Source organism: Enterobacter sp. 168J2, from assembly GCF_034107265.1.
GTDB classification, from domain to species: Bacteria; Pseudomonadota; Gammaproteobacteria; order Enterobacterales; family Enterobacteriaceae; genus Enterobacter; species Enterobacter nematophilus.
Genome location: NZ_JAWNEB010000002.1, coordinates 396396 through 453710 on the forward strand (window position 1 = coordinate 396396; position 57315 = coordinate 453710).

Below are 57315 nucleotides of genomic sequence, written 5' to 3' on the forward strand. Positions count from 1 at the left end.
TGTGTCGTACCATTCGCGGGCGCGGTAAAGTTGACCCTATTCTGGTTTCAGACCCGGCACAGGTGGCGGAAATTCTGGCACCTGTCCTGACCGGTAACGATCTGATCCTGATTCAGGGTGCGGGAAATATCGGCAAAATCGCCCGTACCTTAGCTGAAATCAAACTGAAGCCGCAAACCCAGGAGGATGAGCATCATGGCTGATAAGATTGCAGTCCTCTCTGGCGGCACCTCCGCCGAGCGCGAGGTTTCTCTGAATTCCGGCGCTGCCGTGCTGGCGGGCCTGCGGGAAGGCGGCGTAAACGCGCATATTGTCGATCCAAAAGAGGTCGACGTGACGCAATTAAAAGCGATGAGCTTCGATAAGGTCTTTATCGCGTTACATGGTCGTGGCGGTGAAGACGGAACCCTGCAGGGGCTTCTGGAGCTGATCGGCCTGCCTTACACCGGCAGCGGCGTGATGGCATCCGCCATCTCTATGGATAAACTGCGCAGTAAGTTACTCTGGCAGGGAGCGGGTTTACCCGTTGCGCCGTGGGTGGCGCTGACGCGCGGCGAATTTGAATTGGGCCTGTCGGACAGCGTTAATACACGCATTGCGGCACTGGGCTTACCGGTTATTGTAAAGCCGAGCCGGGAAGGGTCGAGCGTCGGGATGTCAAAGGTCGATAAAGCTGAAGATTTAACATCTGCTTTAGCGCTGGCATTTCAACATGATGAAGAAGTTCTGATTGAAAAATGGCTCAGCGGGCCGGAATTTACCGTCGCGATGCTTGGCGAAGAAATTTTACCGTCAATTCGCATCCAACCCGCCGGAGTCTTCTATGATTATGAGGCGAAGTATCTCTCTGATGAGACGCAATATTTCTGCCCTTGTGGTCTTGAAGCAGAGCGTGAAGCCGAATTACAGTCCCTGGTGCTTAAAGCCTGGAATGTTTTGGGCTGCAGCGGCTGGGGACGCATTGATGTGATGCAGGACATTGACGGGCAGTTTTATCTGCTGGAAGCCAATACCTCACCGGGAATGACCAGCCACAGCCTTGTGCCGATGGCGGCGCGTCAGGCGGGAATGAGCTTCTCGCAGTTAGTCGTACGTATTCTGGACCAGGCGGGCTGATATGTCTCAGGCTGCATTGAACACGCGCAACCGCGATGACGAAGAAGAATACACTTCTTCACGCCGGAGTAATGGAACGCGTCTTGCAGGGATAATTTTCCTGCTCGGGGTGCTGTGCACCGTGTTTATCAGCGGCTGGATGGTGCTGGGCTGGATGGAAGATGCACAGCGGTTGCCGCTGTCAAAGCTGGTGGTGACCGGCGAGCGTCACTACACGCGTAACGATGATATTCGCCAGTCTATTCTGGCGCTGGGATCGCCCGGCACCTTTATGACGCAGGACGTCAATATTATCCAGAGCCAGATTGAACGTCTGCCATGGATAAAACAGGCGAGTGTCAGAAAACAATGGCCTGATGAATTGAAGATTCATCTGGTTGAATATGTGCCCATTGCGCGTTGGAATGATCAGCACATGGTTGACGTAGACGGAAATTCCTTCAGCGTCCCGAGCGATCGTGTCAACAAGCAAAATTTACCGATGTTGTATGGCCCTGAAGGCAGCGAAAACGAAGTATTGCAGGGTTTTCGTGAAATGGGGCAGGTGCTGGCGAAGGACAGGTTTACGTTAAAAGATGCTGCAATGACGGCGCGCCGCTCCTGGCAGCTGACGTTGACGAACGGCATTAAGCTCAACCTGGGACGCGGCGACACAATGAAACGTCTTGCGCGTTTTGTAGAACTTTACCCGGTTTTACAGCAGCAGGCGCAGGCGGACGGCAAACGGATAAGCTACGTTGATTTGCGCTATGACTCAGGCGCAGCAGTCGGTTGGGAGCCGGCTCCGGTCGAGGAACCTAATCAGCAACAGAATCAGGCACAGGTACAGGCAGAACAACAATGATCAAGGCGACGGACAGAAAACTGGTAGTTGGACTGGAGATTGGCACCGCGAAGGTTGCCGCTTTAGTAGGGGAAGTTCTGCCCGACGGTATGGTCAATATCATTGGCGTGGGCAGTTGCCCGTCCCGTGGTATGGATAAAGGTGGGGTAAACGACCTTGAGTCGGTGGTGAAATGCGTACAGCGCGCCATCGATCAGGCTGAATTAATGGCGGATTGCCAGATCTCTTCTGTCTATCTGGCCCTTTCTGGTAAGCACATCAGCTGCCAGAACGAAATCGGTATGGTGCCGATTTCTGAAGAAGAAGTGACGCAGGAAGACGTTGAAAACGTTGTGCATACGGCGAAGTCCGTGCGCGTTCGCGATGAGCATCGCGTGCTGCACGTGATCCCGCAGGAATATGCGATTGACTACCAGGAAGGGATCAAGAACCCGGTTGGTCTGTCTGGCGTGCGTATGCAGGCAAAAGTGCACCTGATCACATGTCACAACGATATGGCGAAGAACATTGTAAAAGCCGTTGAACGTTGTGGCCTGAAAGTTGACCAACTTATTTTCGCCGGTCTGGCGGCAAGTTATTCCGTGCTGACCGAAGACGAACGTGAACTGGGTGTCTGTGTGGTCGATATCGGTGGTGGTACAATGGACATGGCCGTGTATACCGGCGGTGCGCTGCGCCACACCAAAGTGATCCCTTACGCAGGGAACGTTGTGACCAGCGATATTGCTTACGCTTTTGGTACGCCACCGAGCGATGCAGAAGCGATTAAAGTACGCCACGGCTGTGCGCTGGGGTCTATCGTTGGTAAAGATGAGAGCGTTGAAGTGCCGAGCGTGGGCGGTCGTCCGCCGCGTAGCCTGCAGCGCCAGACGTTGGCAGAGGTAATTGAGCCGCGCTATACCGAGCTGCTCAACCTGGTCAACGAAGAGATTTTACAGCTTCAGGAACAGCTTCGTCAGCAGGGTGTTAAGCATCATCTTGCGGCGGGGATTGTATTAACCGGCGGTGCAGCGCAAATTGAAGGTCTTGCGGCCTGCGCTCAGCGCGTGTTCCATACGCAGGTGCGTATTGGTGCGCCGCTGAATATTACCGGTTTAACGGATTATGCTCAGGAGCCGTATTATTCAACGGCAGTGGGCCTGCTCCACTACGGGAAGGAATCTCATCTCAGTGGTGAAGCAGAAGTGGAAAAACGCGTTTCAGTGGGGTCGTGGGTCAAACGACTGAACAACTGGCTGCGAAAAGAGTTTTAATTTTTTAAAGAGACCGGAGAGAATTAGCGGTCTCGGGCGACAGGCACAACGGAGAGAGAAATTATGTTTGAACCTATGGAACTGACCAACGACGCGGTGATTAAAGTCATCGGCGTCGGTGGCGGCGGCGGTAACGCCGTAGAGCATATGGTGCGTGAACGCATTGAAGGTGTTGAGTTCTTTGCAGTTAACACCGATGCGCAGGCACTGCGTAAGACGGCAGTTGGCCAGACTATCCAGATCGGCGGTGGCATCACCAAAGGGCTGGGCGCTGGGGCTAACCCGGAAGTCGGTCGCAACGCGGCTGAAGAAGATCGTGAAGCCCTGCGTGCTGCACTGGAAGGTGCGGACATGGTCTTCATCGCAGCAGGCATGGGCGGCGGTACCGGTACCGGTGCAGCACCTGTCGTCGCTGAAGTGGCAAAAGATTTAGGTATCCTGACCGTTGCTGTCGTAACTAAGCCTTTCAACTTCGAAGGCAAAAAGCGTATGGCCTTCGCGGAGCAGGGTATCACCGAGCTGTCCAAGCATGTGGACTCGCTGATCACCATCCCGAACGACAAGCTGCTGAAAGTTCTGGGTCGCGGTATCTCCCTGCTGGACGCCTTCGGCGCAGCAAACGACGTGCTGAAAGGCGCGGTTCAGGGTATCGCAGAACTGATTACCCGTCCTGGCCTGATGAACGTTGACTTTGCAGACGTTCGCACCGTGATGTCCGAAATGGGCTACGCGATGATGGGCTCTGGCGTGGCGAGCGGTGAAGACCGTGCAGAAGAAGCGGCTGAAATGGCTATCTCTTCTCCGCTGCTGGAAGATATCGATCTGTCTGGTGCGCGCGGCGTGCTGGTCAACATTACCGCTGGCTTTGACCTGCGTCTGGATGAGTTCGAAACCGTGGGTAACACCATCCGTGCGTTCGCCTCTGACAACGCGACCGTGGTAATCGGTACTTCCCTTGACCCGGAAATGAACGACGAGCTGCGTGTTACCGTTGTTGCGACCGGTATCGGTATGGACAAGCGTCCTGAGATCACCCTCGTGACCAACAAGCAGACTCAGCAACCGGTAATGGATCGTTACCAGCAGCACGGTATGTCTCCTCTGACTCAGGAGCAAAAACCGGCCGCGAAAGTGGTGAACGACCCAACGCCGCAAACGGCAAAAGAGCCAGATTATCTGGACATCCCGGCGTTCCTGCGTAAGCAAGCTGACTAAGAATTGGCTGGAATTTGGGGATTTGCGCTCTTTGTGCTAAACTGGCCCACCGTTAGTGATATACACTCTCGGTTGGATAGTTAATTTGGCGAGATTATACGATGATCAAACAAAGGACACTCAAACGTATCGTTCAGGCGACGGGTGTCGGTTTACATACCGGCAAGAAAGTCACACTGACGTTACGCCCTGCGCCGGCCAATACCGGGGTCATCTATCGTCGCACCGACTTGAATCCACCGGTAGATTTTCCGGCCGATGCCAAATCTGTGCGTGATACAATGCTCTGTACTTGTCTGGTGAACGAGCATGACGTGCGGATTTCTACCGTAGAGCACCTGAACGCCGCCCTGGCGGGTCTGGGTATCGACAACATTATTGTTGAAGTCGATGCGCCAGAAATCCCGATTATGGATGGTAGTGCTGCGCCGTTCGTTTATCTGTTGCTGGATGCCGGCATCGAAGAACTGAACTGTGCGAAGAAATTTGTTCGCATCAAAGAGACCGTTCGCGTCGAAGATGGCGACAAGTGGGCTGAATTCAAACCGTACAATGGTTTCTCGTTGGACTTTACCATCGACTTTAACCATCCGGCGATTGATGCCAGCACCCAACGCTATGCGATGAACTTCTCTGCTGATGCGTTTATGCGCCAGATCAGCCGCGCACGTACGTTTGGCTTCATGCGTGATATCGAATATCTGCAGTCCCGCGGCCTGTGCCTGGGCGGCAGCTTCGATTGTGCCATCGTTGTTGACGATTATCGCGTACTGAACGAAGACGGCCTGCGTTTTGAAGATGAATTCGTTCGTCACAAAATGCTGGACGCGATCGGCGACCTCTTCATGTGTGGTCACAACATCATTGGTGCATTTACCGCGTTTAAATCCGGTCATGCACTGAACAACAAACTGTTGCAGGCCGTCCTGGCAAAACAGGAAGCCTGGGAATATGTGACCTTCGAAGACGAAGCTGAACTGCCGCTGGCGTTCAAAGCGCCGACTATGGTCCTGGCGTAACGGTTAACGCCGTTTCGTAAGAAAAGCGACTGGTTCACCTGGTACTCTCTCCGACCAGGGAAGCCAGTCGTTTTTATTTCTGCCTTTCTTTGATTTGTCCCTCTACTCCCTGATCTCTGTCGGGTGCCGAATAACGGTGTGTTCGCTGCATTATTGACCGTTTTTACCTGCTGCAAGGTGTCATTCCTGCTGCTGCGTATTGGCTTTAGTGGTAATATCTGGGCGCTAAAAAAGAATAATTGAACTCAGCCTGCACTGGCGGGCGAATGTGGTGGAGCAAGTGAGCGGAATACTGACGCGCTGGCGACAATTTGGCAGACGTTACTTCTGGCCGCATCTCTTATTAGGGATGGTCGCGGCGAGTCTCGGCTTGCCTGTGCTCAGCAACAGTGCGGAAGCGGCGACGCCGGCACGTTCCACGACAACTAAACACGATCTCTCGACGCGGGTTAACTTTACTAATCTCGCGTGGCTTGAAGCCAGCCGTCGTCCTAATTTCTCCGTTGATTACTGGCAGCAGCACGCCATTCGCACGGTTATCCGTCAACTGTCGTTCGCGATGGCGCCGCAGACGATGCCTGTTGCTGAAGAGACGCTGCCGGTTCAGGCTCAGCATCTTGCCCTGCTCGATACGCTTAACGCGCTTCTGACGCAGGACAACCAGCCGCCTGTGACCGTGAGTCAGACGGCGCAAACCTGGTTTGTTCCCCCTGTATCATTCTCCGTTTCGACTTGGATTAGCCAGGTTCACGGCATCCGTGCCGGGCCTCAACGCCTCAGCTAAATTAACTTTTTTCAATACCTTAATTTATCTGCCCGTCTGGGGCGTTTGAGAATTTATTATGCTAATCAAATTATTAACCAAAGTTTTTGGTAGTCGTAACGATCGTACCCTGCGCCGTATGCGCAAAGCTGTAAACGTCATCAACGGTATGGAACCGGCGATGGAGAAGCTCTCTGATGACGAGCTCAAAGCGAAAACCGCGGAATTCCGCGCGCGCCTGGAAAAAGGCGAAACCTTAGAGAGCCTGATCCCGGAAGCTTTCGCCGTTGTGCGTGAAGCGAGTAAACGTGTGTTCGGCATGCGTCACTTCGACGTTCAGCTGCTGGGTGGTATGGTGCTTAACGAGCGCTGCATCGCGGAAATGCGTACCGGTGAAGGTAAAACCCTGACCGCAACGCTGCCGGCTTATCTGAATGCACTGACCGGTAAGGGCGTTCACGTCGTTACCGTCAACGATTATCTAGCCCAGCGTGATGCCGAAAACAACCGTCCGCTGTTCGAGTTCCTCGGCATGACCGTCGGCATCAACATGTCCGGCCTGCCGGCACCCGCCAAGCGCGAAGCCTACAACGCGGACATCACCTACGGCACCAACAACGAATACGGCTTCGACTACCTGCGCGACAACATGGCGTTTAGCCCGGAAGAGCGCGTCCAGCGTAAGCTGCACTATGCGCTGGTGGATGAGGTTGACTCCATTCTGATCGATGAAGCGCGTACCCCGCTGATCATCTCCGGCCCGGCCGAAGACAGCTCTGACATGTACCGTAAAGTCGACAAAATCATTCCACACCTGCTGCGCCAGGAGAAAGAAGACTCCGATACCTTCCAGGGTGAAGGCCACTTCTCCGTTGACGAGAAGGCGCGCCAGGTGAACCTGACCGAACGCGGTCTGGTGAAAATCGAAGAGCTGCTGGTGGCTGAAGGCATTATGGAAGAGGGCGAGTCTCTGTACTCTCCGAGCAACATTATGCTGATGCACCACGTGACCGCCGCGCTGCGCGCCCACGCGCTGTTCACCCGCGACGTTGACTACATCGTGAAAGACGGTGAAGTCATCATCGTCGATGAACACACCGGTCGTACTATGCAGGGGCGTCGCTGGTCTGACGGTCTGCACCAGGCCGTTGAAGCGAAAGAAGGCGTGGATATCCAGAACGAAAACCAGACGCTGGCCTCTATCACCTTCCAGAACTACTTCCGTCTGTACGAGAAGCTGGCGGGGATGACCGGTACCGCAGATACCGAAGCGTTTGAATTCAGCTCCATCTACAAGCTGGATACCGTGGTTGTGCCAACCAACCGTCCGATGATCCGTAAGGATATGCCGGACCTGGTGTACATGACCGAAGCGGAAAAAATTCAGGCGATCATCGAAGATATTCGCGACCGTACTGCCAATGGCCAGCCGGTGCTGGTGGGGACCATCTCCATCGAGAAATCCGAAGTGGTTTCCAATGAGCTGACCAAAGCGGGCATCAAGCACAACGTTCTGAACGCCAAATTCCACGCCAAAGAAGCGGATATCGTTGCTCAGGCGGGCTATCCGGCTGCCGTGACCATCGCCACCAACATGGCGGGTCGTGGTACCGATATTATGCTCGGCGGTAGCTGGCAGGCTGAAGTCGCAGAGCTGGAAAACCCAACGCCAGAGCAGATCGCGCAGATCAAAGCCGACTGGCAGGTGCGTCACGACGCGGTGCTGGCATCCGGTGGTCTGCACATCATTGGTACCGAGCGTCACGAATCTCGTCGTATCGACAACCAGCTGCGCGGCCGTGCGGGCCGTCAGGGTGATGCCGGTTCTTCCCGCTTCTACCTGTCTATGGAAGATGCGCTGATGCGTATTTTCGCCTCCGACCGCGTGTCCGGCATGATGCGTAAGCTGGGCATGAAGCCAGGCGAAGCCATTGAGCACCCGTGGGTGACTAAAGCGATCGCTAACGCCCAACGTAAAGTGGAAAGCCGCAACTTCGATATTCGTAAGCAGCTGCTGGAATATGATGACGTTGCCAACGATCAGCGTCGTGCGATCTACACCCAGCGTAACGAACTGCTGGACGTGTCCGACGTGAGCGAAACCATCAACAGCATCCGCGAAGATGTGTTCAAAGCCACCATCGACGCGCATATTCCACCGCAGTCTCTGGAAGAGATGTGGGATGTTGAAGGCCTGCAGGAACGCCTGAAAAACGACTTCGATCTCGATCTGCCAATCAAAGAGTGGCTGGACAAAGAGCCTGAGCTGCATGAAGAGACCCTGCGCGAACGAATCTTTGAAACAGCGCTGGAAGTTTATAAGCGTAAGGAAGAAGTGGTTGGCGCTGAGATGATGCGTCACTTCGAAAAAGGCGTGATGCTGCAGACCCTGGACTCCCTGTGGAAAGAGCACCTGGCGGCGATGGACTACCTGCGTCAGGGGATCCACCTGCGCGGCTATGCGCAGAAAGATCCGAAGCAGGAGTACAAGCGTGAATCCTTCTCCATGTTTGCGTCTATGCTGGAGTCACTGAAGTACGAAGTGATCAGCACCCTGAGCAAGGTTCAGGTGCGCATGCCGGAAGAAGTGGAAGCGATGGAGCAGCAGCGTCGTGAAGAAGCTGAGCGTCTGGCGCAGATGCAGCAGCTGAGCCACCAGACTGACGAAAGCGAAGCCGCAGCGGCGATCGCCGCGCAGACCGGCGATCGTAAAGTGGGTCGTAACGATCCGTGCCCATGTGGTTCCGGTAAAAAATACAAGGCCTGCCACGGCCGTCTGAACTAAGTTCATAAAAAATGAAAAGGCGCAGACATCTGCGCCTTTTTTATGGAAGTGACACTATGAAAATACTGCAAATTGCCGTCGGGATTATTCGCAACCCGCAAAACCAAATCTTCATCACCCAGCGCGCTGCTGACGCCCATATGGCGAACAGGTGGGAGTTTCCTGGCGGGAAAATCGAGTCAGGAGAAACGCCGGAAGAGGCGCTGGTGCGTGAGCTGCAGGAAGAGGTGGGGATTACCCCGCTTGGCGCCACGCTGTTTGATAAGCTGGAGTACCAGTTTCCCGACAGGCACATCACGCTGTGGTTCTGGCTGGTGGAAAGCTGGGAAGGTGACCCCTGGGGAAAAGAGGGACAGCCGGGTAACTGGGTGGAACTTCAGGCCAGCGATGCCGACAAATTCCCGCCAGCCAATGAGCCTGTGATCCGCCGCTTAGCGGCACAATAGCAGGCCTGCCGGACGACGCGCCAGCAGGCTTTGAACGTTACTGCTGGCTTTCGCTCCAGTCATCGCTATCCGAGAGGTCGCCTTCGCTCGGAATACGTTTCTCTTCCGCCGCCCATTCGCCCAGGTCAATGAGCTGGCAGCGCTTGCAGCAGAATGGGCGAAATGGACTCACTTCGCCCCAGACAACGGTTTTGCCACAGGTGGGGCAGTTTACGGTGGTGACGTCAGACATTGGCACTCCTTAACAACAGGCCAGTTCAAAATCGAGGCGTTCCGGCACGGTGCCATTTTCACTGTCCAGCGGCATAAAGCGGATCGCGAAACGGCTTTTATGCCCGGAAATTTGCGGATAAAGCTGCTCGCCAAGAGACAGATTCAGGCGCAGAAGATCGGCGTCGTCGCCGTTGTCCTGATAAAAACCGTTGAGACTGGTTTGCTTGCGGAACGGGGCAGAGTTACGCACAAGATCGAGGATCAGCGATAGCGTCTGATTCATCGGCTCCAGGCTGCCCAGCCAGCTGTTTACCTGACGATCGCGCTGTTCCTGCGGCATATGCAGCCACATGTGCAGCGTTGGCAGGTCAAAGCTACAGCAGCCGCCCGGTATGCTCAGGCGCTGGCGCACCAGCGCAATCAAACGGTCTTCTCGTAAATATTGCCCAACGCGCGGCGCGGCCATCAGCGTCGTGCTGCTGTTTTTCAACTGCTGGCGTAAGGCGTCAATTCGGCTTTGATCCACGCCCGGCACTTCGGCCCAGGCCTGTAATTTACGCTGCTGGCGCTCCAGCTCTTTCAACAGCTCCGTGCGGACATCGCCGCGCTCAATCACATCCAGCAGATCGCCTACGTTGCGAAAGAAGTGCAACGCCGTGGCATGATCGTTAACGGGCAGATGTTGTGAAAGCTGTTGGATGAGAAATTCAATGCGCAGCCAAGTACGCATTTTTTCATTAAGCGGGTGCTCAAAAAGGATGTGAGTGGACATTATGGTTTTTCCTGTGCAACGGCCTGCGCGGCGAAGGTCAGATACTGCGCGTGCAGACGGGCAACATCCGATGCAATGGCATCTGGTGCGCCGTTATTATCAATAACATCATCCGCAACGGCAAGGCGCTGAGCGCGCGTGGCCTGAGCGGCAAGAATTTGTTCAGCATGTTCACGCGAGACGTGGTCGCGCGTCATGGTTCGCTGGATTTGCGTTTCGGGTGTGACATCAATCACCAGTACCCGATTGGCTTTCTTATGCAGCTGGTTTTCCACCAGGAGCGGAACCACCCACAGGACATAAGGAGAGCGGGCTGCGGCTATCTGACGCTGAGTTTCCTGTTGGATAATGGGGTGGAGCAGGGCATTAAGCCAGGCTTTTTCCGCAGAATCGGAAAAAATATATTCGCGAAGCTGACGGCGGTTCAGCGTGCCGTCGGCATTGATGATTGCCTTGCCGAAATGGTCTGCGATGGCCTTTAGCGCGGGTGTATTGGGCTCTACCACCTGACGGGCAATAATATCAGCATCAATAATCGCGATGCCGAGACGAGAAAATGCGTCCGCAACGGTACTTTTGCCACTACCGATGCCGCCGGTTACTGCGACGATATACCCCATTAAATCAAATCCTGGGAATTATTCATTATGAAAATCAGTTGCTTAAAAAACAAACGTGCGACAGTAAATGTTTGATTCTCTTTACTGGCTTTTTACCAGGTAAATTTATAGGATTGTAGCGTAAAAAAAGAGAATTTCGCAGTCTTGCGGAGCAGGTATTAGTGCGTATGATAACGTCACTGGAGTTGTGCTTTTAACATATTTGCCTCTAACCCCAGGAATCCGCACATGCGTATCGAAGAAGATCTGAAGTTAGGTTTCAAAGACGTTCTTATCCGCCCTAAACGCTCTACACTGAAAAGTCGCTCAGACGTTGAACTTGAACGTCAATTCACCTTTAAACACTCCGGTCAGACCTGGTCTGGCGTGCCAATCATTGCTGCCAACATGGATACAGTCGGTACCTTTGAGATGGCAACGGCGCTGGCTCAGTTCGATATTCTTACTGCAGTCCACAAGCACTACAGCCCTGAAGAGTGGAATGCGTTTGTTGCGTCCGCCTCTGCTGACGTGGTGAAGCACGTGATGGTCTCCACCGGTACTTCCGACGCCGATTTCGAGAAAACCAAACAGATCCTGAACGCCAACCCGGCGCTTAACTTCGTTTGTATTGACGTGGCGAACGGCTACTCCGAGCACTTCGTGCAGTTCGTCAGCAAGGCGCGCGAAGCCTGGCCGAACAAAACCATCATCGCGGGCAACGTGGTGACCGGTGAAATGTGTGAAGAGCTGATCCTTTCCGGTGCCGACATCGTGAAAGTGGGCATTGGCCCGGGCTCCGTATGCACCACGCGCGTTAAGACCGGCGTTGGTTATCCGCAGCTTTCCGCGGTCATTGAATGTGCCGACGCGGCGCACGGTCTGGGCGGCCAGATCATCAGCGATGGCGGTTGCACTATGCCGGGCGATGTCGCAAAGGCCTTTGGCGGCGGTGCGGACTTCGTGATGCTCGGCGGTATGCTGGCAGGCCACGAAGAGAGCGGCGGCACCGTGGTGGAAGAGAACGGCGAGAAATTCATGCTGTTCTACGGTATGAGCTCTGAATCCGCGATGACCCGACACGTTGGTGGCGTGGCAAAATACCGTGCGGCAGAAGGCAAAACCGTGAAGCTGCCTCTGCGCGGCCCGGTTGAAAACACCGCGCGCGACATCCTGGGCGGCCTGCGCTCAGCCTGTACCTACGTCGGTGCATCCCGCCTGAAAGAGCTGACGAAACGCACCACGTTTATTCGCGTTCAGGAGCAGGAAAACCGCGTTTTCAATAGCCTGTAATGGCTTTCGCTGGCGCATGCTCGTGCGCCAGCGCTACTGCACTATCCCGCGCTCATGGCATCTCCCAGATGGAAAATCGGCAGATACATTGCCACCACCAGCGTGCCGATGATGACCCCCGTAACAACCAGGAGCAGCGGCTCCAGAAGCGCCGCCAGGTTGTCTGCTCGTTGAAAGGTCTGTTCCGTGTGATGGCGGGCAAGGTTTGCCAGCATAACGTCCAGCGAACCAGACATCTCGCCGGTTCGTAAAAGCTGAATACAGAGCGGGGTAAACATTGCCGCCTTCTGAAAGGACGACCAGACGGGGAGACCTTTTTCAATGTCCTCGCGTATGCTGCGGAGTATTCCCTGCCAGTACCGGCTTTCAACAGTCTCTTCTGCACTCTCAAGACCCTGTAAGAAGGCAATGCCCGCCTGCTGCGTGAGCGACAGCACGGTGAAGATTTGCCCCAGCTTTTGCCCTTTCGCCAGCGCTCCCATTACGGGAATATTCAGCAGCATACGCTGCCAGCGAGGATGGTGTCGCAGAGCCCAGGCTGCGGTTACGGGAACAAGCAGCATCGCGAACAGCACCAGGGCATATGACTGCATAAACGCGGCTATCCCCATCACTATTCTCGTCAGCGCCGGAAGCGGGGTATTAAACGTTTTGTAGATCGCGGCAAACTCGGGCAAAACCAGGGTGACCATTGCCAGCACGACGAGTACGGCCAGCGCCAGGACGATCGCCGGGTAGCGCAGCGCTTTTTTCACTTTTGCGCTGAGCTGCTGCTGCGCTTTTTGCTGCTCAGCAAGCTCCCGGCAGCACGCTTCAAGCTTCCCCGTTAGCTCTCCGGTCTTCACCATTGAGATATGCAGTGGGCTAAAGACCGCAGGCCACCGTTTGAGCGCCTCAGAAAAAGGAGACCCTTCGCTGAGCTCATCGGCAACGCTTTGCAGTAGCCCCCGCCACGGCTCTATCGGATGCTGGTCTGCCAGCATTTGCAGACTATGCGCGAGCGTCAGCCCTGCCTGCAAAAGCGTTGCGAGCTGACGAAACATCTCATAGCAGTGATGTGAACGCCAGCGGTGCCTTTGAGCGCATCGGGTCAGGGCCAGAGGATGGAGGCCGTTACGTACCAGCCTGGTGAAGGCGGCGTTGCGGTCTGTGGCCCAGAGAACCCCGCTTCGGGGTTCTCCTTCAGCGGAGATTGCTCGCCAGCGCCAGAGTTGATTAGCAGCCATCGGGCATACCCAGAACGCGCACTAGCTCTTCAAGCGTGGTCATCCCTTGTTCAACGGCCATGCAGCCGTGTTCAAACAGCGAGATGAGTCCCGCCTGTCGGGCGCTGGCTTCAATCACCTCGGTGCCTGCTCCGCTGGCAATCGCCTGGCGCAGGGGATTATCGATCGCAAGCACTGCAAAAATGGCCACGCGGCCGTAAAAACCGTGATAACAACGATCGCAGCCTGCGGGCTGCCAGCGAGGAAGTTGCCGCGGCCAAACCGAGCGCGGCAGGTCCGTATGCTCTCCTGTTTTCTGTCGGCAGTGCGGACAAAGGCGCCGAACCAGCCGCTGGGCAATCACCATCGAGAGCGCGGAAGAGATCATCCAGCGCGCCACGCCCATCTGCTCCAGACGAATGAGGGTTTCGGTCGTCGAGTTGGTGTGCAGCGTCGACAATACCAGATGCCCGGTCTGCGCGGCTTTGATGGCAATTTCTGCCGTTTCACCATCGCGAATTTCCCCGACCATAATGATGTCCGGATCCTGACGGAGCAGCGCCCTCAGTACGCTCTGGAACGTTAAGCCCGCGCGGGGGTTAACCTGCGTCTGATTTAACCCCGCAAGCGGGATCTCGATGGGATCCTCCACGCTGCAGATGTTGACGTCAGGGGTGTTACGCGCCTGCAACGCGCTGTAGAGCGTTACGGTTTTTCCGCTGCCCGTCGGGCCGGTGACCAGAATTAGCCCCTGAGGCTGGTGGAGCACCTCATTAAAACAGGCCAGCTGTTTAGCGCTCATGCCAAGCGCGTTAGGTTCCAGCGCCTGCTGAACCTGATGCAGCAAACGCAGCACAATTTTCTCACCGCCGTTGCAGGGAAGCGTGGCGATACGAAACGAGACCGGCTCGTTTGTCAGCTCAATCGTAAACTGACCGTCCTGCGGCAAGCGGCGTTCCGCAATATCCAGATTACCCAGCACTTTTAACCGGGCGCTGAGCATCGTCGCCAGCGCGGCGGAAAGGGGAGGCTGCGGGTAAAGTACCCCGTCGATACGTAAGCGGATCTGGCACGCGTGCTCCATCGGTTCGATATGGATGTCAGACGCGCGCTGGTTTACTGCCTGCTGCAGCGTGTGGTTGAGGATATCCACCGCGGAGTGGGGTTGCGAAACGACGGGCAGATGCGATTGCGCGGTTAACTGCCGGTGCTTTTCCATGCGTTCAGCGCTCCAGCATTCGATATCAATCCGCTTCTGGGTGGCGAAGCGCAGGGCCTCCATCAGTTCAGGCGCGGGGGTTCCCACAACGGCGATGCTAATCATGTCGCTGTCGCTGTTGAGCAGTAGCGCATGGTGGCGAAGACAAAGCGCCACGAGTTGATCGGTGTTCATTATCCGCTCCTCAGTGAGTGTCGAAGCGGAAGACGTCTTCACAGGCCTGCTTAAGCGCGCTGTCAGCACTGATATTGCAGTCACGCGTCCAGCCCGTCATGCCGTTGCCGTTGCTCCACTGTGGCGTCATGGTTACCGTCAGCCCGTTCAGGCTCTCCTGGCCTGTTAAGGTCACGACCCCTTTCGCCACGCTCATCCCCGAGACGTAACGCGTCGTGGCAGGAGAGGGTATACCGTTACTGCCCGCATCGCAGCTTTCTACGCCACCATGATCCAGCGCGCAAAGCTCAATTGCAGTGCGATAGGGAACGAAAGTTTGCAGCATATCGGTGAGGGCTGCTTTACGCAGGTAGTTCTGATAGGCGGGAACGCCGATGGCGCTCAGAATCGCAATAATGCCAATGACCACCATCAGCTCAATGAGTGTGAATCCTTGTTGTCTGTCCATATCTGCTCCTTTTGCAAAGTGGCGCTACTTTGTCAGCGGGACAGGGCAGAAACGAGGGGCAAAAAAGAGAATGAGAAAGGAGCTTCAGAGAATTCATTCCGTGTTGCAGAGAAGAACAATGGATTTGCGAGCGAGGCTGAAATTCCCCTCTCCGGGCGGAGAGGGGAGCGGGCGTTATTTGAAGCGCATTGAGAGATCGAGGGCGCGAACGTGCTTGGTCAGCGCGCCGACGGAGATGTAATCTACGCCGGTTTCGGCGAACTCACGGATCGTGTCGAAAGTGACGTTTCCGGACACTTCAAGCTGGGCCCGGCCGTTGGTCAGTTTCACCGCCTCGCGCATCTGCTCCGTTTCGAAGTTATCGAGCATGATGATATCGGCCCCGGCCTTGATCGCCTGCTCCAGCTCTTCCAGGCTTTCGACCTCCACCTCAACAGGCACATCCGGATGCAGCCAGAAGGCTTTCTCCACCGCCTGACGCACGGAGCCAGAAGCAATAATGTGGTTCTCTTTAATCAGGAAGGCATCGGATAGACCCAGACGATGGTTTGCGCCGCCGCCGCAGAGCACCGCGTACTTCAGCGCAGTGCGCAGGCCCGGCAGCGTTTTGCGGGTATCCAGCAGCTGGGTTCGGGTGCCGGCCAGCAGGTCAACGTAGCGGCGCACTTCACTGGCGACGCCAGAGAGCGTCTGGACAAAATTGAGCGCGGTACGTTCGCCGGTCAGCAATACGCGGGAAGGACCGTCCAGTTCGAACAGCGGCTGATTGGCGGTCACCGCATCACCATCATCAACGTGCCATGTCACCTGTACATCGTCACCCGCCAGCTGAGTAAAGACCTCTTCAACCCAACGCTTGCCGCAAAAAACGCCCTCCTCACGGGTGATAATGACCGCGTGCGAGCGTGTCTCTTTTGGCAACAATTGTGCGGTAATATCCTTTTCAGCGTTAACGTCACCCCCCAGATCTTCTTTCAACGCATGGGCGACGCTTGCCGGAATATCCATATTAATACGTTCCAGAAGCGCTTCACGTCGGTGGTCGGGGTTGTAGCGGCGAGGCGGCATGATAAAACTCCAAATTGGTAACGAATCATAATATTGAAACATGCTACTCTGAACCGAGTCATTGCACCATACAGAAGGAGTTCCAGCATGTTGTTAGAAAACGGATGGCTGGTGGATGCGCGGCATGTGCCCTCGCCGCACCACGACTGCCGCCCGGAGGATGAAAAGCCCACACTGCTGGTGGTTCATAATATTAGCCTCCCGCCGGGTGAGTTTGGCGGCCCGTGGATCGATGCGTTATTCACGGGAACGATAGATCCCAATGCCCATCCTTTCTTCGCTGAGATTGCGCATTTGCGCGTGTCGGCACACTGCCTGATTCGCCGTGATGGTGAGGTGGTTCAGTATGTTCCTTTTGATAAGCGCGCCTGGCATGCCGGGGTATCGATGTATCACGGGCGCGAACGGTGCAACGATTTCTCGATTGGGATCGAGCTGGAAGGCACGGACACTACCCCCTACACCGATGCCCAGTATCAACAGCTGGTTGCTATTACCCACGCGCTTATCGGACTCTACCCGGCAATCGCCGACAATATTACCGGGCACAGCGATATCGCTCCGGCGAGAAAAACCGATCCCGGCCCGGCATTTGACTGGCCGCGGTTTCGCGCCATGCTTGCCGCGTCGTCAGAATAAGGAGATACCATGACGTTGTTTACCATGCTGCTGGTTATCATCGCTGAACGCCTGTTCAAGCTCGGCGAACACTGGCAACTGGATCACCGGCTGGAGGTGTTATTCCGCCGCATCAAGCACTTTTCCATGCTGCGCACGCTGCTGATGATGGCGGGCGTCATGCTTATTACCTTCCTGCTGCTGCGCTCGCTGTACGGACTCTTTTTCAACGTGCCGCTGCTGGTGGTGTGGATCCTGCTCGGCGTGCTGTGCATTGGTGCGGGCAAGGTGCGTTTGCACTATCACGCCTACCTGAAAGCCGCTTCCCGTGACGATGCCCACGCGCGCGGCGCGATGGCGAGCGAGCTGACGATGATCCACGGCGTGCCGCCGGACTGCGACGAGCGCGAGTTCCTGCGCGAGCTGCAAAACGCGCTGCTGTGGATTAACTTCCGCTACTACCTGGCACCGCTGTTCTGGTTTGTGGTGGGCGGCCCGTGGGGGCCGGTGCTGCTGATGGGCTATGCGTTCCTGCGCGCCTGGCAGACCTGGCTTGCCCGTTACCTGACGCCGCATGAGCGTTTGCTTTCGGGCATTGATGCCATCCTGCACGTGCTCGACTGGCTTCCGGTGCGTCTGGTGGGCGTGGTGTACGCCTTAATTGGGCACGGTGAAAAAGCGCTGCCCGCATGGTTCGCTTCTCTTGGGGACCGCCATACGTCCCAGTATCAGGTGTTGACGCGCCTGGCGCAGTTCTCGCTGGCGCGAGAGCCGCATTCCGACAGGATCGAAACGCCAAAAGCTGCCGTTTCAATGGCGAAGAAAACCTCGTTTGTGGTGGTAGTGATTGTGGCGCTGCTGACCATTTACGGCACGCTGGTGTAACCCAGCGCGCCGTAAACGCTATAACGTATCCGCAGGCGGGATGCCGAAATCAGGCATCCCGTTTTCGTCCCAGCGGACAAGCTTCAGGCGGGTATGACGGTTTGGATCGTAGAGCGGATCGCCTTCAATTTCGGTGTAATTTCTTGCGTGGTACACCAGCACATCTTCCCCTTCCGGCGTTTGCGTGAAGCTGTTGTGGCCTGGCCCGTACTGGCGGTTCTCGTAGCTGGTGACGAAAACCGGGCGAGGGGATTTGTGCCAGTTTGCCGGGTTTTGCGGATCGGCGTTCAGGTCTATCCACAGTAACCCCATACAGTAGTTCTCGTCGGTCGCGCTTGCGGAGTAGCTGATAAACAGCTTATCGCCGTGAACCAACACCGCCGGACCTTCGTTGACCCAGAAGCCGCGGCATTCCCAGTCGTATTCTGGCTTGCTGAGCATCACCGGCTCGCCTTTCAGCGTCCACGGGTTCTCCATTTCGCACAGATAAAGATTGGAGTTACCGGAAATATCCGGGGCTTTTTGCGCCCACAGGTACCAGCGTTTGCCCTGATGGACAAAGGTGGTGGCATCCAGGGCGAAGGTGTCGAACGGGGTGCTGATTTGACCTTTCTCGATCCAGGTACCTGTGAGCGGATCGCGGTCCGCACACTCAATCGCAAACATGCGGTGCTGGAACATCCCGAGCGCGTCGAGCGCCTGGGTATGCGTCGCGGCAAAATAGATGTACCACTTGCCGTCGATATGATGCAGTTCCGGCGCCCAGATTAGCTGGCTCATCGGGCCGGTCTCTGGTTTGCGCCAGACCACCACCTCTTCAGCGTTGCGTAGCCCTTCCAGCGAGTCCGCGCGGCGGATCGCCAGCCTGTCGTACTGCGGCACGGAGGCAATAAAATAGTACTGTCCCTCATGGCGTAAAATGTACGGGTCGGCGCGTTGTTCGATAAACGGGTTTGGCCAGGTTTGCATTCGGCTTTCCTTATTTAGTCTCAGCGGCTCTAAGTTCCTGATAGTCGTTCAGCTCGCGGTAGTTGGCGCGGCGCTTTTCCAGATCGGACTGGATCTGCTTCATGGTCTCACGGTCCACTTTCAGCAGACGCACCACCCCAGCGGTAATTAAGTATCCAATGCCCGGAATGACGGTAAAGAGCAGCACGATCCCGTTAATGGCGTCCGCGCTTTGCGCTTTTGCACCCGCGTCATAGCCGTACCAGGATAGCAGGAAGCCGACCATCGCCCCGGCAATCGCCAGGCCCAGTTTGAGGAAGAAGATGTTGCCGGAGAAGCTGATCCCGGTGATGCGTTTCCCGGTTTTCCACTCGCCGTAGTCGTCCACGTCGGCCATCAGCGACCAGTGCAGCGGAGATGGGATCTGGTGCAGGATGTTCAGCAGGAAGTAGAGCACTACGATAGTAACGGTGGCTTTCGGGTCGAAGAAATAGAAGGCGCAGGAGAATACCGCCAGCACGATGTTGGTCCAGAAGAAGACCTTCAGCTTGCACCAGCGGTCGGTCAGCACTTTCGCCAGCACGCTGCCGAGCATCATGCCGACAACGCCCAGGCTGATAAACAGCGTGGCGAAGTGGGTGCTCTGGCCCATCACCCAGGTGACGTAGTACATGGTTGCCGCCATACGGATAAAGCCCGGGCAGACGTTGCACAGCGTCAGCAGCAGAATGCGCACCCACTGATCGTTTTTCCACACGTCTTTCAGGTCGTTTTTCAGCTCGTCGTTGGTTTGCACCGCCGGACGCACGCGCTCGCGCACGGTGGCGAAGCAGAACAGGAACATACAGGTGCCAATCAGCGCCAGGACGGTCATCGCCATCTGGTAACCTTTGGCTTTGTTATCCCCGCCAAACCAGTCGGCCATCGGCAGCAGCGTCAGAGACAGCAGCAGCGTGGCGATGCCGACCAGCACGAAGCGATACGACTGGCAGGCCACGCGCTCTTTCGGATCGTTGGTGATCACTCCACCTAACGAGCAGTAAGGGATGTTGATGGCCGTATAGGTTAACGAGAGCAGGAAGTAGGTGACAAACGCATAGATAACTTTGCTGTTATAGCTCCACTCCGGGGTGGTGAACATCAGGATGCTAAACAGCGCGTAGGGGAACGCAATCCACAGCAGCCATGGACGAAACCGGCCATATTTACTGCGGGTACGGTCGGCAATCGCCCCCATGATCGGGTCCGTTACGGCGTCAATCACGCGGACGGACAGCAGCAGCACGCCGACCAGCGCAGGCGCGAGGCCAAAAATATCCGTATAGAAATAGTTAACAAACAACATGATGGCGCCGAAGATGATGTTGCATCCCGCGTCGCCCATTCCATAGCCGATCTTTTCTTTTACTGACAGTTTGTTGTTATCCATCGACAGCTCTCCGGTTTACGGTATGGAGAGAATTATTTGCTGGCAAAGGGATATATGCGTTGCAGTATCAGGGCGGTGATATGGATAAATGTGCTGTGGGCGTGAAAGTGTGAAGGAGGTAACAACGCGCGGCACCCGCAAAAGCAGGTGCCGCGGCGGGAGGCTTAGTGCGCCTTCATAGCATTACGGCTTTTCTGGCTGAAGAGGTAGCCAACGCCAAGGATCGCAATCCAGACCGGGATCAGATAGACGGAAATCGCCATACCCGGCGTGATCAGCATGATCACCAGCACGCCCGCCATAAACAGCAGGCAAATCCAGTTACCCAGCGGATAGAGCAGGGCAGGGAAGCGCGTGGTGACGCCCTGCTGCTGCTTCGCGCGGCGGAACTTCATGTGCGCCAGGCTGATCATCGCCCAGTTGATAACCAGGGCAGAGACCACCAGCGCCATCAGCAGGCCAAACGCCGACTCCGGTGCCATGTAGTTAATCAGCACGCACAGCGCGGTCACGATGGCTGAAACAATGATGGTATTGACCGGCACGCCGCGTTTATCAACGTTGAGCAGCATCTTAGGCGCGTTGCCCTGCTGGGCCAGGCCGAACAGCATGCGGCTGTTGCAGTATACGCAGCTGTTGTAAACGGAGAGCGCTGCGGTCAGCACCACGATGTTCAGGGCGTTTGCGACAAAGGTATCGCCCAGCTCGTGGAAGATGAGAACAAACGGGCTGGTGTCAGCGGTCACGCGCGTCCACGGCAGCAGGGAGAGCAGCACGGCCAGCGAGCCCACATAGAAGATCAGGATGCGGTAGATAACCTGGTTAGTGGCTTTTGGAATGCTCTGCTCCGGATTGTCGGCTTCTGCGGCGGTGATGCCCACCAGCTCCAGGCCGCCGAAGGAGAACATAATGATCGCCATCATCATCACCAGACCGGTCATGCCGTGAGGCAGGAAGCCGCCCTGTTCCCAGAGGTTACGCACGGTTGCCTGCGGGCCGCCGTTGCCGCTGAACAGCAGCCAGCCGCCAAAGATGATCATCGCCACAACGGCAATGACTTTGATAATGGCAAACCAGAACTCCATCTCGCCGAACACTTTTACGTTGGTCAGGTTAATGGCGTTGATAATGACGAAGAAGGCTGCAGCAGACGCCCAGGTGGGGATCTCGGGATACCAGAACTGAATGTACTTCCCGACGGCGGTAAGCTCGGCCATAGCAACCAGAACGTACAGCACCCAATAGTTCCAGCCGGAGGCAAAACCCGCGAAGCTGCCCCAGTATTTATAGGCAAAGTGGCTAAACGAGCCTGCGACCGGCTCTTCAACGACCATTTCGCCAAGCTGGCGCATGATCAGAAAAGCGATGAAACCCGCAATCGCGTAACCCAAAATAATACCCGGACCGGCTGACTGGATAACGGATGCGCTGCCCAGAAACAGGCCGGTACCAATCGCACCGCCCAGTGCGATGAGCTGTATATGGCGGTTTTTAAGCCCGCGCTTTAGCTGATCGCCGTGCTGTTGAGCTTCCATTTGAAACCTCGTGTGTGGTTGTTATGTTCACGCTGTGCGTGTGTAATTATGAAAGTCCATATTCTGTATTTATTTCTTTACGGTTAAACAAACCGAAAAAAGCGGAGATGACTTCCGTACGCGCAAGAATAGTGGTAAGCGCCTGCGAATGCACCTGCTTTATGAAGGGATGCTGACCACTTGAATAAAAAGAAAGCATTTGTAAATCGGCCCGCTTATTCTTCCTAACCCAACCTATAGAATAGAAATGCTTATTAAGTGGGCGAATTTTCATTATTTGCCATGTTGAATCGCTTCAGATTGCAAAACCCCTCGTTTCATTATGGTTAAAACTCCCTCTTTTGGAGTAATCAACTCATTTGTGCAAAGTTACATTTCTGAAACGTTATTTCTGTAAGGTTGTTAAAATGTGCAGGGTTTACTGATTTCAATCAAAACCAATATGGACAGAAGGTGAATACTTTGTTACTTTAGCGATACGAACTAGAAATTGGTAAGACCAATTGACTCCGGGCAAAAAGGCGTAAGACAGGGAATATGGCCTACAGCAAAATTCGCCAACCAAAACTATCTGATGTGATTGAGCAGCAGCTGGAGTTTTTAATCCTCGAAGGGACTCTGCGCCCGGGTGAGAAACTTCCGCCAGAACGCGAGCTGGCAAAACAGTTCGACGTTTCACGTCCCTCTCTGCGTGAGGCGATTCAACGCCTCGAAGCAAAGGGCTTGCTGCTTCGTCGCCAGGGCGGCGGAACCTTTGTGCAAAACAGCCTGTGGCAGAGCTTCAGCGATCCGCTGGTAGAACTTCTCTCTGACCACCCAGAATCCCAGTTTGACCTGCTTGAGACCCGTCACGCGCTTGAAGGTATTGCGGCCTATTACGCCGCCCTTCGCAGCACTGATGAAGATCGTGTGCGTATCCGCGAACTGCATCAGGCCATTGAACGGGCACAGCAGTCCGGCGATTTAGACGCCGAGTCCAGCGCCGTCGTCCAGTATCAAATCGCCGTCACCGAAGCAGCACACAACGTGGTGCTCCTCCATCTGCTACGCTGCATGGAGCCGATGCTGGCCCAGAACGTTCGTCAGAATTTTGAATTGTTGTATGCCCGTCGGGAGATGCTCCCACTGGTAAGCAACCATCGCACCCGAATATTCGAGGCGATAATGGCCGGGGAGCCGGAGCAGGCGCGCGAAGCGTCGCACCGTCACCTGGCTTTCATTGAGGAAATCTTGCTGGACCGCAGCCGTGAACAATCGCGTCGCGAACGTTCATTACGCCGCATACAGCAACGAAAGGATTAAGCGCCAGGTACTTTTAGAGCGCGGCAACTAAACGCAGAACCTGTCTTATTGTGTTCTTGCCCAAGAGCACAATGGGACAGGTTCCAGACAAATCAACGTATTAGATAGATAAGGAATACCCCCATGTCAGAACGTCTCCAAAATGACGTGGATCCGATCGAAACTCGCGACTGGCTACAGGCGATCGAATCGGTCATCCGTGAAGAAGGTGTTGAGCGTGCTCAGTATCTGATTGATCAGCTGCTTTCTGAAGCCCGCAAAGGCGGCGTGAAGGTTGCTTCAGGTGCAGGGGCTAGCAACTACGTAAACACGATTGCCGTTGAAGACGAACCGGAATACCCGGGCAATCTGGATCTGGAACGTCGTATCCGTTCTGCAATCCGCTGGAACGCCATCATGACCGTTCTGCGCGCATCTAAGAAAGACCTGGAGCTGGGTGGCCACATGGCGTCCTTCCAGTCTTCTGCAACCGTTTACGAAGTGTGCTTCAACCACTTCTTCCGTGCAGCGAACGAGAAAGACGGCGGCGATCTGGTGTACTTCCAGGGCCACATCTCTCCGGGCATCTATGCACGTGCATTCCTGGAAGGTCGTCTGACTGAAGAGCAGATGAACAACTTCCGTCAGGAAGTTCACGGTAAAGGTCTGTCTTCTTATCCGCACCCTAAACTGATGCCTGAATTCTGGCAGTTCCCGACCGTATCTATGGGTCTGGGTCCAATCGGTGCGATCTACCAGGCTAAATTCCTGAAGTACCTGGAACACCGTGGTCTGAAAGACACCTCTGAGCAGACCGTTTACGCCTTCCTGGGCGACGGCGAAATGGATGAGCCAGAATCTAAAGGTGCGATCACCATCGCGACCCGTGAGAAGCTGGACAACCTGTGCTTCATCATCAACTGTAACCTGCAGCGTCTGGATGGTCCGGTAACCGGTAACGGCAAGATCATCAACGAACTGGAAGGCATCTTCGCGGGTGCTGGCTGGAACGTAATCAAAGTGATGTGGGGCGGTCGTTGGGATGAGCTGCTGCGTAAAGACAGCAGCGGTAAACTGATCCAGCTGATGAACGAAACCGTTGACGGCGACTACCAGACCTTCAAATCCAAAGACGGTGCCTACGTGCGTGAGCACTTCTTCGGCAAATATCCTGAAACCGCCGCACTGGTTGCAGACTGGACTGACGAGCAGATCTGGGCCCTGAACCGCGGTGGTCACGATCCGAAGAAAGTCTACGCTGCACTGAAAAAAGCGCAGGAAACCAAAGGTAAAGCGACTGTAATCCTGGCCCACACCATCAAAGGTTACGGCATGGGTGATACCGCAGAAGGTAAAAACATCGCTCACCAGGTTAAGAAAATGAACATGGACGGCGTGCGTTACATCCGCGACCGTTTCAACGTTCCAGTGACCGATGAGCAGGTAGAAAACCTGTCTTACATCACCTTCCCGGAAGGTTCTGAAGAGCACAAGTACCTGCACGAACGTCGTCAGGCGCTGAAAGGCTACCTGCCTGCTCGTCAGCCTAACTTCACCGAGAAGCTGGAACTGCCAGCGCTGGAAGATTTCTCTCAGCTGCTGGAAGAGCAGAACAAAGAGATCTCTACCACTATCGCTTTCGTTCGTGCCCTGAACGTGATGCTGAAGAACAAGTCGATCAAAGATCGTCTGGTTCCAATCATTGCCGACGAAGCGCGTACTTTCGGTATGGAAGGTCTGTTCCGTCAGATCGGTATCTACAGCCCGAACGGCCAGCAGTACACCCCGCAGGACCGTGAGCAGGTTGCATACTACAAAGAAGACGAGAAAGGTCAGATTCTGCAGGAAGGTATCAACGAGCTGGGCGCAGGCGCATCCTGGCTGGCTGCTGCGACCTCTTACAGCACCAACAACCTGCCGATGATCCCGTTCTACATTTACTACTCCATGTTCGGGTTCCAGCGTATCGGTGACCTGTGCTGGCAGGCAGGCGACCAGCAGGCTCGCGGCTTCCTGATCGGTGGTACTTCTGGTCGTACGACTCTGAATGGTGAAGGTCTGCAGCACGAAGATGGCCACAGCCACATTCAGTCTCTGACTATCCCTAACTGTATCTCTTACGACCCGTCTTACGCGTACGAAGTGGCGGTCATCATGCATGACGGTCTGCAGCGCATGTACGGCGAAGCGCAAGAGAACATTTACTACTACATCACCACCCTGAACGAAAACTACCACATGCCGGCAATGCCGGAAGGTGCCGAGGAAGGTATCCGTAAAGGTATCTACAAACTCGAAACCCTCGAAGGTAGCAAAGGTAAAGTTCAGCTGCTGGGCTCCGGTTCTATCCTGCGTCACGTGCGTGAAGCAGCGCAGATCCTGGCGAAAGACTACGGTGTGGGTTCTGACGTGTACTCTGTGACTTCCTTCACTGAACTGGCGCGTGATGGCCAGGATTGTGAGCGCTGGAACATGCTGCACCCAATGGAAACCCCACGCGTTCCGTACATCGCTCAGGTGATGAACGACGCGCCAGCGGTGGCGTCTACTGACTATATGAAACTGTTCGCTGAGCAGGTTCGTACTTACGTTCCGGCTGATGATTATCGCGTACTGGGTACTGACGGCTTCGGTCGTTCTGACAGCCGCGAAAACCTGCGTCACCACTTCGAAGTTGATGCTTCTTACGTGGTTGTAGCAGCACTGGGCGAACTGGCTAAACGTGGCGAAATCGATAAGAAAGTGGTTGCGGACGCAATTACCAAATTCAACATCGATGCAGAAAAAGTTAACCCGCGTCTGGCGTAAGAGGTAAAAGAATAATGGCTATCGAAATCAATGTACCGGACATCGGGGCTGATGAAGTTGAAATCACCGAGATCCTGGTCAAAGTAGGCGACAAAGTTGAAGCTGAACAGTCGCTGATCACCGTAGAAGGCGACAAAGCCTCTATGGAAGTCCCGTCTCCGCAGGCTGGCATCGTTAAAGAGATCAAAGTCTCTGTTGGCGATAAAACCGAGACCGGCAAACTGATCATGATTTTCGATTCCGCCGACGGTGCAGCAGCTGCTGCACCTGCGCAGGAAGAGAAGAAAGAAGCCGCTCCGGCCGCCGCTGCTCCAGCAGCTGCCGCGAGCGCGAAAGAAGTCAACGTGCCTGACATCGGCGGTGACGAAGTTGAAGTGACCGAAATCCTGGTGAAAGTAGGCGACACCGTTGCGGCCGAGCAGTCACTGATCACCGTAGAAGGCGATAAAGCCTCTATGGAAGTGCCTGCGCCGTTCGCCGGTACCGTTAAAGAGATCAAGATCAACACCGGTGACAAAGTGTCTACCGGGTCGCTTATCATGATCTTCGAAGTGGCGGGTGCAGCACCTGCTGCCGCGCCTGCACAGGCCGCTGCTCCGGCTCCGGCTGCTGCACCAGCAGCTGCTGGCGGCGCGAAAGACGTTAACGTTCCGGACATCGGCGGTGACGAAGTTGAAGTGACCGAAGTGATGGTGAAAGTGGGCGACAAAGTTGCCGCTGAACAGTCACTGATCACCGTTGAAGGCGACAAAGCTTCTATGGAAGTGCCAGCGCCGTTCGCCGGTACCGTTAAAGAGATCAAAATCAGCACCGGCGACAAAGTCTCTACCGGATCTCTGATCATGGTCTTCGAAGTGGAAGGCGCTGCGCCTGCCGCAGCTCCGGCTGCCGCGGCTGCTCCAGCACCGGCTGCTGCACCGGCTCAGGCTGCTAAACCAGCGGCTGCCCCTGCTGCGAAAGCGGAAGGCAAATCTGAGTTCGCTGAAAACGACGCTTACGTCCACGCCACCCCGCTGATTCGTCGCCTGGCGCGCGAGTTCGGTGTGAACCTGGCGAAAGTGAAAGGCACGGGCCGTAAGGGTCGTATCCTGCGCGAAGACGTTCAGACCTACGTGAAAGACGCGGTGAAACGCGCCGAAGCTGCACCAGCTGCAGCCGCTGGCGGCGGTATCCCGGGCATGCTGCCATGGCCGAAAGTGGACTTCAGCAAGTTCGGCGAAATCGAAGAAGTGGAGCTGGGCCGTATCCAGAAAATCTCTGGTGCGAACCTGAGCCGTAACTGGGTGATGATCCCGCACGTTACGCACTTCGACAAAACCGATATCACCGACCTGGAAGCGTTCCGTAAACAGCAGAACGCCGAAGCTGAGAAGCGTAAGCTGGACGTGAAGTTCACCCCAGTGGTCTTCATTATGAAAGCCGTTGCCGCTGCTCTTGAGCAGATGCCACGCTTCAACAGCTCCCTGTCCGAAGACGGCCAGAAGCTGACGCTGAAGAAATACATCAACATCGGTGTTGCGGTTGATACGCCAAATGGTCTGGTTGTTCCGGTCTTCAAAGACGTGAACAAGAAGAGCATTACCGAGCTGTCCCGTGAACTGACCACCATCTCCAAGAAAGCGCGTGATGGTAAGCTGACTGCCGGCGAAATGCAGGGCGGCTGCTTCACTATCTCCAGCATCGGCGGACTGGGTACCACCCACTTCGCGCCGATTGTTAACGCGCCGGAAGTGGCTATCCTCGGTGTGTCCAAGTCCGCGATGGAGCCGGTGTGGAATGGCAAAGAGTTCGTGCCGCGTCTGATGATGCCAATCTCTCTGTCCTTCGACCACCGCGTGATCGACGGTGCTGATGGTGCGCGTTTCATTACCATCATCAACAACACCCTGAGCGACATTCGCCGCCTGGTGATGTAACCGAAAAGCCGGCCGCTCGGCCGGCTTTTTTCTGATAACCTCATGGGGTTTATGAGGTTATGGGTGAAAGCGATAATTCGTGAGCCGTTTGTTGTTTCAAAATTGTTAACAATTTTGTAAAATACGGGCGGATAGAACGACCCGGTGGACGACGGGTATAAATTAAGAGGTCATGATGAGCACAGAAATCAAAACTCAGGTCGTAGTACTTGGGGCAGGCCCAGCAGGTTACTCCGCAGCATTCCGCGCAGCGGATTTAGGTCTGGAAACCGTCATCGTAGAACGTTACAGCACCCTCGGCGGTGTTTGTCTGAACGTCGGCTGTATCCCTTCTAAAGCGCTGCTGCACGTAGCGAAAGTTATCGAAGAAGCCAAAGCGCTGGCTGAACACGGTATCGTCTTCGGCGAGCCGAAAACCGATATCGACAAGATTCGTACCTGGAAAGAGAAAGTTATCACTCAGCTGACCGGCGGTCTGGCGGGTATGGCCAAAGGCCGTAAAGTGAAAGTGGTAAACGGTCTGGGTAAATTCACCGGTGCGAACACCCTGGAAGTGGAAGGCGAAAACGGTAAAACCGTGATCAACTTCGACAACGCGATCATCGCGGCAGGCTCTCGCCCAATCGAACTGCCATTCATTCCACATGAAGATCCACGCGTGTGGGATTCCACCGATGCCCTGGAGCTGAAAACCGTTCCTAAGCGTCTGCTGGTTATGGGCGGCGGTATCATCGGTCTGGAAATGGGTACCGTGTACCATGCGCTGGGTTCAGACATTGACGTGGTTGAAATGTTCGACCAGGTTATCCCGGCTGCCGACAAAGACATCGTTAAAGTCTTCACCAAGCGCATCAGCAAGAAATTCAACCTGATGCTGGAAACCAAAGTGACTGCCGTTGAAGCGAAAGAAGACGGTATTTACGTTTCCATGGAAGGCAAAAAAGCACCGTCCGAACCGCAGCGTTACGACGCCGTGCTGGTGGCTATCGGCCGTGTGCCGAACGGTAAAAACCTCGACGCGGGCAAAGCTGGCGTGGAAGTGGACGACCGTGGCTTTATTCGCGTTGACAAGCAGCTGCGCACTAACGTGCCGCACATCTTTGCTATCGGCGATATCGTCGGTCAGCCAATGCTGGCGCACAAAGGTGTTCACGAAGGTCACGTTGCCGCTGAAGTTATCGCCGGCATGAAGCACTACTTCGATCCGAAAGTGATCCCATCTATCGCGTACACCGAGCCAGAAGTTGCATGGGTCGGTCTGACCGAGAAAGAAGCGAAAGAGAAAGGCATCAGTTTTGAGACCGCCACCTTCCCGTGGGCTGCTTCTGGCCGTGCTATCGCGTCCGACTGCGCAGACGGTATGACTAAACTGATCTTCGACAAAGAAACTCACCGCGTTATCGGTGGTGCCATTGTCGGTACCAACGGCGGCGAGCTGCTGGGTGAAATCGGTCTGGCTATCGAAATGGGCTGCGACGCGGAAGACATCGCGCTGACCATCCACGCTCACCCAACTCTGCACGAGTCCGTGGGCCTGGCGGCTGAAGTGTTTGAAGGTAGCATCACCGACCTGCCAAACGCGAAAGCGAAGAAGAAATAAGTTTCTTCAGATGAAAAAAAGCGGCCAGAGGCCGCTTTTTTTATGCGCTGCGTTCAGGGGGTAACGAGCTGCCAGGTTTTATCCGGATGGTATGCAGTAAGAGCCTGCGCTTTCTGCGCTAAATCACTGCCGAGATCGGACTGATACACCTTGTCGTCCTGGTTTATCACAAAGCTCATTACGCCGGTCTGACCATAGCTGACCGGCCAGGCCACCATCGCGAAACCATTATTATCCGGCAGGATGCGGAAGCGATAACCATGGTAACCCGCACCCGGCTCTTTCGGACTGAACGCCGGACCAAGCGGGCTTGGCGCTTCGCCAGGCGAAACGGGCCAGTACAGACCGTCCTTCTTCCCTTCAGAGCTGACAATCTTCTGCGCGTATTTCTGGTTCATCGCAAAATAGCTTTGCTGCGCATCCACGTAGGCATGCAGGGCTTCAATGGCGGCGAGCTCGTTGCGCCCAATTTCGCGGGTCAGGATCTCCTCGGCGCCTTCTTTGATGTCAAACTGCCAGCCGGAAGCGGTTTTGACCACCGGGATGGGAAGCTGCCAGCCGCTGTCGCCGACCACAAGATGCGCCGTATCCCCTTCGACAACGGTATTATGACGGACTTTCCAGTCACGCAGAAAGCGATCGACCGCATCAGGATCAACGCCTTCAGGCGGCAGAAAATCGTGCCAGTTTTCGCCGAGCAGATTGTTCATCGCGCTTTCGTTTTGCTCGCTGATGGCGCTTGCCAGCGCGTTGGTTGCCTGTTCTGGCGAGCTGAAGGACTGCTGCGCCATTGCGGTCGCCGAGACCATGAACAATACTATTCCACTGAGTAAGTTACGTTTCATGTCGGCTCCCTTAACGATGACGGAATTCACGGTGTTCAGCGCGTTCGCCAGAGAGCTGGCGCGGCTGATGTTGTCGAGCAGCGAGCTGCCGGCTTTGCGCACCGCGCTGCTGCTGGGCTTGCCAGTTACCGGAGCGGCTGTCGTTGCCGCTCAGCGCATTGGCGCGATGCAGCCTGGCTGGCTGCTGTACCGTCTGTGAAGCCCGCTTCTCCTGTCTGTGCGCCGCAGTCTGGTGATTTTCACGCTGCGGTGCACTCGCGCGTTTTACGGTCTGCGGCCTGGTGTCATACCCACGATAGTTATTGCGCTGCGAAATCTGCTTTAACTGCTGCGTCGAGGCCAGACGCTGAGCATCTCGCGTGCCCGCGTGCGGGAAGGTTTTCCCCGTTGATTTTTCCATCTGACTGAGCGCGGCCTGGCGCTGGCTGTCGCGATTAACCGGCTTTTGCTGCGTTGCGCTTAGCCCGGTGGCTGTATTTGTGGAGTGGAAACGATTAGCCAGCTGGTTATTCGGGTAGGGGACGCCCTCACGGTAGGCCGGATTATGCTGCCATGTGCGATCGATATCGGTGAGATGCTGTCCGCTGATTCTGTTGAAGTTATCAACGTTAATATTGATGTTGTTATCACCGTTGTGGTTGTAGCCGCCGTGATTATCCCAGTCGTCATGGTGATGATCCCAGTCATCATCCCAGTCGATATTGCTGAAAATGGCGTAGGTTGTTGCGACCCCGAGGCTGAAACCTAAGCCTTTGACCAGGCTGTCGGTAAACTGCTCGCCGGGGGAGGGCGGGAGATACACCGGCGGGTAAGTGGTGTTGGGCCAGGTACCGTAAACCGTATTCGGGTTATAGGTAGGAACGTAAACCACCTGCGGATCGGCAGATTCAATTTTAATGACCGTCGGATTGCTGGTTGCTTCCGTTACCGTTGTTGATGTTGTTTTTGCCGGTGCGGGCTTCGTGACGGTGGTAACCGTCTGCTGCGGCGTGGATTGCAGTGCACCCGCCTGTTGCGCCAGCAGGCGCAACCGTTGTACCGAATCCATCACGTCTTTCGGCTGCGCGAGGAATGCATCCCCCAGGTTTTGTACCCACGGTGGGTTTTCACCCATCAGCGACATCAGCTGAGGAAATGCGACCAGCGATTTCACGCTGGGGTCCCACGGCTGATTGGCTACCGCCTGAATGGCGGCATCACCCTGCATTTTAGGGTTGTCCTTTGACCACTGCGCCGCCTGGATAACGTTAGACGGGTAGGTTGACGCCATTAAAATCTGCGACAGGAGGGCATCTGGATAAAGTGCTACAGGGGCAACCCACTGATCGATTTGCGCGGCAGTGTAGGTTGGCGCGACAACAGGGGCGGGCTGGGCTGCGGCAGGCGTAGCCGATGCAGCTGGCTGTTGTGTAACGGGCGCCGGCGCAGCGGGTTCCGTTGCGCGGCTTTGGACAAACATGACGCCCGAGGCGGCAAGCAGCCCGGCACTGCACAGAAGGACGAGCAGATGTGGCTTAAAGGGCAACTTCATAAAATGACTCCAACGAGACAAGCGCTGTGCCGTGAGGCGTTACGGTTGGCGTGAGTATTATTCACCCGCCTTTTACTTTTTTGACTTTTATTGGGAAGCGTTCGGTGCGTCCGGATAAAGAGTGTGAGTATTTATTACGCAATTATATGCGATGCGGGAAAAACCGCAGGGAATTCAGAAGGCCGCTCTTACGAGCGGCCAGCAGCTAGTTGCCGAGGTTGACGACAAACAGCACCGTGATGTCGGATATGTTCCAGCCACCGTGCAGTGCGGTTAGCAGTAAACCGATCGCAACGATCAGCGCAGTGATTCGCATCTCCATTGCATGCGTTCCTGTACAGGCTACGCGGGTTCATTCTTCACCGGGAAAGTTCGAACCAGGCAAGTTGACGTTGCCGCGTAGATGACGGAACTGCTCCCGGGCCCGGTGACTGGTTGCTACACCAGCGGAGCAGGCCGCGGAGAAGAATAGTCATTTCAATGGTTCTGAAGAAGGCAAAAAACGCAATTACATGGGCTTTCATACGAAATGGGAAGGCGCTACGCAAAATCGTGATAGTGGCTTGCAAGCTAACTGGCGGTAATGCACAATATTTTACGTTGATGTTGCCGCAAATCTGCCAGCCCGGTGTGCTACCACCGCAAGGCAACAAATAAACCGCTATCAGGCGGTTTTTTTGTACCCAAAATTCGTCTCGTCTCCCCACTACACCATGCTTAACGATTCAGCAAATTTTTTAATGTTGCTTTTTTGTAAACAGATTAACACTGTGCAGAAATCCTGCTATGCTGCCCGACGCGGTATCGGGCATTTACCCTACAAACTGCTGTCTCACAGGAGCGTGAAGAGAACGCCCGCCGCATATGACAATGAGAGCGAGGAGAACCGTCGTGCTAGAAGAATACCGTAAGCACGTAGCAGAACGTGCCGCCGAGGGAATTGTACCCAAACCTTTAGATGCAACCCAAATGGCCGCGCTCGTCGAGCTGCTGAAGAACCCGCCTAAGGGCGAAGAAGAATTCCTGTTAGATCTGCTGATCAACCGCGTACCGCCTGGCGTAGATGAAGCTGCCTACGTAAAAGCCGGATTCCTTGCTGCTATCGCCAAAGGCGAAGCCACCTCCCCACTGGTTACTCCTGAAAAAGCCGTTGAACTGCTCGGCACCATGCAGGGTGGTTACAACATTCATCCGCTGATTGACGCGCTGGATAACGACAAGCTGGCGCCAATTGCTGCCAAAGCGCTCTCTTCAACGCTGCTGATGTTCGATAACTTCTACGATGTCGAAGAAAAAGCCAAAGCAGGCAACGTCTATGCGAAGCAGGTGATGCAGTCCTGGGCTGATGCCGAATGGTTCCTGAACCGCCCAGCGCTGGCGGAAAAAATCACCGTGACCGTCTTTAAGGTGACCGGTGAGACCAACACCGATGACCTCTCTCCGGCGCCGGACGCGTGGTCTCGCCCGGATATCCCACTGCACGCCCTGGCGATGCTGAAAAACGCCCGTGAAGGCATTGAGCCGGATCAGCCGGGCAGCGTCGGCCCGATCAAACAGATCGAAGCCCTGCAGAAAAAAGGGTTCCCGCTGGCCTATGTCGGCGACGTTGTGGGTACCGGTTCTTCCCGTAAGTCCGCAACCAACTCCGTGCTGTGGTTCATGGGCGACGACATTCCGCACGTGCCGAACAAGCGCGGCGGCGGCCTGTGCCTCGGCGGCAAAATTGCGCCAATCTTCTTCAACACCATGGAAGATGCGGGCGCGCTGCCAATTGAAGTGGATGTGAGCAACCTGAACATGGGCGACGTGATTGACGTCTACCCGTATAAAGGCGAAGTGCGCAACCACGAAACCAACGAGCTGCTGGCAAGCTTCGAGCTGAAAACCGACGTGCTGATCGACGAAGTGCGTGCCGGTGGCCGTATCCCGCTGATCATCGGCCGTGGCCTGACTACCAAAGCGCGTGAAGCGCTGGGTCTGCCGCACTCCGACGTTTTTCGTCATGCGAAAGACGTTGCGGAAAGCAGCCGCGGCTTCTCGCTGGCACAGAAAATGGTTGGCCGCGCATGCGGCGTAGCCGGTATCCGTCCCGGCGCGTACTGCGAGCCGAAGATGACCTCCGTGGGGTCTCAGGATACCACCGGACCAATGACCCGTGACGAACTGAAAGACCTGGCGTGCCTGGGCTTCTCTTCTGACCTGGTGATGCAGTCCTTCTGTCACACGGCGGCGTATCCGAAGCCGGTTGACGTGACCACGCACCACACGCTGCCAGACTTCATCATGAACCGCGGCGGTGTATCCCTGCGTCCGGGCGACGGCGTTATCCACTCCTGGCTTAACCGCATGCTGCTGCCGGATACCGTGGGTACCGGCGGTGACTCCCACACCCGTTTCCCAATCGGTATCTCCTTCCCGGCGGGCTCCGGTCTGGTGGCGTTTGCTGCCGCGACCGGCGTGATGCCGCTGGACATGCCTGAGTCGGTGCTGGTGCGCTTCAAAGGCAAAATGCAGCCGGGCATCACCCTTCGCGACCTGGTTCACGCGATCCCGCTGTATGCAATTAAACAGGGCCTGCTGACCGTTGAGAAGAAAGGGAAGAAAAACATCTTCTCTGGCCGCATTCTGGAAATTGAAGGTCTGCCGGATCTGAAAGTGGAGCAGGCGTTCGAGCTGACCGATGCCTCCGCCGAGCGTTCTGCTGCGGGTTGTACCATCAAGCTGAACAAAGAGCCGATTATTGAGTATCTGACCTCCAACATCGTGCTGCTGAAGTGGATGATTGCGGAAGGCTACGGCGACCGTCGTACGCTGGAGCGTCGTATTCAGGGTATGGAGAAATGGCTGGCGGATCCGCAGCTGCTGGAAGCTGACGCAGACGCAGAGTACGCGGCGGTGATCGACATCGATCTGGCTGATATCAAAGAACCAATCCTGTGTGCGCCGAACGATCCGGACGATGCGCGTCTGCTCTCTGACGTGCAGGGCGATAAGATCGACGAAGTGTTCATCGGCTCCTGCATGACCAACATCGGCCACTTCCGTGCTGCCGGTAAGCTGCTGGATACCCACAAAGGCCAGCTGCCGACCCGCCTGTGGGTGGCGCCGCCAACCCGTATGGATGCGGCGCAGCTGACCGAAGAGGGCTACTACAGCGTGTTTGGTAAGAGCGGTGCGCGTATCGAAATCCCTGGCTGTTCCCTGTGTATGGGTAACCAGGCGCGCGTGGCCGACGGTGCGACTGTGGTCTCCACCTCTACCCGTAACTTCCCGAACCGTTTAGGTACCGGTGCGAACGTCTACCTGGCTTCTGCGGAGCTGGCGGCGGTTGCGGCGCTGATTGGCAAACTGCCAACGCCGGAAGAGTACCAGACCTTCGTGGCTCAGGTGGATAAGACGGCGGTGGATACCTATCGCTATCTGAACTTCGACCAGCTCTCTCAGTACACCGAGAAGGCCGACGGGGTTATCTTCCAGACGGCAGTATAAACAGCAAAACCGTCTCTACGAGACGGTTTTTAGTGTTTGCACCCTCTCCCCGTGGGAGAGGGACGGGGTGAGGGCGTCAGGCCGCAGGGTCTTGCTCTCACCTTTTTATTTTCATTCCTCCCACCTCTCCCGCTTTTTTTCTTCCTCTCTGCTGCGATAATTACCCTAATGGCTTTGCAGAGGAAAACGCTATGGATTACGAATTTCTGCGCGACATCACCGGCGTGGTGAAAGTGCGTATGTCGATGGGGCACGAAGCCGTTGGACACTGGTTTAACGAAGAGGTGAAAGAGAACCTCGCGCTGCTGGATGAAGTTGAACAGGCGGCGAAGACGGTAAAAGGCAGTGAACGCTCCTGGCAACGCGCCGGGCATGAATACACCCTGTGGATGGATGGCGAAGAGGTCATGGTGCGCGCTAACCAGCTTGAGTTTTCAGGTGACGAGATGGAAGAGGGGATGAGCTACTACGACGAAGAGAGCCTGTCGCTGTGCGGCGTGGAGGACTTTCTTAAGGTAGTGACAGCCTATCGAAAATTTGTGGGTCAATCCTGAGCGAATTTAATCATTTCAGGGCCGGACGTCTATGTCCGGCTTTTTTTTTACCCTGAAATCCTTCCTTTGATTTTTATTAATCATTTAAAACTGTGATCTGGCGCGTTTGTGGAATTTATTTGATTGAATATAATCTTTATGATTTTATTTAATCACAGCATAACAACAGGCGGGAAGACCATGAACATCAAGAAGGCTATAGAGCGTGTACCCGGCGGCATGATGGTCGTGCCATTGGTGATCGGCGCCATTATCAATACTTTTGCCCCGCAAGCGCTTGAGATCGGTGGGTTCACCACCGCGCTATTTAAACATGGCGCTGCGCCACTGATTGGTGCCTTCCTGCTCTGCATGGGGGCGGGAATTAGCGTGAAGGCTGCGCCACAGGCGCTGTTACAGGGCGGTACGATTACGCTCACCAAGCTCCTGATTGCCATTGCCATTGGCCTCGGAGTGGAACAACTTTTCGGTGCAGAAGGGATCTTTGGCTTAAGCGGCGTGGCGATCATCGCTGCGATGAGTAACTCGAATGGCGGGCTTTACGCCGCGCTGGTTGGTGAATTTGGTAACGAGCGTGATGTGGGAGCGATCTCCATCCTGTCTCTGAACGACGGGCCGTTCTTTACGATGATTGCGCTGGGCGCTGCGGGGATGGCGAACATTCCGATCATGGCGCTGGTCGCGGTGCTGGTGCCGCTGGTGGTGGGGATGATTCTGGGTAACCTCGATCCCAACATGCGCGACTTTCTGACCAAAGGGGGGCCGCTGCTGATCCCGTTCTTCGCTTTTGCTTTGGGCGCGGGGATCAACCTTGAAATGCTGCTGCAGGGCGGGCTGGCGGGTATTCTGCTCGGCGTGCTGACCACCTTTATCGGCGGTTTCTTTAATATTCGTGCCGACCGTCTGGTGGGCGGAACCGGTATTGCGGGGGCTGCGGCGTCCAGTACCGCCGGAAACGCTGTGGCCACGCCACTGGCAATTGCCCAGGCCGATCCCTCGCTGGCGGAGGTAGCCGCCGCGGCTGCACCGCTGATTGCTGCATCGGTGATCACAACGGCGATCCTGACGCCTGTTCTGACCTCGTGGGTTGCGAAGAAACAAGCGCGTCAGGTTGCTGAGGAGAAAAAAGCATGAAGATGCTCGTTATCGCCGACGACTTTACTGGCTCTAACGATACCGGCGTACAGCTGGCAAAGAAGGGCGCGCGCACGGAAGTGATGTTAACGCCGGATCAAAAACCGTCGCGTCGTGCTGATGTGCTGGTGATCAACATGGAAAGCCGCGCTATGCCAGCAGTACAGGCCGGGCAAGCGGTAGCGCAGGCGTTATCGCCATGGTGCGATAGAAATGTACTCCCGTTGATTTATAAGAAAATCGACTCCACTTTTCGCGGCAACGTGGGTGCTGAAGTCATGGCGGCAATGCGGGCTGCAAACCGGACGCTGGCAGTGATCGCGGCGGCTATCCCCGCAGCCGGACGCACCACACGCAACGGATTGTGTCTGGTTAATGGTACGCCACTGCTGGAGACCGAATTCGCCAGCGATCCGAAAACCCCCATTATCTCCTCGCGTATTGCGGCGTTGATCGCGTTGCAAAGCGATGTTCCGGTACATGAAGTGTTTCTCGAAGACGTTCGTCGGGGCCAACTCAGCGCACTGCTTACGGCTTTTGCCGCCGAGGGTGAATGCATGGTGGTGGTGGATGCGGTGGAAGACCGCGATCTGCTGCTGATTGCGCAGGCTATTTGTGAGCAAAAAGAGATGCCGCTATTGGTCGGCGCTGCCGGGCTGGCGAATGCGCTACCGGCCAGGATGTTCATGCAGGAAAAGCAGGATCTTCCGGTACTGGTAGTGGCGGGCTCAATGAGCGAAGCCACGCGCCGGCAGGTTGAAAAAGCGCTCTGCCAGGCACGCGCCAGCGTCGTGGATATTAATGCATCGCGGCTGGTTTCGGCACAGGCCGAGCAGGAGATGGCTGCGGTAGTGGAACAGGCTTGTGCGCTGCTGAGTCGCCAGCAGCACACCATTTTACGTACCAGCCGGAGCGCGGACGATAGGCAGACGATCGACGAGCTGTGTAGTCAGGCAGGAGTAAGCCGCCAACAGCTCGGCGGGATGCTTAGCGAACGCATGGGGACGATTACGCTGCGCATTATTGAGCAGGCTCGTATCGGTGGACTGTTCCTGACCGGAGGGGATATCGCCACCGCGCTTGGGGCAGAAGGCTATCGCATTCAAGGTGAAGTGGCGCCCTGTATTCCCTGTGGGACATTCGTAAACAGTGAAATCGACGATCTGCCGGTTATCACTAAAGCAGGCGGATTCGGTTCAGACAGCACCCTTTGTGATGCGCTTTATTTTATTGAGGAGATGTACAGTGGTAACTAAAACAATTGCGATTACGATGGGCGACCCGGCGGGCATCGGTCCGGAAATTATTGTCAAAGCGCTTTGTGACGACGAGCTTAATGGTGCCCCGCTTGTGGTGGTGGGATGTCTCCAGACCCTGAGACGTCTGCAGGGCAAAGGGCTGGCGGAAGGTGTCACCTTCCGCGCGATTGCCGACGTCGCGGAGGCGCGTTATACGCCAGGCGTGATCCACGTCATCGACGAACCGCTTGCCCAGCCAGACGCGCTTGAACCGGGTAAAGTGCAGGCCCAGGCGGGCGATCTCGCCTACCGCTGCGTGAAGAGGGCGACAGAAATGGCGATGAAAGGAGATGTACACGCCATCGCTACCGCACCGCTTAATAAAGAGGCGCTACATCTGGCCGGACACAATTATCCGGGGCATACCGAACTGCTGGCGACGCTGACTGAAAGCCGTGATTACGCAATGGTTCTCTACACCGACAAGCTGAAGGTCATCCATGTTTCGACCCACATTGCGTTGCGCAAATTCCTCGATACGCTGAATGGTCAGCGCGTTGAGACGGTCATCGGCATCGCGGATCGCTTCCTGAAACGCGTCGGCTTCGCCCAGCCGCGCATTGCCGTAGCCGGCGTCAATCCCCATGCGGGCGAAAACGGTCTGTTTGGCGATGAAGAAATACGCATTGTATCGCCAGCCATCGAAAACATGAAAGCGAAGGGAATCGATGTTTACGGTCCCTGTCCGCCGGACACCGTATTTTTACAGGCGTACGAGGGGCAATATGACATGGTCGTGGCGATGTACCACGACCAGGGACATATTCCGCTCAAACTGCTTGGCTTCTATGATGGGGTGAATATTACGGCTGGTCTGCCGTTCATCCGTACTTCTGCCGATCATGGAACCGCGTTTGATATAGCCTGGACGGGAAAAGCAAAATCTGAGAGCATGGCCGTATCGATTAAACTGGCAATGCAACTGGCGTAATTTCCTGTTATGAAAGGGCAACACCGTCTGGATAAGATTGTGGCGTATTTGAAAAATCATACGCTGGTGACCGTGGAACAGCTGGTGGATGCGGTAGATGCATCACCTGCAACGATACGACGGGATCTGATCAAACTGGATGAACAGGGCGTGATCAGCCGCAGCCACGGCGGTGTTGCTCTGAAACGCTTTGAACCTGCTCAGCCTACAACCAATGAAAAGCAGTTACGATCGCCGGCGGAAAAGCGGGCGATTGCGCGTTTTGCCGCCTCGATGGTTCAGGCGGGCGACGCTGTGGTGCTTGATGCCGGCACGACCATGCTGGAGCTGGCAAAATGCCTGACTCATCTCCCGCTCAGGGTGATCACCGTCGATCTGCATATCGCTCTGTTTTTATCCGAGTTCCGTCAGATTGAAGTCACCATTGTTGGCGGCCGAATTGATGACAGTAGCCAGTCCTGTATCGGCGAGTTTGGTCGCAAGATGCTACGTAGCGTCTATCCCGATATCGCCTTCATGAGCTGTAACAGCTGGAGCGTGGAAAAGGGGGTGACTACCCCGACGGAAGAAAAGGCAGGACTGAAGCAGGAGATTATCGCTAACGCTCAGCGCAAGATCTTACTGGCGGACAGCAGCAAATATGGCGCTCACTCGCTGTTCAACGTTGCTCCGCTGAGCCGCTTCACTGATATTATTACCGATGTGAGTTTGCCTCTGCCCGTTCAGGCCGATCTAAAAGCGCAATCCGTTGCCCTTACGTTAGTACAGCCTGAACTTTAACGATATCGCTATCCGAAACGTCGTTACACGGCCGGAATGTTGCGGCCGTAGTAGATTTCGCGCATCTCTTTCCAGAGCAGGTCGGTGATGACCTTGCGCTCTTCTTCACTTAAATCTTCCGGCCTGGTGTGGAACATGTAGTGCTTAAGGTCGAACTCTTTAAGCATCATCTTGGTATGGAAGATGTTTTCCTGGTACACGTTCACGTCCATCATGTCATACAGCGATTTCATGTCCTCGGACATAAAGTTCTGAATGGAGTTGATCTCGTGGTCGATGAAGTGCTTCATGCCGTTGATATCACGGGTAAAACCGCGCACGCGATAATCAATCGTAACGATGTCGGATTCCAGCTGATGGATTAAATAGTTCAGCGCGTTCAGCGGGGAAATTACGCCGCAGGTCGACACCTCAATATCCGCACGGAACGTGCACAGCCCGCCTTCCGGGTGGCTTTCCGGGTAGGTGTGAACGCAGATATGGCTTTTGTCCAGGTGGGCGACGACCACTTCCGGCAGCGGTCCCGGGTGTTCAGTTTTGTCGATAAGCTGCGGGTCGACCGGCTCTTCGCTGACCAGAATGGTCACGCTGGCACCCTGAGGTTCATAATCCTGTCGGGCGATATTCAGAATATTGGCACCGATGATCGAGCATGTTTCTGAGAGGATCTCGGTCAGACGGTTGGCGTTGTAGAGTTCATCGATATAGGCGATGTAACCATCGCGTTCTTCCGCTGTTTTGGCATAGCAGATATCGTAAATACAAAAACTCAGGCTTTTAGTCAGGTTGTTAAAGCCATGTAGTTTAAGCTTTTTCAATTAGCTCACCCCCTTAGTGGATAATGCGTCTTGCAGGTACTGCGGCAGAGCAAACGCTGCGGTATGAATAGCCGGGTTGTAGTACCGACACGTGAGGCCGGCCTGATGGAAGCGGGCCTGGATAATTTCTGTAGAGAGATGGCGCAGCACGTCGTTATCCGTCGCCCAGGCAAAGGTCATGATCCCGCCGTAGTACGTCGGAATGGCCGCCTGATAGAAGCTGACGTCGCCGAAATAGGTGCTCAGCTTACGATGGCTGTCGAGGGCTTCATCCTGCTGCAGGAAGCAGACGCCATTTTGTGCGACGAAGACACCGCCAGGGTTAAGGCAGCGCTTGCAGCCTTCGTAGAACGAGGAGGTAAACAGCGACGCGCCAGGGCCGATGGGGTCGGTACAGTCGGAGATAATCACGTCGAAGGTTTGCGTGGTCTGGTTAACGAAGTTAACGCCGTCGTCAATGACCAGCTTGAAGCGCGGATCGTCATAGCTACCGGCATTGTGGTTAGGCAGATACTGACGGCAGAACGAGACCACGCCCGCATCGATCTCCACCATGGTGATGGTTTCAATGGACCGATGACGGGACACCTCGCGCAGCATTGCGCCGTCGCCGCCGCCGATAATCAGAACATGCTTTGCGTGTCCGTGGGCCAGCAGCGGAACGTGGGTCATCATCTCATGATAGATAAACTCGTCGCGCTCGGTCGTTTGCACTACGCCGTCCAGCGCCATCACGCGGCCAAAGGCGGCGTTTTCGAAGATGATGAGATCCTGGTGATCCGTTTTCTCATGATAGAGCACGTTATCAACGGCAAAGTACTGACCAAACTGGTCATGCAGTGTTTCATGCCACAACGTGTGGTCGGCCATACGCGGACTCCTCCTTTGTTAACATCCGTAACGCTCACAAAAATGAGCGAAACATGATAGCTAACTATAACCGTGGTTGCACGGTTATAGGTTGAACAGGGGGCGTCGGGAAGGTTATTTCACGTAGGCGAGCAGGCTGAGCGAATCGCGAGCCAGCGCTTTGCATTTTTTCGCCGTGGGAATGCCAATACCGCTCAAGTCGCGGTAGCTGTCTTCACCGAGCGCCTTCATGTCAAAGCTGTCGTAGTTGCTGAGATCCCACTGGTTCTGCTGGGCGAAAAAGACCAGCGCGCGGCGAATTTGCCCGTTGGGTAAATTCTGGTAGCCACAATCATTTTTCAGGAATACAAAAACCGCCGTTAAATCGGCCATATCTTCCGCTTCATTTTCACTGAGCGCATAGCTGTTCGCACACATTGCCATCAGGCTTCCGAACAAAATTGTCCTGAAAAACGTCTTCATTGCTTCTACCACTTCTTCACGGAAAATTAACGTTAGCACACTTGATGCCAGTGCGACGATCTTTATTATTGCCGCTTTACTTGACCTTCCGGTAAGGGGAGGGTTTATGCTCAAAAGATCGCCTGCTGGAAATAAGGAAATGAACATGCAACGTCGTGATTTTTTAAAGTATTCCGCTGTGCTGGGGGCTGCCAGCGCATTACCACTCTGGAGCCGCGCGGTTTTTGCGGCGGAAAGGCCTGCCTTACCCATCCCTGACTTACTGACCGCAGACGCCCGTAGCCGTATTCAGCTCGTTGTTCAGTCCGGTAAAACCGCCTTCGGCGGGCACAGCGCCACAACCTGGGGCTACAACGGCAATCTGCTCGGCCCGGCGTTGCAGCTACGCAAAGGGAAGGCGGTAACGGTGGATATCCACAATACGCTTGCCGAGGAGACGACGCTGCACTGGCACGGGCTGGAAGTGCCGGGCGAGGTGGACGGCGGACCGCAGGGCATCATCAAAGCGGGTGGCACGCGAAGCGTCACCTTTACGCCTGATCAGCGTGCAGCGACCTGCTGGTTCCACCCGCATCAGCATGGTAAAACGGGCCATCAGGTAGCGATGGGGCTGGCGGGGCTGGTGCTGATTGAAGACAATGAAAGCCGCCTGCTGCGCCTGCCGAAACAGTGGGGCATCGACGACGTGCCGGTGATTGTGCAGGATAAAAAATTCAGCGCGGACGGGCAGATTGACTACCAGCTGGACGTGATGAGCGCGGCGGTCGGCTGGTTTGGCGATACGCTGCTGGCCAACGGCGCGATCTATCCGCAGCATGCCGCCCCGAAGGGCTGGCTGCGCCTGCGCCTGCTTAACGGCTGTAACGCACGTTCGCTGAATTTTGCCGCCAGCGATAAGCGCCCGCTTTACGTAGTAGCGAGCGACGGCGGCCTGCTGCCGGAGCCGGTGAAGGTGAGCGAGCTGCCGATGCTGATGGGCGAACGCTTCGAAGTGCTGGTGGATATCAGCGACGGCAAGCCGTTTGACCTGGTGACCCTGCCGGTCAGCCAGATGGGGATGGCCGTGGCGCCGTTTGATAAACCGCATCCGGTGCTGCGCATTCAGCCGCTACAGGTCACGGCCTCCGGTACGCTGCCGGACACCTTAGCCGCGCTGCCTGCCCTCCCGTCGCTGGATGGCCTTACGCAACGCAAGCTTCAGCTCTCCATGGATCCGATGCTCGATATGATGGGCATGCAGGCGCTGATGAAGAAGTACGGCAATCAGGCGATGACGGGGATGCACCATGGCCAGATGATGGGCCATATGAATATGGACCACGGTAAAATGGGCGGTATGGATCACGGTGGTCACGGGTTCGATTTCCACAACGCTAACAAGATCAACGGCAAAGCGTTCGATATGAACACGCCGATGTTTGCCGCCACGAAGGGGCAGTTTGAGCGCTGGGTGATTTCCGGCGAAGGCGACATGATGCTGCACCCGTTCCACATCCACGGCACGCAGTTCCGCATTCTCTCTGAAAACGGTAAAGCGCCGGACGCACATCGCGCGGGCTGGAAAGATACGGTGAGGGTGGAAGGCGGCGTCAGCGAGGTGCTGGTGAAGTTTGACCACGAAGCGCCTAAAGAGTTTGCCTATATGGCGCACTGTCATTTGCTGGAGCATGAAGATACGGGGATGATGCTCGGTTTTACCGTATAAAAAAAGCCGGGTGGAGGCTTCGCCTTACCCGGCCTGCATTGCTAAATACGGCAACTTTCGTTGCCGTTTTGCTTTTATTTTGCGTCGTCCGGCAACGCATACGCGACAATATAGTCGCCCATCTTCGTGCCAAACGAGCCGTGACCACCCGCAGAGATGACAACATACTGCTTGCCATTCACTTCATAGGTCATCGGCGTTGCCTGTCCACCGGCCGGCAGACGGCCTTGCCACAGTTTCTCACCGTTGGTCATGTTGTAAGCGCGCAGGTAGTTATCTGCGGTTGCCGCGATGAACAGCACGTTACCGGCGGTGGAGATAGGGCCGCCCAGCATTGGCATACCCATATTGAACGGCACCGGAACCGGCATCGGGAACGGCATGCTGTCCTGTGGCGTACCAATACGTTTTTTCCAGACGATCTGGTTGGTTTTCAGATCCAGACCGGAGATGTAACCCCAGGCAGGCTGTTTACACGGCAGGCCAAACGGAGACAGGAACGGGTTCAGCGTTACGCCAAAGGGCACGCCGTACTGCGGCTGAATACCCGCTTCGGTACCGCTGCCTTTCGCGTCTTTCGGCTGCTCCATTGGGTTACCCGGACCGCGAGGGATCAGACGGGAAACGAACGGCAGCGCCATTGGGTTGGCAATCGCCACCTGACGGTTAGGGTCGACGGAGATACCGCCCCACTCGAACATTCCCAGGTTGCCCGGGAAGACCAGCGTGCCCTGCTCAGACGGCGGCGTAAAGATGCCTTCATAGCGCAGCTGATGGAACATCACGCGGCACACCAGCTGGTCAAACATGGTGGCACCCCACATGTCTGCACCGCTGAGGTCTTTCTTCGGACGGAAGCTCAGGTCAGAGAACGGCTGGGTTTTGCTGACGTAATCGCCTTTAGCCGCACCCTGCGGAACCGGTTTTTCCGGGGCTGGCACAACCAGTTTACCGTTGCTGCGATCCAGTACGAAGATGTTGCCGGTCTTGGCCGGAGCGTAAATGACCGGTACGGTTTTGCCGTTTACGGTAATGTCGGCCAGCGTCGGCTGGGAAGGCATATCCATATCCCACAGATCGTGGTGAACGGTCTGGTAGCTCCACGCCAGCTTACCGGTGGTGGCGTTCAGCGCCAGGATAGCGCTCGCATAGCGTTCCTGCTCCGGCGTGCGGTTACCGCCCCAGATATCCGGCGTGGATACGCCCATTGGCAGATAGACCAGGTCCAGCTTCGCGTCATACGCGGCAGGCGCCCAGGAGTTTGGCGAGTTGAAGGTAAAGGTGTGCTCGTCCGATGGGATCGCGTTTGGATCTTTCGCGCCCGGGTCGAAGGCCCACAGCAGTTTACCGGTGTTCACGTCAAAACCGCGGATGACGCCGGAGGTTTCACGCGTGGAGAAGTTATCCGTTACCGAACCGGCAATCACGATGGTTTTATCGGTGATGATTGGCGGCGAGGTTGGCTCATACAGACCCGGCGTGGTGTCAGGCATGTTGGTCTGCAGGTTCAGGATACCTTTGTTCGCAAAGGTTTCGCACAGCTTGCCCGTTTCGGCGTTGATGGCGAACAGACGGCCATCGTTCACCGGCAGCATAATGCGGCGAGGACAGTCGGCAATAACTTCCGGGCTGGCATTATCGGCACGCGCTTCGTGGTAAGAAACGCCGCGGCAGGTGACATGCTGGAAGGACGGATTGGAGTTCAGCTGTGGATCAAAGTGCCATTTCTCTTTACCGGTGGCCGCGTCGAGCGCGAACAGACGCTGGTGCGCCGTACACAGGTAAAGCATGTTGCCCACTTTAATCGGGGTCACTTCGTTGGTCAGCTCGCCCGGATCGTTTGGCATCTTCAGGTCGCCGGTACGGAATACCCAGGCTTCCTTCAGGTTTTTCACGTTGTCCGCGTTGATCTGCTTCAGCGGGGAGTAACGTTGACCTTCCTGGTTACGACCGTAGGCCGGCCAGTCACCGTCCGCCACCTGCGAGATAGCCGCCGCAGGCGTGGATTCCGCGTTCAGCGTACCGTTGATCTCCTGCGGGTCGTTAAAGCCGGCCCAGGTGAGAATGCCGCCGCTGATTAACAGCGCTACCACCAGCGCCGCAACGGCACCGCTGGAAGGGACAATCAGGCGACGCCAGACAAACGGCAGGATCAGCCAGATACCGAAGAAGACCAGGATGTCGCTGCGCGGGGTCAGGGCCCAGAAGTCGAAACCGACTTCCCAGACGCCCCAGATCATCGTGGCGAGGAGCAGCGCGGCATACAGCCACAGTGCGGATTGTTTTCTACGCCAGAGCAGGACGGTTACGCCAAGCATAACCAGGCCCGCAATCGGGTAGTACCAGGAGCCGCCGATCGCGACCAGCCACACGCCACCGATTAACAGGTACAGGCCGCAGAAGGCGGCGAATAGCGCTGTTAGTGTCACCAGTAGACGCGGCTGTTTAGAGTTTGTTTCAGCCATAGAAAGTGTACTCGTCAGTTTTTGTTAATAATTTGCTAGCAACTAATTATAGGTATTAACAAGTGTGATCGGAATCACAATATTTGCTTTTTATAACTCATACGCCAGGCTTATCCATTTGCTGATATAATGGCTGGCTTGCGTTTCAATGCCTGGAATCAATTCATTCGCATTGAGAGATTTTCATTAAAATCATATGGTTAGTAATATGAAACATACTGTTGAAGTGATGATCCCGGAAGCCGAGATCAAAGCGCGTATCGCCGAACTGGGTCGTCAAATCACCGAACATTACAAGGACAGCGGCAGCGAAATGGTGCTGGTCGGTCTACTGCGTGGCTCTTTCATGTTCATGGCGGACCTGTGCCGTGAAGTGCAGGTGCCACACGAGGTCGATTTTATGACCGCCTCCAGCTACGGCAGCGGCATGTCCACAACCCGTGATGTGAAAATCCTGAAAGATCTGGATGAAGATATTCGTGGCAAAGATGTGTTGATCGTTGAGGACATCATCGACTCCGGCAACACCCTTTCAAAAGTGCGCGAGATCCTGAGCCTGCGCGAGCCGAAGTCGCTGGCGATTTGTACGCTGCTGGATAAACCGGAGCGTCGTGAAGTGCAGGTGCCGGTGGAGTTTGTCGGTTTCTCCATCCCGGACGAATTCGTGGTGGGCTACGGCATTGATTACGCGCAGCGCTATCGTCATCTGCCGTATGTTGGGAAAGTGGTATTGCTGGACGAGTAATTGCGGGCTGATGCCCTCACCCCAGCCCTCTCCCACGGGGAGAGGGTGAAAACCCCCGGCTTTATTTATGGTTCACATGCTTAAGCTTGAGGTTGGCAATCCCCGAACGGTAACGCTGCTCCAGCGTTTCGCGGTTGGTGGCGGTGACTTCCAGATTGCGCAGCAGGCCATCGTGAATACCGTACGCCCAGCCGTGAATTGACACCTTCTGCCCGCGCTTCCACGCCGACTGCATTATGGTCGAATGCCCAAGGTTATATACCTGCTCCATCACGTTGAGCTCGCACAGGGTGTCCATGCGTCTCTCCTGCGGCATTTCGCCGAGCAGTGAACTATGTTTGAACCAGATATCGCGAATGTGCAGAAGCCAGTTATCAATTAATCCCAGTTCCGGGTTTTCAACCGCCGCCTGCACGCCGCCGCAGCCGTAGTGGCCGCAAATAATGATGTGCTCGACTTCCAGAACGTCAACGGCATACTGAACCACGGAAAGGCAGTTGAGGTCGGTATGAATTACCAGGTTGGCGACGTTGCGGTGAACAAACAGTTCGCCGGGCTCAAGGCCGGTCAGGCGCTCGGCAGGTACGCGGCTGTCTGAACAGCCAATCCAGAGAAAGCGCGGGTTCTGGGCTTGTGCGAGTTTTCCAAAAAATCCGGGGTCTTCCTCCACCAGCATTTTTGACCATAGTGCATTGTTGCTAATGAGTGTATCTATGTCGTTCATGGAGGTTAGCGACCTGTAACCGAGTAATTGCGTTGCGCTACTATAGGGTAACCCGACTTTTAATGAAACCACACAACGTGTGTAAGAACTGAAGGTAAGTTAAATTCATGGCAATTGCACTGGAGCTTGAGCAGCTTAAAAAAACCTATCCGGGTGGCGTTCAGGCGCTACGCGGGATAGATCTAAAAGTAGAGGCCGGGGATTTTTACGCGCTTCTGGGGCCGAACGGGGCGGGGAAATCCACCACTATCGGGATCATCAGCTCGCTGGTGAACAAAACCTCCGGCCGCGTCAGCGTGTTCGGATACGATCTGCAAAAAGATGTGGTGAACGCCAAGCGCCAGCTGGGGCTGGTACCGCAGGAGTTCAACTTCAACCCGTTTGAAACTGTGCAGCAGATTGTCGTTAACCAGGCGGGGTATTACGGCGTTGAGCGTAAAGAGGCGCTTGAGCGCAGCGAAAAGTATCTGAAACAGCTCGACCTGTGGGAAAAGCGTAATGAGCGTGCGCGGATGTTGTCCGGCGGGATGAAGCGCCGCCTGATGATTGCCCGCGCGCTGATGCACGAGCCGAAGCTGCTGATCCTCGATGAACCGACCGCGGGCGTGGATATCGAACTGCGTCGTTCCATGTGGGGCTTCCTGAAGGATCTCAACGACAAAGGCACCACCATCATTTTAACCACCCACTATCTTGAAGAAGCAGAGATGCTGTGCCGCAACATCGGCATCATTCAGCACGGCGAGCTGGTGGAAAACACCTCGATGAAGGATCTGCTCTCCAAGCTGAAATCCGAAACCTTCATTCTCGATTTAGCGGCAAAAAGCGCGCTGCCAAAGCTGGAAGGGTACCAGTATCGCCTGGTGGATACCTCGACGCTGGAAGTGGAAGTGCTGCGCGAGCAGGGGATCAACAGCGTGTTTTCACAGCTGAGCGCGCAGGGGATTCAGGTTTTAAGCATGCGTAACAAAGCGAACCGACTGGAAGAGCTGTTTGTCTCTCTGGTGCAGGATAAACAAGGAGACAAGGCATGACGCATCTTTATTGGGTCGCGCTGAAAAGTATCTGGGCGAAAGAGATTAACCGCTTTATGCGTATCTGGGTGCAAACCCTGGTACCGCCGGTCATCACCATGACGCTCTATTTCATCATCTTCGGTAACCTGATCGGTTCCCGCATTGGTGAGATGCACGGTTTTACCTATATGCAGTTTATCGTGCCGGGCCTGATCATGATGGCGGTGATCACCAACGCCTACGCGAACGTGGCCTCGTCGTTCTTCAGCGCTAAGTTCCAGCGCAACATTGAAGAGCTGCTGGTGGCGCCGGTGCCGACGCACGTCATTATCGCCGGTTACGTGGGCGGCGGCGTGGCGCGCGGTCTGTGCGTGGGGATCCTGGTCACGGCGATTTCGCTGTTCTTCGTCCCGTTCCAGGTGCACTCGTGGCTGTTCGTGGCGCTGACTCTGCTGCTGACGGCAATCCTGTTCTCGCTGGCCGGTCTGCTGAATGCGGTGTTCGCCAAGACGTTTGACGACATCAGCCTGATCCCGACCTTCGTGCTGACGCCGCTGACCTATCTTGGCGGGGTGTTCTACTCCCTGACGCTGCTGCCGCCGTTCTGGCAAGCGCTGTCGCACCTGAACCCGATTGTCTACATGATCAGCGGCTTCCGGTTTGGCTTCCTGGGCATTACCGATGTTCCGCTGTTTACCACGGTAGCGGTGCTGGTGGTGTTCATCATCGCCTTCTACCTGCTGTGCTGGTATTTGATCCAGCGCGGGCGCGGTCTGCGTAGCTAACCCTCTGCCCGGCGACGCTCTGGTTGCCGGGCACTTTCTTTGACGGTTATCACCGTAAGCAAACCTTCACTCCGCTAAACTACTTGCCTGCTAAGGAGAGAGTTATGCTGGGATGGGTTATCACCTGCCACGATGAACAGGCACAGGATATGCTGGCCACGCTTGAAGCCAGATTTGGACCGCTGGCGCAGTGCCGCGCGGTAAACTACTGGCGTGGGCTCAGCACCAACATGCTCAGCCGGATGATGTGCGATGCCCTGCATGAAACGGACACCGGTGATGGCGTGATTTTTCTTACCGATAAATCCGGTGCTGCGCCTTACCGGGCCGCGGCGCTGCTGAGCCACAAGTATAATAATTGTGAAGTGATCTCCGGTATCAGCCTGCCTTTACTCGAAACCCTGTATCCTTTTCGCGCCTCATTAAGCAGTGCTGAATTTCGAAATACCATTGTGGCGCAGGGACCGCCGGAAGTGAGCAGCCTGTGGCATCAGCAGCAGAAGAACCCGCCTTTCGTTCTGCTTCACGATCTGTATAAGCATTAAACATTGGTATTGATGTCGCTTTTGCTACAATGGCGACTGATTTCCCGTGTCGATTTATATCCTATGTTCATGCGCGTTATCTTTCTCCTTTTGCTGCTGGTTTCCGGCGGGGCGTCTGCCAGCCTGATAAGTCAGCAAGGGCTTCCTGCTCAATATATGCAAACCACTGAGGATGCGGCCATCTGGGCTCAGGTGGGTAACTCCGTGGTTAACGTGGGCAATATCCGCGCCGGGCAGATCCTCGCGGTCTTTCCCGCCGCGGCGGATTATTATGAATTTCGCTTCGGATTCGGCACGGGATTTATCGATAAAGAGCATCTGGAGAAAGTGCAGGGCAAGCAGCGCGTTGAGGACAGCCTGGGCGATCTGAACAAGCCGCTCAGTAACCAGAACCTCATCACCTGGAAAGATACGCCCGTCTATAACGCGCCCAGCAGCGGAAGCGCGCCCTTTGGCACCCTTAGCGCCAACCTGCGTTATCCCATTCTGAACAAACTTAAAGACCGTCTGAATCAGACCTGGTATCAGATCCGCATCGGCAACCGCCTGGCGTGGATCAGCAGCCTGGATGCGCAGGAAGATAACGGCATTCCGGTTCTGACCTACCACCATATCCTGCGCGATGAGGAGAACACCCGTTTTCGTCATACCTCTACCACCACCAGCGTGCGCGCGTTCAGCAACCAGATGACCTGGCTTCGAGACCAGGGTTACACCACGCTGACGATGTACCAGCTGGAAGGTTACGTGCGTAACAGGATGAACCTGCCCGCGAAGGCGGTGGTGATTACCTTTGACGACGGCCTGAAGTCGGTGAGCCGGTACGCGTATCCTGTGTTGAAAGAGTACGGCTTCAACGCGACGGCGTTTATCATTTCGTCACGAATAAAAGGCCATCCGCAAAAGTGGGACCCGAAATCGCTGCAGTTTATGAGCGTTCAGGAAATCAAAGGCATTCAGGACGTGTTCGACATTCAGTCGCACACTCACTTCCTGCACCGCGTGGACGGGTATAAACATCCGATCTTACTGAGCCGCAGCTATCACGTGATCCTGTTTGATTTTGAGCGTTCCCGCCGCGCGCTGGCGCAGTTCAACCCGCGCGTGCTGTATCTTTCGTATCCGTTCGGCGGCTATGACAATAAAGCGATCAAGGCGGCGAACGATGCCGGTTTTCATCTGGCGGTGACGACGGTGAAAGGGAAGGTGAAGCCGGGGGATAATCCGTTCTTACTGAAACGCCTGTATATTTTAAGAACGGATTCGCTGGAGACCATGTCGCGGCTGATCAGCAATCAGCCGCAGGGGTAGGTTAGTAGTAATTTATTGAGAAGGTCGCAACGCCTTTATAATTACCGGCTGTAAGTGGTTCGTTATAGTTTCTGCCCATATCAGCCATAAATGGTAAATTTACCGATGAGTTCGTACCTACCTGGTACCAATTATCTGAATCGTCACGGAATCCCTCAAGCGATGTGTATGCATAGGCACCGTCGTTAACCACCAGTCCCGAAGTTGGCTCTGTTGTAAACCGTGCCCAAAGTGATATTTGAAGTCCTTTAGCTGCATTGGAAGTCAGTGTATTTCCAAGCTGACTTTTATCACTGCCTGTAACGGCAGCGCTCACTTTGAGCTTAACGGCACCAACGTTATTACAGCCCTGAAGTTGTAGGTTGAAAGCCTTGGATGGGAAAAAACCTGTCCTGATAGAAGAGAACATCGCTTCGCCGAAGTCGACGTTATTTGTGCCGTTGTTAACGGTTGCGACCTTACAGGTGGAGGCTGATACCGGAATACTGAAACTCGACGTGGTGACATCGAAATACCAGGGCTTGTTGTTAGTGTCGGTATGGTTACCGATTGACATCCCCCCAATGCGTGCAGAGGCTTTAGGGGTAATTTTCGTTGCGCCATTCATGTTGCCCGTAAACTCACCGTTGTTCTGGTAGAGCTTAATCTGAATTTTCCAGTTATGGCTTACATTCGGCGCATGAACGCCCAGCGATTCCCATCTTCCAAGGGTGGGTGAGAACCAGGCTCCGGGGTTATTATCGCTGTAGACCCGCACCGCATAATAAATTCCCGTTATATTCGTCGGCCACACAGCGGTATCGTTATCAGCACCTTTATTATCGTAGGTGATGTTTTCCATCGTGTCGCCATCGTCACCGGGATCGCATTCGGACCAAAGTGCAGGCGTGAGGGAGGCGTCATACACCTCACCAATCTCCATCATGCCTACATATCCTGCAAACGTGTTGAAATAGACCGGCGTACCTGAGGAACCGTTGATAATGGTCGACGAACCGCCTTCGCCATAAGCGCCAAAGTGACATTCACTTGCCAGAGAAGCACTGGCGTAAGTCAAAAACAGGAGTGCCGTCATCATCTTTATAATGACGTGGCCATGCTGATATCCCTTTTTATTCATGAGTAATTTCCTTTTCTACTCTATTTATAGGTTGCGTTAACGATAACTCTGCTTGTGACTTTACCTGCCGTGACCGTACCGGTATTTTGCAGGCGCGCGTAGAATGGGTATTCTTTTGCCCAGTCATCGGTATTGGTATCAAGCGCAACGCTGGAGGTTCCATCCGAATTTAAGACGTTGGTATTCAATGCCTTTGAAAAAATGACCACGCCCGTGTTATCCGCACCGCCTTCAGCCACGCTGGTCTCGTTAATAAAGACCTGGTGAGATCCCGTTGGCCAAATTTTACTTTGCGGCTGAAAGCTAAAAATAAGCTTTGTGATGGCTTCAGCACCACCCGCGCACTCTTCCACTTTTACCTTAAACTCGGTGCCTGATGCAGCATCCGTTGGTTGCAGTCGTGTGCTGCCGTCTGAATTATAAAACCATGATTTTCCCACCGTCGGTAAATACACTTTACCGTCACCGGAAATGGATACCTGACATGTGTTTTCAATAATGTTGGCATTAAGCGTAATATCCATGCCTGGTTCTTCTGCCAGGCATGGGGCAGACCAATGCCAACTGAGTAGCCCTGCCAAGAGAGTGAATCTTTTCAGGCTATTATTTTTTATATTTCGCAACATGGCTGCCCCGTCTACTTTACTTACTGATAAGTTACAACAAAGGTGACTGGTGCACTGACGTTACCTGTCGTGACATTGCTGATGGTCTTTCCTTTCGCAATGACAATACGGGCAGCTAAGTCCATCGTTCCTGTGCCACTGCTGATGGTGACGTTTTGCTTCGAGGTTGTTTTACAGCTTAAGAGCGTGCCGCTGCCTGCTGTTCCTTTCCAGACCTCAAATGCCGCTGCATTACCTGCATCGAAAGAGTCGCCATCTTTTGCATCGCCCGAACAGTTACCGCCCGTACCTTTTGTTGTCTCTACTGAAGCAGATTTAACGCCAGCGCAGCCGCTAAAGGCAATTTTGAAAGGTTCACTGTGACTTTGCGCCGTCAGGTCAGATTTATACACGTCGCCAAAAGCCAGCGTGCTGATCGCGGTGCCGGCAGCGTTCTGTACCTGCGCCGTACATGTGCCAACTTCTACCGTTGAGGTAAACGTTCCTGATACGCTTGTGGTGCCGGTAATGGCGCTGGCCGCGCTGGTAAACATGCCGGCAGAAACAGCCAGAGCAATCAATGTGGAGGATGTCATTTTCATTAGTGCGTTTCCTTCCGCTTATTCGTAGACAAAGTTAAAAGTTGCCGTGGCGCTAAAATTACCCGCTGTTGCTTTCCCTGTCTGGGTTTCGACCAGACGAGCAATAAGAGGAACCTCTTTGCCGCTAATTTCTGAGGTTGTCCAGACCAGACGTTTTGTATCGTCAGTCGAGTTGATTACAAAAGGCGCATCCGGTGCGGAGACACGGGCGATACTGACGCCCAGATAATCTGATGCAGAAGAAGTTGCGGCGTTGACTATGACGGTATCGACATAACCCGATGCAGTGCCGGTGATCGTCGTTTTTAGCGCAGCGAGGCTGCTCGGGCACTCAGTAATTTTCAGCTTGAACTGGGTGCTGGCAGCATCTGAGCCACTCATAATATCACCCAGGTTGGTTTTCCCGCCCGTACCGATTGGAATAGTATTGTTGGTGCCATTACCCGTACCCCCTTCGATTTTCATGTCACAGGTGGTTTCACGCAGTGAGGCTGTGAAGCTGACGTCAAGATCGACAGCCTGCGCTGGCGACTGCAATGTCATGATCAGCAATGCGCTGAGCGGTGCGAGTGATAAAACTTTCTTCATTAAAATAACTCCCTGTATAAAAAAAATTACATTTGGCATGTTTGATTGTTAAGCAGCGTGGTCAGCCCGACTTTCTGAGCGGATGGCGTAATGTGATAATTAACGGTGCATGAGCTGCCTGCCTCACTCCCCCAAACCACACGCAATTTACCGCTCTCCTCTACACCACGGACATAGGCCTGACCCGCCTGACCGACGGAGCCGACAGATTCACCTTTTTCGTTAAGCACATCTGCTCCGAGTGGAATAAAGCTGTTATCTGAACGATGCAGTTCGAGCAGCAGTGAACGACCCTGATCGGTCTCAAAATCGACGCGAAGAATGGCCCCGCTACGAGGCACAGCCACCGTACTGGTACTTTTGACTTCAACGTCCGCGTCCATTTCTGAAATATCAATACCCACCGTGTTTTCACGGTATGCGGTGAGATAAGGCATGATGGCATAGCCAGAACTACCGATGACGCCATCACCAATGCTTAGATGCGCGCCCTTGGCGCCCGGTGCGTTTACCAGCGCCAACGTATCCGTATCGCCAATACTGCCTGGCGCAAGCGTAATGCCGCCGGAGTGGACCAGCATGCCGCCGCTGTAGCTCAATGAATACTGGCGACTGTTGTCATCGCTCGCTGATGCTGAAAGGCTCAACGGCCCATACTGGCTGTTGTAGCTGCCGTAACCGCCAATTTGATTCAGGTCTCCGCTGTCAGAGTGGTTAGTGCTGGCGTTCACGCTGTAGTTAAAGCGATAGTCTTCTGAGTTGCCGTTTGCACTGGTATTGAATGTCGTGCTGTCTTTAAAGTCAGAGTTCACGCTCATATTGACGCTTGAGAAGCCGCCCGGGTGTTTGTTATTACCCAGCAGATTCTCCAGCGGGATGTTCAGGCTTAAATAAAGGCTGTCATCCTTCTCGCCGTATTCGTCATAGCTTCGCTGCAGTGAGATACTGTAACTACCTAGCCAGAACGAGTTGTTGTAGCCCATGGAATACTGTGATGTTGAGCTCGACTCCGTCCAGTAATCCTGCCAGCTTCCGTTAACGTACAGAGAGCCGTAATCATCCTTACCGACGGTAAGCGGCTGACTTACGTTAACCTGAACCTGGTTTTTCATACGCTGGAAACGGTTATAGACGTCTTCACTCGTGTGATCTGGGTTACGTGAGGTATCCCGGTATTTAATATCCTCTGAAAGAGAGGCTGCGTCGTTCAGCGTCAGGTAATCTTCCGTCGAGAAGCGATAGGCCGCGACGTTGAATGAGGTGTTGGTATCACTCAGTAACTTACTCCAGGAAAGACGATAACTTTGCCCGGTCAGTCTTCCCACTCCGTCTACATCGGCATCAGAATGGGTGACGTCAAGTGCAAACGCACCTATTCCCGTGTTCATGGCAATACCCAGCAGGCCAGATAAATAATCTGTGTCCATATACTGCATCCCGGCGTAGCCGGTGAAGGTATTGCTCAGGCCATAATAGCCAGTAAGATAAGCAACGCGTGGTTTGTCTTTCAGACCATTGTCATTAAGCTCGCCAGCGCCAATGTCCCAACGTCCATAGCCGGGGCGCAGCATTTGGCTCACCGAAGAGTAAGGCACAGAGAAATTACGCTGGCTACCATCAGACTCTTCGATAGTGACGATCAGATCGCTGCCGTAACCGGTGGTGCTGAGGTCGTCGATCTCAAATGCGCCAGGCGGTACGGTGCTTTCATAAATCTTGTTGCCATTTTGGGATATGGTCACTTTTGCGTTAGTTTTTGCAACGCCGCGGATGGTTGGGGCATAGGTCGAGACACCGCCTGGCAGCATACGGTCGTCGTTGTACATACGCACACCACGCAGGTTGATGGCGTTAAATGTGTCGCCACGAGTATAGGAATCCCCTAACAACAGCTGAGCGCGCAGAGCAGTAACATCACGCTGAAGGTAGGCTTCCTGGCTGCTATAGTCAGTGCCTTCATCCTCAGACCAGTTGAGGGTGCCGCGAGAGCGTAAACGCCATGGCCCCATATTCAGCCCATACTTCAGGCCCGCATAGGCAGTATCTTCTGAACCGTAGGCACTATCTGAATGCCACGCGTTAAGATCATAAGAAAGTATGCCCGCGGTGATACCATCCTCCCAAAGAGAAGGATCAACATAACCACCCGGGTGGCGCTCAACATAAATCTGAGGCACGCTAAGGCTCAGCTCCTGCGTGCTCGCATCGAAGTCCCATGAAGAACCAGACAGTTGGTCATTGAGTGATACGCAGATTTCATGGCCATCTTCTTCTTTGCTAAGGGCGTCTTTTAAAGGCTCAGCTTTGATGCCAACTTGCAGCAAAATTTTAGGCGTAAAGCAAGGTGTGGCACGTGTTGTACCATTTTCTTTAAAGGTAAAATCCGTCAACAGTTTCTTCTGGCCGTTAAGCAATATCTGCGTTTTAAAGGTGCCAGGCACCACGGGGTTCCCGCGAGAAAAGCGGCTTACGTCGATATTCGTCCCTGTGTTAAACAGAAACTGATCGTTGAATTCAACCTCTTCATTAGAAGAGGTTGAAGCTGAAGCATCGGCAGCCAGGGCCGATGTTTGCAAGGCTGCGCAAATGGCAAGGCAAAGAAAAGATGGGCGAAGAAACATTGCTATCACTAGTCCGTTAGCTGCGAAAGTTGGTTGCTGTTATTTATTTAATTTATTTGCGCTTCATGCGGCTCTGAACCACCAAAGTCATTGATTGTGTTGTACATGACTTTGGAAATACGTGCGCTTGCAGCTTCTTTTACCTGATAGGTCTGGCTGTCAAATGGCGCAATATAATGAGGTTCAATATTAATTTTTTTACCGCCGACGGTGGCCTCTAATTTCGCTAATGACACGTAATAAGGCGAATCATTACGGGCAATTAACGACGCATTACTTTGTGTCCATTTCAGCTGGCCAGCAGCAATAGAGGCATCTC

The 57315-nt window shown here is 54.9% G+C and carries 52 protein-coding genes (2 of these 52 running past the window's edge); 28 read left to right on the top strand and 24 right to left on the bottom strand.

Annotated elements, in window-relative coordinates:
- The 9 genes from murC to mutT form a co-directional block, all read left to right on the top strand.
- Positions 1–203: the 3' end of a UDP-N-acetylmuramate--L-alanine ligase gene (gene murC / locus USG84_RS09970; RefSeq protein WP_151413492.1), read on the top strand. It extends 1273 nt beyond the left edge of the window; 203 of the gene's 1476 nt are visible here — the last part of the coding sequence; the start codon falls outside the window, past its left edge; its stop codon occupies positions 201–203.
- Complete coding sequence (locus USG84_RS09975; RefSeq protein WP_253540702.1) at positions 196–1116, top strand: D-alanine--D-alanine ligase; 921 nt, start codon at positions 196–198, stop codon at positions 1114–1116. Before murC ends, USG84_RS09975 begins: the two co-directional genes overlap by 8 nt.
- Position 1117: 1 nt before the next feature.
- Complete coding sequence (gene ftsQ, locus USG84_RS09980; protein WP_045259458.1) at positions 1118–1960, top strand: cell division protein FtsQ; 843 nt, start codon at positions 1118–1120, stop codon at positions 1958–1960.
- Positions 1957–3213 (top strand): cell division protein FtsA, encoded by a 1257-nt coding sequence (gene ftsA, locus USG84_RS09985; protein ID WP_006173845.1) that lies wholly within the window; start codon positions 1957–1959, stop codon positions 3211–3213. The genes ftsQ and ftsA overlap by 4 nt, the downstream gene beginning before the upstream one ends.
- Positions 3214–3276: 63 nt before the next feature.
- Complete coding sequence (gene ftsZ, locus USG84_RS09990; protein WP_008501978.1) at positions 3277–4428, top strand: cell division protein FtsZ; 1152 nt, start codon at positions 3277–3279, stop codon at positions 4426–4428.
- A 101-nt stretch (positions 4429–4529) separates the two neighbouring features.
- Positions 4530–5447 carry a UDP-3-O-acyl-N-acetylglucosamine deacetylase gene (lpxC, locus tag USG84_RS09995; protein ID WP_061099229.1) on the top strand — a complete coding sequence of 306 codons (918 nt, stop codon included), beginning with the start codon at positions 4530–4532 and terminating at the stop codon, positions 5445–5447.
- Positions 5448–5727: 280 nt separating this feature from the next.
- On the top strand, positions 5728–6231 hold the full coding sequence (secM, locus tag USG84_RS10000; protein WP_320738255.1) for a secA translation cis-regulator SecM: 504 nt from the start codon (positions 5728–5730) through the stop codon (positions 6229–6231).
- A 58-nt stretch (positions 6232–6289) separates the two neighbouring features.
- A complete protein-coding gene (secA, locus tag USG84_RS10005) occupies positions 6290–8995 on the top strand; it encodes a preprotein translocase subunit SecA (protein WP_116342514.1) in 2706 nt (901 codons plus the stop codon).
- A 56-nt stretch (positions 8996–9051) separates the two neighbouring features.
- Positions 9052–9441, top strand: coding sequence for an 8-oxo-dGTP diphosphatase MutT (gene mutT, locus USG84_RS10010; protein WP_151413493.1), 390 nt, complete (start codon positions 9052–9054; stop codon positions 9439–9441).
- Between the two features lie 37 nt (positions 9442–9478).
- On the opposite strand, the gene yacG is transcribed toward mutT, so the two are convergent.
- Genes yacG through coaE form a run of 3 tightly spaced genes read right to left on the bottom strand, consistent with a single transcriptional unit; the run spans position 9479 to position 11046 of the window.
- Positions 9479–9673 carry a DNA gyrase inhibitor YacG gene (gene yacG / locus USG84_RS10015; RefSeq protein WP_028015516.1) on the bottom strand — a complete coding sequence of 65 codons (195 nt, stop codon included), beginning with the start codon at positions 9671–9673 and terminating at the stop codon, positions 9479–9481.
- A gap of 9 nt (positions 9674–9682) precedes the next feature.
- Positions 9683–10426, bottom strand: a complete 744-nt coding sequence (zapD, locus tag USG84_RS10020) for a cell division protein ZapD (protein WP_028015517.1) — start codon at positions 10424–10426, stop codon at positions 9683–9685.
- The gene (coaE, locus tag USG84_RS10025; protein ID WP_151413494.1) at positions 10426–11046 is read right to left on the bottom strand and encodes a dephospho-CoA kinase; all 621 of its coding nucleotides are present in this window, start codon (positions 11044–11046) and stop codon (positions 10426–10428) included. Before coaE ends, zapD begins: the two co-directional genes overlap by 1 nt.
- A 228-nt stretch (positions 11047–11274) precedes the next feature.
- Between coaE and USG84_RS10030 the strand changes: the two genes are divergently transcribed.
- Positions 11275–12318 (top strand): GMP reductase, encoded by a 1044-nt coding sequence (locus USG84_RS10030; RefSeq protein ID WP_061099225.1) that lies wholly within the window; start codon positions 11275–11277, stop codon positions 12316–12318.
- Positions 12319–12359: 41 nt separating this feature from the next.
- Here the strand turns inward: USG84_RS10030 and hofC are convergent, their stop codons facing one another.
- The 4 genes from hofC to nadC all read right to left on the bottom strand — a co-directional run bounded on the left by hofC (position 12360) and on the right by nadC (position 16432).
- A complete protein-coding gene (gene hofC, locus USG84_RS10035) occupies positions 12360–13544 on the bottom strand; it encodes a protein transport protein HofC (protein ID WP_151413495.1) in 1185 nt (394 codons plus the stop codon).
- Positions 13534–14916 carry a type II secretion system protein GspE gene (gene gspE / locus USG84_RS10040; protein WP_253540711.1) on the bottom strand — a complete coding sequence of 461 codons (1383 nt, stop codon included), beginning with the start codon at positions 14914–14916 and terminating at the stop codon, positions 13534–13536. The genes hofC and gspE overlap by 11 nt, the downstream gene beginning before the upstream one ends.
- A 10-nt stretch (positions 14917–14926) precedes the next feature.
- Entirely contained in the window at positions 14927–15364 is a 438-nt protein-coding gene (gene ppdD / locus USG84_RS10045; protein ID WP_151413496.1) for a prepilin peptidase-dependent pilin, read from the bottom strand.
- Between the two features lie 174 nt (positions 15365–15538).
- Positions 15539–16432 (bottom strand): carboxylating nicotinate-nucleotide diphosphorylase, encoded by an 894-nt coding sequence (gene nadC, locus USG84_RS10050; protein ID WP_061099221.1) that lies wholly within the window; start codon positions 16430–16432, stop codon positions 15539–15541.
- 87 nt (positions 16433–16519) lie between these two features.
- Here nadC and ampD point away from each other — a divergent pair, with 87 nt between their 5' ends.
- Both ampD and ampE read left to right on the top strand, forming a co-directional pair.
- On the top strand, positions 16520–17071 hold the full coding sequence (gene ampD, locus USG84_RS10055; RefSeq protein ID WP_151413497.1) for a 1,6-anhydro-N-acetylmuramyl-L-alanine amidase AmpD: 552 nt from the start codon (positions 16520–16522) through the stop codon (positions 17069–17071).
- A 9-nt stretch (positions 17072–17080) separates the two neighbouring features.
- On the top strand, positions 17081–17935 hold the full coding sequence (gene ampE / locus USG84_RS10060; protein ID WP_253540715.1) for a beta-lactamase regulator AmpE: 855 nt from the start codon (positions 17081–17083) through the stop codon (positions 17933–17935).
- A gap of 18 nt (positions 17936–17953) precedes the next feature.
- On the opposite strand, the gene USG84_RS10065 is transcribed toward ampE, so the two are convergent.
- From USG84_RS10065 to USG84_RS10080, 4 genes are all read right to left on the bottom strand, one after another.
- The gene (locus tag USG84_RS10065) at positions 17954–18904 is read right to left on the bottom strand and encodes a family 43 glycosylhydrolase (RefSeq protein WP_151413498.1); all 951 of its coding nucleotides are present in this window, start codon (positions 18902–18904) and stop codon (positions 17954–17956) included.
- A gap of 10 nt (positions 18905–18914) precedes the next feature.
- The gene (locus USG84_RS10070) at positions 18915–20312 is read right to left on the bottom strand and encodes a glycoside-pentoside-hexuronide (GPH):cation symporter (protein ID WP_151413499.1); all 1398 of its coding nucleotides are present in this window, start codon (positions 20310–20312) and stop codon (positions 18915–18917) included.
- A 164-nt stretch (positions 20313–20476) separates the two neighbouring features.
- Entirely contained in the window at positions 20477–21847 is a 1371-nt protein-coding gene (gene aroP, locus USG84_RS10075; RefSeq protein WP_061099216.1) for an aromatic amino acid transporter AroP, read from the bottom strand.
- Positions 21848–21893: 46 nt separating this feature from the next.
- Positions 21894–22121 carry a hypothetical protein gene (locus USG84_RS10080; RefSeq protein WP_080442035.1) on the bottom strand — a complete coding sequence of 76 codons (228 nt, stop codon included), beginning with the start codon at positions 22119–22121 and terminating at the stop codon, positions 21894–21896.
- Positions 22122–22384: 263 nt separating this feature from the next.
- On the opposite strand from USG84_RS10080, the gene pdhR reads away from it, so the two are divergent.
- The 4 genes from pdhR (at position 22385) to lpdA (ending at position 29452) form a co-directional block, all read left to right on the top strand.
- Entirely contained in the window at positions 22385–23149 is a 765-nt protein-coding gene (gene pdhR, locus USG84_RS10085; RefSeq protein ID WP_014882565.1) for a pyruvate dehydrogenase complex transcriptional repressor PdhR, read from the top strand.
- Positions 23150–23272: 123 nt separating this feature from the next.
- Positions 23273–25936, top strand: coding sequence for a pyruvate dehydrogenase (acetyl-transferring), homodimeric type (gene aceE / locus USG84_RS10090; protein WP_320738256.1), 2664 nt, complete (start codon positions 23273–23275; stop codon positions 25934–25936).
- 14 nt (positions 25937–25950) lie between these two features.
- Positions 25951–27852 (top strand): pyruvate dehydrogenase complex dihydrolipoyllysine-residue acetyltransferase, encoded by a 1902-nt coding sequence (gene aceF / locus USG84_RS10095; protein ID WP_061099214.1) that lies wholly within the window; start codon positions 25951–25953, stop codon positions 27850–27852.
- A gap of 175 nt (positions 27853–28027) precedes the next feature.
- Positions 28028–29452 (top strand): dihydrolipoyl dehydrogenase, encoded by a 1425-nt coding sequence (gene lpdA / locus USG84_RS10100; protein WP_253543464.1) that lies wholly within the window; start codon positions 28028–28030, stop codon positions 29450–29452.
- A 53-nt stretch (positions 29453–29505) separates the two neighbouring features.
- Here lpdA and USG84_RS10105 read toward each other — a convergent pair whose 3' ends face one another.
- A complete protein-coding gene (locus USG84_RS10105) occupies positions 29506–30297 on the bottom strand; it encodes a DUF2950 family protein (protein WP_320738257.1) in 792 nt (263 codons plus the stop codon).
- 10 nt (positions 30298–30307) lie between these two features.
- Positions 30308–31828, bottom strand: coding sequence for a DUF3300 domain-containing protein (locus USG84_RS10110; RefSeq protein WP_151413500.1), 1521 nt, complete (start codon positions 31826–31828; stop codon positions 30308–30310).
- An 891-nt stretch (positions 31829–32719) separates the two neighbouring features.
- Here USG84_RS10110 and acnB point away from each other — a divergent pair.
- From acnB to USG84_RS10140, 6 genes are all read left to right on the top strand, one after another.
- A complete protein-coding gene (gene acnB / locus USG84_RS10115) occupies positions 32720–35317 on the top strand; it encodes a bifunctional aconitate hydratase 2/2-methylisocitrate dehydratase (RefSeq protein WP_320738258.1) in 2598 nt (865 codons plus the stop codon).
- 191 nt (positions 35318–35508) lie between these two features.
- Positions 35509–35871 (top strand): protein YacL, encoded by a 363-nt coding sequence (yacL, locus tag USG84_RS10120; protein ID WP_061099211.1) that lies wholly within the window; start codon positions 35509–35511, stop codon positions 35869–35871.
- Between the two features lie 180 nt (positions 35872–36051).
- Positions 36052–37005, top strand: coding sequence for a 2-keto-3-deoxygluconate permease 1 (locus tag USG84_RS10125; protein ID WP_253540727.1), 954 nt, complete (start codon positions 36052–36054; stop codon positions 37003–37005).
- Positions 37002–38261 carry a D-threonate kinase gene (gene dtnK, locus USG84_RS10130; RefSeq protein WP_320738259.1) on the top strand — a complete coding sequence of 420 codons (1260 nt, stop codon included), beginning with the start codon at positions 37002–37004 and terminating at the stop codon, positions 38259–38261. The genes USG84_RS10125 and dtnK overlap by 4 nt, the downstream gene beginning before the upstream one ends.
- Entirely contained in the window at positions 38251–39234 is a 984-nt protein-coding gene (locus tag USG84_RS10135) for a D-threonate 4-phosphate dehydrogenase (RefSeq protein WP_253540732.1), read from the top strand. Before dtnK ends, USG84_RS10135 begins: the two co-directional genes overlap by 11 nt.
- Before the next feature lie 9 nt (positions 39235–39243).
- Entirely contained in the window at positions 39244–40014 is a 771-nt protein-coding gene (locus tag USG84_RS10140; protein ID WP_151413502.1) for a DeoR/GlpR family DNA-binding transcription regulator, read from the top strand.
- 23 nt (positions 40015–40037) lie between these two features.
- Here the strand turns inward: USG84_RS10140 and speD are convergent, their stop codons facing one another.
- The 3 genes from speD to USG84_RS10155 form a co-directional block, all read right to left on the bottom strand.
- Positions 40038–40832 (bottom strand): adenosylmethionine decarboxylase, encoded by a 795-nt coding sequence (gene speD, locus USG84_RS10145; protein ID WP_061099206.1) that lies wholly within the window; start codon positions 40830–40832, stop codon positions 40038–40040.
- Positions 40833–41702: a polyamine aminopropyltransferase gene (gene speE / locus USG84_RS10150; RefSeq protein WP_151413503.1), complete on the bottom strand. Its 870-nt coding sequence runs from the start codon at positions 41700–41702 to the stop codon at positions 40833–40835.
- Positions 41703–41816: 114 nt separating this feature from the next.
- A complete protein-coding gene (locus tag USG84_RS10155; protein ID WP_014882582.1) occupies positions 41817–42164 on the bottom strand; it encodes a YacC family pilotin-like protein in 348 nt (115 codons plus the stop codon).
- Between the two features lie 145 nt (positions 42165–42309).
- Between USG84_RS10155 and cueO the strand changes: the two genes are divergently transcribed.
- A complete protein-coding gene (cueO, locus tag USG84_RS10160) occupies positions 42310–43869 on the top strand; it encodes a multicopper oxidase CueO (protein WP_253540734.1) in 1560 nt (519 codons plus the stop codon).
- A gap of 74 nt (positions 43870–43943) precedes the next feature.
- Here cueO and USG84_RS10165 read toward each other — a convergent pair whose 3' ends face one another.
- Positions 43944–46334, bottom strand: coding sequence for a glucose/quinate/shikimate family membrane-bound PQQ-dependent dehydrogenase (locus USG84_RS10165; RefSeq protein WP_253540736.1), 2391 nt, complete (start codon positions 46332–46334; stop codon positions 43944–43946).
- Positions 46335–46542: 208 nt separating this feature from the next.
- Between USG84_RS10165 and hpt the strand changes: the two genes are divergently transcribed.
- The gene (hpt, locus tag USG84_RS10170) at positions 46543–47079 is read left to right on the top strand and encodes a hypoxanthine phosphoribosyltransferase (RefSeq protein WP_032644976.1); all 537 of its coding nucleotides are present in this window, start codon (positions 46543–46545) and stop codon (positions 47077–47079) included.
- Positions 47080–47140: 61 nt separating this feature from the next.
- Here the strand turns inward: hpt and can are convergent, their stop codons facing one another.
- On the bottom strand, positions 47141–47803 hold the full coding sequence (gene can / locus USG84_RS10175) for a carbonate dehydratase (RefSeq protein ID WP_014882586.1): 663 nt from the start codon (positions 47801–47803) through the stop codon (positions 47141–47143).
- Positions 47804–47910: 107 nt separating this feature from the next.
- On the opposite strand from can, the gene USG84_RS10180 reads away from it, so the two are divergent.
- The 4 genes from USG84_RS10180 (at position 47911) to USG84_RS10195 (ending at position 51460) form a co-directional block, all read left to right on the top strand.
- Positions 47911–48837, top strand: coding sequence for an ABC transporter ATP-binding protein (locus tag USG84_RS10180; protein ID WP_151413504.1), 927 nt, complete (start codon positions 47911–47913; stop codon positions 48835–48837).
- Complete coding sequence (locus USG84_RS10185; protein WP_023334536.1) at positions 48834–49604, top strand: ABC transporter permease; 771 nt, start codon at positions 48834–48836, stop codon at positions 49602–49604. Before USG84_RS10180 ends, USG84_RS10185 begins: the two co-directional genes overlap by 4 nt.
- Before the next feature lie 104 nt (positions 49605–49708).
- Positions 49709–50149: a PTS sugar transporter subunit IIA gene (locus USG84_RS10190; RefSeq protein ID WP_151413505.1), complete on the top strand. Its 441-nt coding sequence runs from the start codon at positions 49709–49711 to the stop codon at positions 50147–50149.
- 63 nt (positions 50150–50212) lie between these two features.
- Positions 50213–51460, top strand: coding sequence for a polysaccharide deacetylase family protein (locus USG84_RS10195; RefSeq protein ID WP_151413506.1), 1248 nt, complete (start codon positions 50213–50215; stop codon positions 51458–51460).
- A 1-nt stretch (position 51461) separates the two neighbouring features.
- Here the strand turns inward: USG84_RS10195 and USG84_RS10200 are convergent, their stop codons facing one another.
- The 6 genes in view from USG84_RS10200 to USG84_RS10225 are tightly spaced (at most 47 nt apart) and all read right to left on the bottom strand, a layout consistent with a single transcriptional unit that may run on beyond the window.
- Positions 51462–52580: a fimbrial protein gene (locus USG84_RS10200; protein WP_151413507.1), complete on the bottom strand. Its 1119-nt coding sequence runs from the start codon at positions 52578–52580 to the stop codon at positions 51462–51464.
- Between the two features lie 20 nt (positions 52581–52600).
- Positions 52601–53206, bottom strand: a complete 606-nt coding sequence (locus tag USG84_RS10205) for a fimbrial-like protein (protein ID WP_253540740.1) — start codon at positions 53204–53206, stop codon at positions 52601–52603.
- Positions 53207–53226: 20 nt separating this feature from the next.
- Complete coding sequence (locus USG84_RS10210; RefSeq protein ID WP_414146788.1) at positions 53227–53781, bottom strand: fimbrial protein; 555 nt, start codon at positions 53779–53781, stop codon at positions 53227–53229.
- A 24-nt stretch (positions 53782–53805) separates the two neighbouring features.
- Positions 53806–54375, bottom strand: a complete 570-nt coding sequence (locus USG84_RS10215; protein ID WP_151413510.1) for a fimbrial protein — start codon at positions 54373–54375, stop codon at positions 53806–53808.
- A 26-nt stretch (positions 54376–54401) separates the two neighbouring features.
- Positions 54402–56996: an outer membrane usher protein gene (locus USG84_RS10220; protein ID WP_253540743.1), complete on the bottom strand. Its 2595-nt coding sequence runs from the start codon at positions 56994–56996 to the stop codon at positions 54402–54404.
- Positions 56997–57043: 47 nt separating this feature from the next.
- Positions 57044–57315, bottom strand: the final stretch of a protein-coding gene (locus USG84_RS10225; RefSeq protein WP_253540746.1) for a fimbrial chaperone. 448 nt of this gene lie beyond the right edge of the window; only the last 272 of its 720 coding nucleotides appear in the window; its start codon lies beyond the right edge, outside the window; the stop codon is at positions 57044–57046.

What these genes read in the sequence shown, in the direction of transcription:
- USG84_RS09975 (WP_253540702.1), top strand. Translation starts at nt 196, where the DNA reads ATGGCTGATAAGATTGCAGTCCTCTCTGGCGGCACCTCCGCCGAGCGC.
- ftsQ (WP_045259458.1), top strand. Translation starts at nt 1,118, where the DNA reads ATGTCTCAGGCTGCATTGAACACGCGCAACCGCGATGACGAAGAAGAA.
- ftsA (WP_006173845.1), top strand. Translation starts at nt 1,957, where the DNA reads ATGATCAAGGCGACGGACAGAAAACTGGTAGTTGGACTGGAGATTGGC.
- ftsZ (WP_008501978.1), top strand. Translation starts at nt 3,277, where the DNA reads ATGTTTGAACCTATGGAACTGACCAACGACGCGGTGATTAAAGTCATC.
- lpxC (WP_061099229.1), top strand. Translation starts at nt 4,530, where the DNA reads ATGATCAAACAAAGGACACTCAAACGTATCGTTCAGGCGACGGGTGTC.
- secA (WP_116342514.1), top strand. Translation starts at nt 6,290, where the DNA reads ATGCTAATCAAATTATTAACCAAAGTTTTTGGTAGTCGTAACGATCGT.
- mutT (WP_151413493.1), top strand. Translation starts at nt 9,052, where the DNA reads ATGAAAATACTGCAAATTGCCGTCGGGATTATTCGCAACCCGCAAAAC.
- yacG (WP_028015516.1), bottom strand. Translation starts at nt 9,673, where the DNA reads ATGTCTGACGTCACCACCGTAAACTGCCCCACCTGTGGCAAAACCGTT.
- zapD (WP_028015517.1), bottom strand. Translation starts at nt 10,426, where the DNA reads ATGTCCACTCACATCCTTTTTGAGCACCCGCTTAATGAAAAAATGCGT.
- coaE (WP_151413494.1), bottom strand. Translation starts at nt 11,046, where the DNA reads ATGGGGTATATCGTCGCAGTAACCGGCGGCATCGGTAGTGGCAAAAGT.
- USG84_RS10030 (WP_061099225.1), top strand. Translation starts at nt 11,275, where the DNA reads ATGCGTATCGAAGAAGATCTGAAGTTAGGTTTCAAAGACGTTCTTATC.
- hofC (WP_151413495.1), bottom strand. Translation starts at nt 13,544, where the DNA reads ATGGCTGCTAATCAACTCTGGCGCTGGCGAGCAATCTCCGCTGAAGGA.
- gspE (WP_253540711.1), bottom strand. Translation starts at nt 14,916, where the DNA reads ATGAACACCGATCAACTCGTGGCGCTTTGTCTTCGCCACCATGCGCTA.
- ppdD (WP_151413496.1), bottom strand. Translation starts at nt 15,364, where the DNA reads ATGGACAGACAACAAGGATTCACACTCATTGAGCTGATGGTGGTCATT.
- nadC (WP_061099221.1), bottom strand. Translation starts at nt 16,432, where the DNA reads ATGCCGCCTCGCCGCTACAACCCCGACCACCGACGTGAAGCGCTTCTG.
- ampD (WP_151413497.1), top strand. Translation starts at nt 16,520, where the DNA reads ATGTTGTTAGAAAACGGATGGCTGGTGGATGCGCGGCATGTGCCCTCG.
- ampE (WP_253540715.1), top strand. Translation starts at nt 17,081, where the DNA reads ATGACGTTGTTTACCATGCTGCTGGTTATCATCGCTGAACGCCTGTTC.
- USG84_RS10065 (WP_151413498.1), bottom strand. Translation starts at nt 18,904, where the DNA reads ATGCAAACCTGGCCAAACCCGTTTATCGAACAACGCGCCGACCCGTAC.
- USG84_RS10070 (WP_151413499.1), bottom strand. Translation starts at nt 20,312, where the DNA reads ATGGATAACAACAAACTGTCAGTAAAAGAAAAGATCGGCTATGGAATG.
- aroP (WP_061099216.1), bottom strand. Translation starts at nt 21,847, where the DNA reads ATGGAAGCTCAACAGCACGGCGATCAGCTAAAGCGCGGGCTTAAAAAC.
- USG84_RS10080 (WP_080442035.1), bottom strand. Translation starts at nt 22,121, where the DNA reads ATGAAAATTCGCCCACTTAATAAGCATTTCTATTCTATAGGTTGGGTT.
- pdhR (WP_014882565.1), top strand. Translation starts at nt 22,385, where the DNA reads ATGGCCTACAGCAAAATTCGCCAACCAAAACTATCTGATGTGATTGAG.
- aceE (WP_320738256.1), top strand. Translation starts at nt 23,273, where the DNA reads ATGTCAGAACGTCTCCAAAATGACGTGGATCCGATCGAAACTCGCGAC.
- aceF (WP_061099214.1), top strand. Translation starts at nt 25,951, where the DNA reads ATGGCTATCGAAATCAATGTACCGGACATCGGGGCTGATGAAGTTGAA.
- lpdA (WP_253543464.1), top strand. Translation starts at nt 28,028, where the DNA reads ATGAGCACAGAAATCAAAACTCAGGTCGTAGTACTTGGGGCAGGCCCA.
- USG84_RS10105 (WP_320738257.1), bottom strand. Translation starts at nt 30,297, where the DNA reads ATGAAACGTAACTTACTCAGTGGAATAGTATTGTTCATGGTCTCGGCG.
- USG84_RS10110 (WP_151413500.1), bottom strand. Translation starts at nt 31,828, where the DNA reads ATGAAGTTGCCCTTTAAGCCACATCTGCTCGTCCTTCTGTGCAGTGCC.
- yacL (WP_061099211.1), top strand. Translation starts at nt 35,509, where the DNA reads ATGGATTACGAATTTCTGCGCGACATCACCGGCGTGGTGAAAGTGCGT.
- USG84_RS10125 (WP_253540727.1), top strand. Translation starts at nt 36,052, where the DNA reads ATGAACATCAAGAAGGCTATAGAGCGTGTACCCGGCGGCATGATGGTC.
- dtnK (WP_320738259.1), top strand. Translation starts at nt 37,002, where the DNA reads ATGAAGATGCTCGTTATCGCCGACGACTTTACTGGCTCTAACGATACC.
- USG84_RS10140 (WP_151413502.1), top strand. Translation starts at nt 39,244, where the DNA reads ATGAAAGGGCAACACCGTCTGGATAAGATTGTGGCGTATTTGAAAAAT.
- speE (WP_151413503.1), bottom strand. Translation starts at nt 41,702, where the DNA reads ATGGCCGACCACACGTTGTGGCATGAAACACTGCATGACCAGTTTGGT.
- USG84_RS10155 (WP_014882582.1), bottom strand. Translation starts at nt 42,164, where the DNA reads ATGAAGACGTTTTTCAGGACAATTTTGTTCGGAAGCCTGATGGCAATG.
- cueO (WP_253540734.1), top strand. Translation starts at nt 42,310, where the DNA reads ATGCAACGTCGTGATTTTTTAAAGTATTCCGCTGTGCTGGGGGCTGCC.
- USG84_RS10165 (WP_253540736.1), bottom strand. Translation starts at nt 46,334, where the DNA reads ATGGCTGAAACAAACTCTAAACAGCCGCGTCTACTGGTGACACTAACA.
- hpt (WP_032644976.1), top strand. Translation starts at nt 46,543, where the DNA reads ATGAAACATACTGTTGAAGTGATGATCCCGGAAGCCGAGATCAAAGCG.
- can (WP_014882586.1), bottom strand. Translation starts at nt 47,803, where the DNA reads ATGAACGACATAGATACACTCATTAGCAACAATGCACTATGGTCAAAA.
- USG84_RS10180 (WP_151413504.1), top strand. Translation starts at nt 47,911, where the DNA reads ATGGCAATTGCACTGGAGCTTGAGCAGCTTAAAAAAACCTATCCGGGT.
- USG84_RS10185 (WP_023334536.1), top strand. Translation starts at nt 48,834, where the DNA reads ATGACGCATCTTTATTGGGTCGCGCTGAAAAGTATCTGGGCGAAAGAG.
- USG84_RS10190 (WP_151413505.1), top strand. Translation starts at nt 49,709, where the DNA reads ATGCTGGGATGGGTTATCACCTGCCACGATGAACAGGCACAGGATATG.
- USG84_RS10195 (WP_151413506.1), top strand. Translation starts at nt 50,213, where the DNA reads ATGTTCATGCGCGTTATCTTTCTCCTTTTGCTGCTGGTTTCCGGCGGG.
- USG84_RS10200 (WP_151413507.1), bottom strand. Translation starts at nt 52,580, where the DNA reads ATGAATAAAAAGGGATATCAGCATGGCCACGTCATTATAAAGATGATG.
- USG84_RS10205 (WP_253540740.1), bottom strand. Translation starts at nt 53,206, where the DNA reads ATGTTGCGAAATATAAAAAATAATAGCCTGAAAAGATTCACTCTCTTG.
- USG84_RS10210 (WP_414146788.1), bottom strand. Translation starts at nt 53,781, where the DNA reads ATGACATCCTCCACATTGATTGCTCTGGCTGTTTCTGCCGGCATGTTT.
- USG84_RS10215 (WP_151413510.1), bottom strand. Translation starts at nt 54,375, where the DNA reads ATGAAGAAAGTTTTATCACTCGCACCGCTCAGCGCATTGCTGATCATG.
- USG84_RS10220 (WP_253540743.1), bottom strand. Translation starts at nt 56,996, where the DNA reads ATGTTTCTTCGCCCATCTTTTCTTTGCCTTGCCATTTGCGCAGCCTTG.